46 protein-coding genes and 1 riboswitch are annotated in these 53,565 nt (G+C 62.6%); of the genes, 15 read left to right on the plus strand and 31 right to left on the minus strand.

The window, feature by feature from the left end; all coding sequences use genetic code 11:
- Positions 1–16: 16 nt before the first annotated feature.
- The 8 genes from ACH2CW_RS16955 to ACH2CW_RS16990 all read right to left on the minus strand — a co-directional run bounded on the left by ACH2CW_RS16955 (position 17) and on the right by ACH2CW_RS16990 (position 8,771).
- The gene (locus tag ACH2CW_RS16955; RefSeq protein WP_395060280.1) at positions 17–1,288 is read right to left on the minus strand and encodes a multifunctional CCA addition/repair protein; all 1,272 of its coding nucleotides are present in this window, start codon (positions 1,286–1,288) and stop codon (positions 17–19) included.
- 45 nt (positions 1,289–1,333) lie between these two features.
- Positions 1,334–2,353, minus strand: a complete 1,020-nt coding sequence (gene egtD, locus ACH2CW_RS16960; RefSeq protein ID WP_395060282.1) for an L-histidine N(alpha)-methyltransferase — start codon at positions 2,351–2,353, stop codon at positions 1,334–1,336.
- 296 nt (positions 2,354–2,649) lie between these two features.
- Entirely contained in the window at positions 2,650–3,795 is a 1,146-nt protein-coding gene (locus ACH2CW_RS16965; RefSeq protein WP_395060284.1) for a hypothetical protein, read from the minus strand.
- 223 nt (positions 3,796–4,018) lie between these two features.
- The gene (locus ACH2CW_RS16970; RefSeq protein ID WP_395060286.1) at positions 4,019–4,933 is read right to left on the minus strand and encodes a pseudouridine synthase; all 915 of its coding nucleotides are present in this window, start codon (positions 4,931–4,933) and stop codon (positions 4,019–4,021) included.
- Positions 4,930–5,661, minus strand: a complete 732-nt coding sequence (trmB, locus tag ACH2CW_RS16975) for a tRNA (guanosine(46)-N7)-methyltransferase TrmB (protein ID WP_395060288.1) — start codon at positions 5,659–5,661, stop codon at positions 4,930–4,932. Before trmB ends, ACH2CW_RS16970 begins: the two co-directional genes overlap by 4 nt.
- A complete protein-coding gene (gene gluQRS, locus ACH2CW_RS16980; protein WP_395060290.1) occupies positions 5,658–6,617 on the minus strand; it encodes a tRNA glutamyl-Q(34) synthetase GluQRS in 960 nt (319 codons plus the stop codon). Before gluQRS ends, trmB begins: the two co-directional genes overlap by 4 nt.
- A gap of 60 nt (positions 6,618–6,677) precedes the next feature.
- Entirely contained in the window at positions 6,678–7,772 is a 1,095-nt protein-coding gene (locus ACH2CW_RS16985; protein WP_395060292.1) for an NAD(P)/FAD-dependent oxidoreductase, read from the minus strand.
- Between the two features lie 9 nt (positions 7,773–7,781).
- Positions 7,782–8,771: a LysR family transcriptional regulator gene (locus ACH2CW_RS16990; protein WP_395060294.1), complete on the minus strand. Its 990-nt coding sequence runs from the start codon at positions 8,769–8,771 to the stop codon at positions 7,782–7,784.
- A 125-nt stretch (positions 8,772–8,896) separates the two neighbouring features.
- Here ACH2CW_RS16990 and ACH2CW_RS16995 point away from each other — a divergent pair, with 125 nt between their 5' ends.
- From ACH2CW_RS16995 to ACH2CW_RS17015, 5 genes are all read left to right on the plus strand, one after another.
- Positions 8,897–9,598 carry a pirin family protein gene (locus ACH2CW_RS16995; RefSeq protein WP_395060296.1) on the plus strand — a complete coding sequence of 234 codons (702 nt, stop codon included), beginning with the start codon at positions 8,897–8,899 and terminating at the stop codon, positions 9,596–9,598.
- Positions 9,599–9,706: 108 nt separating this feature from the next.
- Positions 9,707–10,117, plus strand: a complete 411-nt coding sequence (locus ACH2CW_RS17000) for a DoxX family protein (protein ID WP_395060298.1) — start codon at positions 9,707–9,709, stop codon at positions 10,115–10,117.
- Between the two features lie 72 nt (positions 10,118–10,189).
- A complete protein-coding gene (locus tag ACH2CW_RS17005) occupies positions 10,190–10,744 on the plus strand; it encodes a flavodoxin family protein (RefSeq protein ID WP_395060300.1) in 555 nt (184 codons plus the stop codon).
- A 41-nt stretch (positions 10,745–10,785) separates the two neighbouring features.
- Entirely contained in the window at positions 10,786–11,193 is a 408-nt protein-coding gene (locus tag ACH2CW_RS17010) for an OsmC family protein (RefSeq protein ID WP_395060302.1), read from the plus strand.
- 109 nt (positions 11,194–11,302) lie between these two features.
- A complete protein-coding gene (locus ACH2CW_RS17015) occupies positions 11,303–12,187 on the plus strand; it encodes a pirin family protein (RefSeq protein ID WP_395060304.1) in 885 nt (294 codons plus the stop codon).
- A gap of 9 nt (positions 12,188–12,196) precedes the next feature.
- Here the strand turns inward: ACH2CW_RS17015 and egtB are convergent, their stop codons facing one another.
- Positions 12,197–13,510 carry an ergothioneine biosynthesis protein EgtB gene (gene egtB, locus ACH2CW_RS17020; protein ID WP_395060306.1) on the minus strand — a complete coding sequence of 438 codons (1,314 nt, stop codon included), beginning with the start codon at positions 13,508–13,510 and terminating at the stop codon, positions 12,197–12,199.
- A 28-nt stretch (positions 13,511–13,538) separates the two neighbouring features.
- Positions 13,539–14,321 carry a sulfurtransferase gene (locus ACH2CW_RS17025; protein ID WP_395060365.1) on the minus strand — a complete coding sequence of 261 codons (783 nt, stop codon included), beginning with the start codon at positions 14,319–14,321 and terminating at the stop codon, positions 13,539–13,541.
- 81 nt (positions 14,322–14,402) lie between these two features.
- Here ACH2CW_RS17025 and dnaE point away from each other — a divergent pair, with 81 nt between their 5' ends.
- Positions 14,403–17,909, plus strand: a complete 3,507-nt coding sequence (gene dnaE / locus ACH2CW_RS17030) for a DNA polymerase III subunit alpha (protein WP_395060308.1) — start codon at positions 14,403–14,405, stop codon at positions 17,907–17,909.
- Positions 17,910–17,993: 84 nt separating this feature from the next.
- Here dnaE and tolA read toward each other — a convergent pair whose 3' ends face one another.
- The 10 genes from tolA to ribD all read right to left on the minus strand — a co-directional run bounded on the left by tolA (position 17,994) and on the right by ribD (position 25,771).
- On the minus strand, positions 17,994–18,902 hold the full coding sequence (gene tolA, locus ACH2CW_RS17035) for a cell envelope integrity protein TolA (RefSeq protein ID WP_395060310.1): 909 nt from the start codon (positions 18,900–18,902) through the stop codon (positions 17,994–17,996).
- Between the two features lie 19 nt (positions 18,903–18,921).
- Positions 18,922–19,353: an ExbD/TolR family protein gene (locus ACH2CW_RS17040; RefSeq protein ID WP_395060311.1), complete on the minus strand. Its 432-nt coding sequence runs from the start codon at positions 19,351–19,353 to the stop codon at positions 18,922–18,924.
- Between the two features lie 6 nt (positions 19,354–19,359).
- A complete protein-coding gene (tolQ, locus tag ACH2CW_RS17045) occupies positions 19,360–20,052 on the minus strand; it encodes a protein TolQ (RefSeq protein WP_188709091.1) in 693 nt (230 codons plus the stop codon).
- Positions 20,049–20,519, minus strand: coding sequence for a tol-pal system-associated acyl-CoA thioesterase (gene ybgC, locus ACH2CW_RS17050; protein ID WP_395060313.1), 471 nt, complete (start codon positions 20,517–20,519; stop codon positions 20,049–20,051). The genes tolQ and ybgC overlap by 4 nt, the downstream gene beginning before the upstream one ends.
- Entirely contained in the window at positions 20,516–21,721 is a 1,206-nt protein-coding gene (locus ACH2CW_RS17055; RefSeq protein ID WP_395060315.1) for a pyridoxal phosphate-dependent aminotransferase, read from the minus strand. The genes ybgC and ACH2CW_RS17055 overlap by 4 nt, the downstream gene beginning before the upstream one ends.
- Before the next feature lie 5 nt (positions 21,722–21,726).
- Positions 21,727–22,245 (minus strand): transcription antitermination factor NusB, encoded by a 519-nt coding sequence (gene nusB, locus ACH2CW_RS17060; RefSeq protein ID WP_395060317.1) that lies wholly within the window; start codon positions 22,243–22,245, stop codon positions 21,727–21,729.
- A gap of 29 nt (positions 22,246–22,274) precedes the next feature.
- Positions 22,275–22,739 (minus strand): 6,7-dimethyl-8-ribityllumazine synthase, encoded by a 465-nt coding sequence (gene ribH, locus ACH2CW_RS17065; RefSeq protein ID WP_395060319.1) that lies wholly within the window; start codon positions 22,737–22,739, stop codon positions 22,275–22,277.
- 3 nt (positions 22,740–22,742) lie between these two features.
- Complete coding sequence (gene ribBA / locus ACH2CW_RS17070; protein ID WP_395060321.1) at positions 22,743–23,855, minus strand: bifunctional 3,4-dihydroxy-2-butanone-4-phosphate synthase/GTP cyclohydrolase II; 1,113 nt, start codon at positions 23,853–23,855, stop codon at positions 22,743–22,745.
- Between the two features lie 4 nt (positions 23,856–23,859).
- Positions 23,860–24,495, minus strand: coding sequence for a riboflavin synthase (locus ACH2CW_RS17075; RefSeq protein ID WP_395060323.1), 636 nt, complete (start codon positions 24,493–24,495; stop codon positions 23,860–23,862).
- Between the two features lie 187 nt (positions 24,496–24,682).
- Positions 24,683–25,771 carry a bifunctional diaminohydroxyphosphoribosylaminopyrimidine deaminase/5-amino-6-(5-phosphoribosylamino)uracil reductase RibD gene (gene ribD / locus ACH2CW_RS17080; RefSeq protein WP_395060325.1) on the minus strand — a complete coding sequence of 363 codons (1,089 nt, stop codon included), beginning with the start codon at positions 25,769–25,771 and terminating at the stop codon, positions 24,683–24,685.
- 130 nt (positions 25,772–25,901) lie between these two features.
- On the opposite strand from ribD, the gene ACH2CW_RS17085 reads away from it, so the two are divergent.
- The 6 genes from ACH2CW_RS17085 to ACH2CW_RS17110 all read left to right on the plus strand — a co-directional run bounded on the left by ACH2CW_RS17085 (position 25,902) and on the right by ACH2CW_RS17110 (position 32,595).
- Positions 25,902–26,441 (plus strand): GspH/FimT family pseudopilin, encoded by a 540-nt coding sequence (locus ACH2CW_RS17085; protein ID WP_395060327.1) that lies wholly within the window; start codon positions 25,902–25,904, stop codon positions 26,439–26,441.
- A complete protein-coding gene (gene pilV, locus ACH2CW_RS17090) occupies positions 26,435–27,046 on the plus strand; it encodes a type IV pilus modification protein PilV (protein ID WP_395060329.1) in 612 nt (203 codons plus the stop codon). Before ACH2CW_RS17085 ends, pilV begins: the two co-directional genes overlap by 7 nt.
- Entirely contained in the window at positions 27,043–27,906 is an 864-nt protein-coding gene (locus ACH2CW_RS17095; RefSeq protein WP_395060330.1) for a PilW family protein, read from the plus strand. Before pilV ends, ACH2CW_RS17095 begins: the two co-directional genes overlap by 4 nt.
- A gap of 7 nt (positions 27,907–27,913) precedes the next feature.
- Positions 27,914–28,480 carry a PilX N-terminal domain-containing pilus assembly protein gene (locus tag ACH2CW_RS17100; RefSeq protein ID WP_395060332.1) on the plus strand — a complete coding sequence of 189 codons (567 nt, stop codon included), beginning with the start codon at positions 27,914–27,916 and terminating at the stop codon, positions 28,478–28,480.
- A 65-nt stretch (positions 28,481–28,545) separates the two neighbouring features.
- On the plus strand, positions 28,546–32,127 hold the full coding sequence (locus tag ACH2CW_RS17105) for a pilus assembly protein (protein WP_395060334.1): 3,582 nt from the start codon (positions 28,546–28,548) through the stop codon (positions 32,125–32,127).
- A 12-nt stretch (positions 32,128–32,139) separates the two neighbouring features.
- Positions 32,140–32,595 carry a type IV pilin protein gene (locus ACH2CW_RS17110; protein WP_395060336.1) on the plus strand — a complete coding sequence of 152 codons (456 nt, stop codon included), beginning with the start codon at positions 32,140–32,142 and terminating at the stop codon, positions 32,593–32,595.
- Between the two features lie 21 nt (positions 32,596–32,616).
- On the opposite strand, the gene nrdR is transcribed toward ACH2CW_RS17110, so the two are convergent.
- The 3 genes from nrdR to ACH2CW_RS17125 form a co-directional block, all read right to left on the minus strand.
- The gene (nrdR, locus tag ACH2CW_RS17115; protein WP_348068754.1) at positions 32,617–33,066 is read right to left on the minus strand and encodes a transcriptional regulator NrdR; all 450 of its coding nucleotides are present in this window, start codon (positions 33,064–33,066) and stop codon (positions 32,617–32,619) included.
- Between the two features lie 97 nt (positions 33,067–33,163).
- On the minus strand, positions 33,164–34,408 hold the full coding sequence (gene glyA, locus ACH2CW_RS17120; RefSeq protein WP_395060338.1) for a serine hydroxymethyltransferase: 1,245 nt from the start codon (positions 34,406–34,408) through the stop codon (positions 33,164–33,166).
- A 50-nt stretch (positions 34,409–34,458) separates the two neighbouring features.
- Positions 34,459–34,590: riboswitch (ZMP/ZTP riboswitch) on the minus strand.
- 51 nt (positions 34,591–34,641) lie between these two features.
- Complete coding sequence (locus ACH2CW_RS17125; RefSeq protein WP_395060340.1) at positions 34,642–35,517, minus strand: transglycosylase SLT domain-containing protein; 876 nt, start codon at positions 35,515–35,517, stop codon at positions 34,642–34,644.
- 793 nt (positions 35,518–36,310) lie between these two features.
- Between ACH2CW_RS17125 and ACH2CW_RS17130 the strand changes: the two genes are divergently transcribed.
- Both ACH2CW_RS17130 and ACH2CW_RS17135 read left to right on the plus strand, forming a co-directional pair.
- A complete protein-coding gene (locus tag ACH2CW_RS17130) occupies positions 36,311–40,405 on the plus strand; it encodes a DUF748 domain-containing protein (RefSeq protein WP_395060342.1) in 4,095 nt (1,364 codons plus the stop codon).
- Positions 40,406–40,425: 20 nt separating this feature from the next.
- Positions 40,426–43,248 (plus strand): DUF349 domain-containing protein, encoded by a 2,823-nt coding sequence (locus tag ACH2CW_RS17135; protein ID WP_395060344.1) that lies wholly within the window; start codon positions 40,426–40,428, stop codon positions 43,246–43,248.
- A gap of 117 nt (positions 43,249–43,365) precedes the next feature.
- On the opposite strand, the gene mog is transcribed toward ACH2CW_RS17135, so the two are convergent.
- Together mog and yjgA are read right to left on the minus strand one after the other, a co-directional pair.
- Positions 43,366–43,962: a molybdopterin adenylyltransferase gene (gene mog / locus ACH2CW_RS17140; RefSeq protein WP_395060346.1), complete on the minus strand. Its 597-nt coding sequence runs from the start codon at positions 43,960–43,962 to the stop codon at positions 43,366–43,368.
- Positions 43,959–44,546, minus strand: coding sequence for a ribosome biogenesis factor YjgA (yjgA, locus tag ACH2CW_RS17145; RefSeq protein ID WP_395060348.1), 588 nt, complete (start codon positions 44,544–44,546; stop codon positions 43,959–43,961). Before yjgA ends, mog begins: the two co-directional genes overlap by 4 nt.
- A 25-nt stretch (positions 44,547–44,571) precedes the next feature.
- Here yjgA and pmbA point away from each other — a divergent pair, with 25 nt between their 5' ends.
- Positions 44,572–45,963: a metalloprotease PmbA gene (pmbA, locus tag ACH2CW_RS17150; RefSeq protein WP_395060350.1), complete on the plus strand. Its 1,392-nt coding sequence runs from the start codon at positions 44,572–44,574 to the stop codon at positions 45,961–45,963.
- Positions 45,964–46,084: 121 nt separating this feature from the next.
- Here pmbA and ACH2CW_RS17155 read toward each other — a convergent pair whose 3' ends face one another.
- The 6 genes from ACH2CW_RS17155 to ACH2CW_RS17180 form a co-directional block, all read right to left on the minus strand.
- A complete protein-coding gene (locus tag ACH2CW_RS17155) occupies positions 46,085–46,531 on the minus strand; it encodes a GatB/YqeY domain-containing protein (RefSeq protein WP_395060352.1) in 447 nt (148 codons plus the stop codon).
- Positions 46,532–46,636: 105 nt separating this feature from the next.
- On the minus strand, positions 46,637–46,849 hold the full coding sequence (gene rpsU / locus ACH2CW_RS17160) for a 30S ribosomal protein S21 (protein WP_007872347.1): 213 nt from the start codon (positions 46,847–46,849) through the stop codon (positions 46,637–46,639).
- Positions 46,850–47,030: 181 nt separating this feature from the next.
- Complete coding sequence (locus ACH2CW_RS17165) at positions 47,031–48,296, minus strand: NAD(P)/FAD-dependent oxidoreductase (RefSeq protein ID WP_395060355.1); 1,266 nt, start codon at positions 48,294–48,296, stop codon at positions 47,031–47,033.
- Between the two features lie 96 nt (positions 48,297–48,392).
- Positions 48,393–49,184, minus strand: a complete 792-nt coding sequence (cobA, locus tag ACH2CW_RS17170) for a uroporphyrinogen-III C-methyltransferase (protein WP_395060357.1) — start codon at positions 49,182–49,184, stop codon at positions 48,393–48,395.
- Positions 49,181–50,086, minus strand: a complete 906-nt coding sequence (ybiB, locus tag ACH2CW_RS17175; protein ID WP_395060359.1) for a DNA-binding protein YbiB — start codon at positions 50,084–50,086, stop codon at positions 49,181–49,183. Before ybiB ends, cobA begins: the two co-directional genes overlap by 4 nt.
- Before the next feature lie 328 nt (positions 50,087–50,414).
- Complete coding sequence (locus ACH2CW_RS17180; RefSeq protein WP_395060367.1) at positions 50,415–53,315, minus strand: molybdopterin-dependent oxidoreductase; 2,901 nt, start codon at positions 53,313–53,315, stop codon at positions 50,415–50,417.
- Positions 53,316–53,565 lie beyond the last annotated feature (250 nt).

Consider the following 53,565-nt stretch of genomic DNA (forward strand, 5'->3'; position numbering starts at 1 on the left):
TTTGGCCCGATGACGCTCAGTGCGTGCCGGTTTCCAGCGACTGCTGTACTGCTCGCACACGGGCGGCCTGGATCATCTCGCCGATGTTTGCGCCCGACAGTCCGGCTGCCTGCGCGGCCTGGGCCACCGGCTCGGTGGCGACCGACTGCGCTGCCTGCAGGACCCGGCCCAGGCGTGCGCGCTGGGGGTAGGCGGAGTCTTCCAGCCCAAGCCGGCCGCGCGCGTCACATTCGCAGGACAGCAAAACCTCTGCGAAACGCTGCGGCTTTCGAAAAGCGTCGCAGCGCTCCAGCAGGCGCACCAATGCAGCCGCGCCGAACTCCGCGCTGCGGTGGATATTGCCGTGTTCACGCGCCACCACCTCACCGAGCTCGCGACAGTCGGTCGGCACACGCAGGCGCTCACACAGGCCCCGGAGCAAGCGCGCACTGCGTTCTTCATGGCCGATGTGGCGCGGCCACACCTCGGCCGGCGTCGTGCCCTTGCCCAGGTCATGGCCGAGGCAGGCAAAACGCACGGCCAGGGGGGCCTGCAGGCGCGCCGCCATGTCCAGCACCATCATCAGGTGGATGCCGGTATCGACTTCGGGGTGGTACTCGGCGCGTTGCGGCACGCCCCAGAGGCGGTCAACTTCGGGCAGCAGCTTCTGGAGTGCCCCGCAGGCGCGCAGCACCTCGAACATGCGCGACGGGGTGTCCTCCATCAGGCCGCGCGCCAATTCCTGCCAGACCCGCTCGGCCACCAGCGCATTGACCTCGCCGTCCGCCACCATCTCGCGCATCAAGGCCAGGGTTTCCGGCGCCACCGTGAAGTCCGCAAAGCGCGCGGCAAAACGCGCAACCCGCAGGATGCGCACCGGGTCCTCCCGGAAAGCGTCAGTGACATGGCGCAACACTTTGGCCTGCAAATCGCGGTGCCCGCCCCAGGGGTCGATCAGAAGCTCTTCTTTTATATCAAATTGGCCTTCAGCCCATGCCGGGCGGGCGTGAATAGCTATGGAATTGATAGTAAGGTCGCGTCGCGCCAGATCTTCTTCAAGCGTCACACCGGGGGCCGCGTGGATCTCAAAACCGCGGTAGCCGCGTGCCGTTTTGCGCTCGGTACGGGCCAACGCATATTCATCCCGTGTCTGGGGATGAAGAAAGACCGGAAAGTCCTTGCCGACCGGCAAAAAACCCTGGGCCACCAGTTCGTCCGGCGTTGCCCCCACCACCACCCAATCCCGGTCCTGCACGGGCAGGCCGAGCAAGGCATCACGGACTGCGCCGCCGACCATGTAGATCTCCATGGTGCAAGTGTAGGGGCAGCGCTTGCTCGGAAGTCTGACGGGCTGCTAGACCGCAGCCCAAAAAACCGCAAACCAGCCCTTTGGGTCGGTCCAGTAGTTGATCTGCGTGAAACCCGCGCGCCGCAGCAGGGTGGACATGGACGCGAGTGTGTATTTGTAGGAGCTTTCGGTGTGGATACGTTCGCCACCGCGAAAAGACCGCTCGCCGCCTGGCCAGCGCACGCTGAGGTTTTTCTGCGCCTGCAGGTGCATCTCGATCCGCGATTCGGACTCGTTAAAAATTGCCAGATGGCGCCACTGGCGCGTATCGAAATCGGCGCCCAGCAGGCGGTTGATGTGGCGGAGCATATTCTTGTTGAAAGCGGCCGTGACACCCAGCGCATCGTCATAAGCGGCTTCCAGCGTGGCCCGATCCTTGACCAGGTCGATGCCCAACAGAAGGCCACGTGCGGCGCCCTGGGCCGGGTCCACCATGCGCTGCAAAAACGCCAGCGCCTGATCTGGCGAAAAGTTGCCCAGGCTGGAGCCGGGGTAGAAAATCACCCGGTCGCTGGACTGGACTTCGGGCGGCAATACCAGCCCGGCTGAAAAATCCATACCGACGCCGACAATGTCCAGTGCGGGGAAGGCCGCTTGCACCTGCTCGGCCGCGTCGCTCAGGAAGTCGACCGAAATATCAACGGGCACATATTGCCGCGGCTGCAGGTGCGGAATCAGGCTGCTGGCCTTGGCGCAGTTGCCGGCACCCAGGTCGATCAGGCAGGGCTGATGTATGCCCGCGTCGGCCAGTGCGCCGGCCATCTGCGCATGGGCCGTCTCAAAAATGCCGGCTTCGGTACGTGTCGGGTAGTACTCCTCAAGCTGGGTAATGGCTTCAAACAGCTTGGAGCCCAACGCGTCGTAAAAATACTTGGGCGCCACGCTGGCGGCCACATCGATCAGGCCATCGGCGAGTTCCTGGGAGGCGCTGCGAGACGGCCCCCCCGACCTGTCGCCGTAGCGGTTGATGAACTGAGGGGAGGCGGGTGCCAGTGCCAGACCGGTGAGCTTGAGAGGTAAATTCAAAATCGAATTCTTCAAAGGAGTAGCAGGGACTTTAAAAGAAATCGGCTTGTTGCGTGTGTAGGACTGTTTCTCTTTGCAGGAAAAGCCACCGGCCAACTGGGGCAAAGACCCGTGCCCCATGCTGGCAAGCGCTGCCTGCCAAGCTCAAAAGCGGTCCTGTCTTCATTGTCACATCCGATTCATGCGCGCCGCGAATTTCTGCATGACGCCTGGCTCGCGGCCGGCGGCGGCTTGTTCGGGCTTCCGGTGTATCCGCCGCGAAGATGATTGCCGCGTTGCCAGCCCATTGCCTACGGTCATGTTGTGGGAAGCACGATGTCCGTGCTTCCCGGGTGTACCCAGCGCGCAAACTCGCGTGTGGTGTCCATGCAACCGCCGTGCCGGTAGATGCCGCGCGGCTCGCGATAACGCTGCATCAGGGCCAGGGTGCGCTCGACCTCGGCGGGGTCGAGCCGGGTGGCCGCCACCAGCTTTTCCACCTTCGCTTCGTCCATGCGCGCATCGCCAGCCGCGTCCTGGTAAGTGGCGTGCCGCCAGTGAAATATTTCGAGACATTTGTCGGTCAGGGTGTAGGGCCGGTCCTGTTTCCAGAAATTGGTGAACAGGCCATCCCCCAGGTAAATGACCCAGGACCCTTCGTAGCCTGACGCATCGGCCGACGCCTCGTCGGGGTTGCGAAACCAGACCCGGTCACCCGGCACAAAATAACGGGCCGGCAGCGGTGCCTCCATCGTCCCCTGCTCGCGCAGGAAGACGTCGTGGAACTCGCCCGACATGATGGGCCGCTGTGACCAGAGCGACTCCAGCTGATGAAACAGCCCCGGATGGCAATGCGCGAGCTCCTCGGCAATGCCCAGCAGGATCACGTACTCGGTGGCGCGATAGCAGGAAAAGGCATACAACGTGCCGGACACCTCGGGCTGCGTGGCCTTGGCCAGCGCTGCGGTCAACGAGACACCAGGCAGGATGACAAAGCCGCAGTCTTCCTTGTACGTCCAGCAGTCGGCGGGGCGTTCGGCCTGGCTGGTGTGGAAGGCCAGTGTGGTCTTGCGCGCTGCCTGCACGATATTGCGGCGGATGTGCACGGCCGACACCAGCTCGTCCAGGCTGGGAAACTCCGCGCAGACCGGTGACACCAGCAGCGCCAGCACGATTTCACGCACCAGGTCGGCCGGGTTGTGCGCGGGAGCCAGGTGCAGCTTGCGGGCCAGCCCAAGCGTGTCGTGACCGGGCGCCCATTCGGCAGCCAGGTGTGCAGCAAGGCTCAGGTGCAGAAAGCTTCCCGCTGCATCTGTGCCGTCACGGACCATCACCGATGAGCCGAGTTCCTCTGCTTCAAGGCGAGTCAGCAGCGCTTGCAGCAACTGCGCGGCGCTGGTGCCCGCGCCCCGCCTGAGCACAATGCCGCAGTCCAGACCGGCTGGTGTACCCGATTGATTCATGCGCCGCATCTCCTCCGGCGGTTTTTTTGTGATGTCCAGCATCCCGACAAGCTCTTGGTCTCCGGTTGCGCGTCAATATAACCCAGCCGGTGCCGCTAGGGGCTAACCCGAGGACGCCGGGCCGACCGATCCGCGCTCGCGGGTCAACAGCTTTTCCAGCAATGGCGCAACCCTTTGCGCCGGACGATTTCAAGTACCAGATCACCGTCAGGGACATCCGGATTCAAGCTTCCGGAAAATCCAGCTTTTTCTGGCTGCGGAACTGCCGGCGCTGGCCGGTGAAGGGGTCCTCGAGGCTGATGGACTGCGCCAGCAACTGCAGTGGCAAGTGGTAGTCGTCCTCGGGTGTTGGGTCCAGCGGTGGGTAGACGCGGTCGTTGACGATGGGCAGGCCCAGCGCATACATGTGCACCCGCAGTTGGTGTTTTTTGCCCGTCACCGGGCGCAGGGCGTAACGCGCCAGCGGGCCGCGTATCTCCAGCAGTTCCATGGCGGTTTCGCTGTTCGGCGGCCCGTCCACCTCGGTCTGGCGGAAGAAGGGCTGGCCCTCCACGATGCGACTGCGGCTCACGCGCGGAAAGCGGATGTCGGCACGCCAGGGCGCAATCGCTTCATACACCTTGTCGACGCTGCGCTGGCGGAACAGGTCCTGATAGGCCGCGCGCTCCTGCGGCTGAATTGAAAACAGCACAATGCCCGCAGTCTCGCGGTCGATGCGGTGCAGAGGGCTCAGGCCGTGCAGGCCCAGCCGGTTTTTCAGCCGCACCAGCAAGGTCTCCTGCAGGTAGTGGCCCGAAGGTGTGACCGGCAAAAAATGCGGCTTGTCGACCACCACCAGGTGCTCGTCCTGGAACAGCAGTTCTTCGTCAAAAGGAATACGCGTTTCTGGCGGCAGCGCGCGGTAGTAATACAGCCGCATGTGGCCGCGGTAGGCGCGCTGCGGTGTGACCGCTTCTCCGAATTCGTCAACAACTTCGCCGGCCGCCATACGCTGCAGCCAGACCTCGCGCGAAATATCAGGGAAACGCTGGACCAGAAAATCGGTAAAGCCCGGCCAGTCGCCGCCGGGCAGGCTGACACAACTGGGGCTGACACCGTCCCGCACCGGCAGACCTCCCTGTGCGGGTTTGTGCGTCACACGCGTTCGAACACCAGGTCCCAGACGCCGTGCCCGAGCTTGATGCCGCGGTTTTCAAACTTGGTCAGGGGCCGGTAGTGCGGCTTTGTTGCATAGCCGCCATCGGTACTGCCCGCGGTGTTGTTCAGCAGCGGCTCTGCGGCGAGCACCTCAAGAATCTGTTCGGCGTAGGGTTGCCAGTCAGTGGCGCAGTGGATATAACCGCCGGGTTTGAGCCGGCTCACCAGTTGCGCGATCAGCGGCGGCTGGATCAGCCGGCGTTTGTTGTGTTTTTTCTTGTGCCAGGGATCAGGGAAAAAGATGTGCACGCCGTCCAGGCTTTGCGGCGCCAGCATGTGCTGCAACACTTCCACGGCGTCGTGCTGGACGATGCGGATGTTGGTCAGGCCGCGCTCACTGATGCGTTTGAGCAATGCGCCCACGCCGGGCGTGTGTACCTCGCAGCAGAGAAAATTTTTATCCGGCATCAGCGCGGCGATGTGGGCCGTGGCTTCGCCCATGCCGAAACCGATTTCGAGGACGGTCGGCGCCGTGCGTCCATACCCCGCCGCAAAGTCCAGGGGCGCGGGCGCATAAGGCAGCAGGTAGGCTGGGCCCACGTCTTCGAAGGCCTTGGCTTGCCCGACGGTAGTGCGGCCGGTGCGGCGCACAAAGCTGCGGATGCTGCGGTGGCGGGCGGTCCCTGTCGCAGGGGGGAGGTCGTCGCCGGGGGGAGTTGTTTCAGTCACGGGGCTGATTTTACCGGCGCGTACAGCGCCGCCCATTGCTGCACCGCCTGCGCCAGCCAGTCCGCCAAGGCGCCGCCAGTGGCCATCTGCAGGCCCAGCACCTGCGCTGCGGCATGCAGGCAGGCCAGCGGTGCGCCGGTGTCCAGCGGCTGCGCCCCGTTCTGCTTGGACAGTTTGTCGCCGTCGTCGTCAAGTACCAGCGGCAGATGCAGGTAGCGTGGCGTCGGCAGGCCCAGCGCGCGCTGCAACAGGATCTGGCGTGCGGTGTTGTCTGCCAGATCCGCGCCGCGCACGATGTCGGTGATGCCCTGCGCGCCATCGTCCACCACCACAGCGAGCTGGTAGGCCCACAGGCCATCGGCGCGCCTGAGTACGAAGTCACCCACGGCCTCGGCGACGTTTTGCTGTTGCAAACCGAGCCGCCGGTCCATCCATGTCACGTTCTCGTTTGCTACCAAATCAGTAGCAGCTTGCGCTTGCTGGGCATGGGCTGGAAGCAGATTCTGTTCGATATTCCAGGTCAGGAGGCGCCAGGCGCGCGCCGGGCGGCCCTGCAGTCCGTGGCGACAGGTGCCGGGGTAGACCAGCTCGCCATGGCGGTGTTTGGGCTGTCCGGCCTCAGCCAGCGCCTGGGCGATGTCCTGCCGCGTGCAACCGCAGGGGTAGGCGCGTTGCCTGGCGACCAACGCCCCCAGTGCGGCTTGGTAAGCCGTGCCGCGCTGCGACTGGTAAAGCGGTGGCGCATCGGGCAGCAGCCCGCAGGCGGCCAGTTGCTGGAGGATCAGGGCGTCAGCGCCCGGCACACAGCGCGGTGTGTCGATGTCCTCGATGCGCACCAGCCAGCGGCCACCGTGCACCCTCGCATCCAGCCAGCTTGCCAGTGCCGCCACCAGTGAGCCGGCATGCAGCGGCCCGGTGGGTGAGGGCGCGAACCGGCCAATGTAGTTGGCCTTCACGCTTGTCACTTCATTTGTCCGTTCGTACTGAGCCTGTCGAAGGATGGCCACCGGCCGTGGTTAACAGATGGACAAAGCCATTTCGAGCCCGGAGAGAAAGCCATCTTCAACCCGGTGGCCAGTGCACCAGTCGCCGCAGGCGCCGATGCGGGATTTGGCATCCCACAAAAAGGGCTTGCCCAGCACATCGGTGGTTTGGGCGTAGCGCCAGCGGTGCACGGCAACATGTGGAGGTTGTGCGCGTATGCCGGTGACCTCGGTGAAGGCTTTCAGCAGTTTGGCCTTGACGCGTTCGTCGTCATCCTCGAGATGGCGTTCGGACCACTCAGGGCTGGCCTGCACGGTCCAGCGTTCGATCGCGCTGCGGCCGGGTTTGGACGACTCGCGTGCCAGCCAGGCGATGCGGTGGTGCGTGCTGCGCGCGGCATTCCACTGCGGGCCCAGGTGCGGCAGGGTCGGCTGCAGCGCTTGCGGAAAGGCCAGCATCAGGGTCCAGCACGGGGCGATGCTGACGCCGGCGAGTGCTGGCATCAGGGCCTTGCCCTGTTGCGAGCTCAGCAGCAGCGCGTGCGCTTGCGGCGAGGGCAGGGCGAGGATCACCGCATCGAAGCCCGAATACACCAGGGGGCGTGCGCCGGGGCCTTCGGTCTGCAACTGCCAGCGCTCGGGGTGCAGCTTGTCTGCCTCCATGCGGATCACCTGGGTTTCCAGCACCAGCGCATCGGCGGCGGCCAATGGCTGGGCCCATTGTTTGACCAGCGCGTTCATGCCCGGTGTCGGCACCCAGTGCGCCTCCTTGGGAGGCAGGGAAGAGGCCACCACGCGGCCGGCCTCGTCGAGGATGCGCACGGTGTTGGCGCTCCAGGGGCGCACCAGGCCGGCGCTGGTGGCCAGGGCTTTTTCGAAACGTGCGTCGCGCACCGTGAAGTACTGGGTGCCATGGTCGAAGTCGCCGAACTCGGTGTGGCGGGTCGCCATGCGGCCGCCGGCGCTGCGGCTTTTTTCAAACACCGTGACGCGGTGGCCGGCCTGTACCAGGGTGCGTGCGCAACTGATGCCGGCAATGCCGGCGCCCACCACGGCATAGTGCCGGGGGGCAGCCGAAGCCGCGGGAGGTTTGGAGGGTTTTTTGCCGGGTTTTGTTTTTGCTGTCATGGCTGCACTCTACACGCTGTGGTGACGCTCCAGCAATGCCAGTTGCGTCTGCGGGCTGGACAGTTGCTCCAGCCACCAGCTCAGGGCGCGGCCCGGCGCACCCGTCGGGGCAGGCGGGACCGCCGCCTTGCCGCCTTTTTTGACCGCTGTGGGGGTGGCGCCGCGCCAGGCATAACTCATGGCCATCGGGCTGCGCGGACGGTCCACCGCCTTGACCACCAGCCGTCCGGCGGCGATGTAGGGCCGGGCCAGGCACTCGGGCAAAAAACCGCAGCCCATGCCGCGCAACTGGGCCTCCAGCTTGTGCTGCATGGTGGGCACCGTCAGCACATCCTGGCCGCCCAGCAGTCCGACACTGAGGCCGCTGCCGCGCACGGTGGTGTCAGCCACGGCCACAGCGCGGTGCTGTTGCAGCAGTTCATCGCTGATGCTGCTGTTGATGCCGGCCAGCGGGTGGTGCGGTGCCACCGCATAGACAAAGGCCAGCTGGCCCATGGGACGGTTCAGGATGCCGCGTGACTGCGAAACTTCCACCACGCAGCCGATGGCCAGGTCGGCCTGGCCCGAGACCAGGGTTTCCCAGGTGCCCGACAGCGTCTCGGAGCGAAGACGCAGTCGGGTTGGCGGATTCAGCGCGTAAAAGGCCTCGCAGAGTTCAAACAAGGTGGTGCTGGACACCACGCCGTCTGCGGTGATCGTCAGTTGCGGCTCCCAGCCGGTGGCGACGCGCCGCACGCGGTGGGCCACGGCATCAAGTTCGATCAGCAGGCGGTTGCCCTCCCGTAGCAGTTCGTGGCCGGCTTCGGTCAGACGCGCCTGGCGCGAGGAGCGGTCAAACAGCAGCACGTCGAGCGCGTCCTCCATCTGCCGCACGCGGTAGGTCAGCGCACTGGGCACCACGCCGAGCTCGCGCGCCGCCGCGGCCAGGCTGCCCGTGCGGTGTACGGCCTCTATCAGGCCCAGGGCTTCGGGGGTCAGGGCATCGCGAACACTGTGCATGATTTCATTCAAATAATTTGAATGATGCCATCAAACAGCGGCAATGACCAAGCGGACAAGCCCCCCTACATTGGAGTCATCGGGAAGAAACCAACCTCCCTCTCTGAAAGTGAAAGGACAACCCCATGATCACCCTGAGAAAATCCGCCGAACGCGGTTATGCCGACCACGGCTGGCTCAAGTCGTACCACTCGTTTTCCTTTGCCGGTTATTACGACCCTGCCCACATGGGCTTCGGCAATCTGCGCGTCATCAACGAAGACCGGATCGCGCCGGGCACCGGTTTCGGCACACACGGTCACCGTGACATGGAAATCATCAGTTATGTCATGAGTGGCGCCATCGGGCACAAGGACAGCATAGGCAACGGCGCCTCCATCCCACCGGGCGACGTGCAGCGCATGAGCGCCGGCCGTGGCATCCAGCACAGCGAGTTCAACCATGCGGAAGATGCGACAACGCACTTTTTGCAGATCTGGATCGAACCCAATGTCACGGGTATCGCACCCGGCTACGAGCAGAAAACCTTTGCAACTGCCGAAAAACGCGGCGCGCTTCGGCTGGTGGCGTCCAACGATGGCGCCGAAGGTTCGGTCACGTTACACGCCGATGCCAAGCTGTATGCCGGATTGTTCGACGGTGATGAACGCGCGGAGCTGGCGCTGGATCCAGGCCGCAAGTCCTATGTGCAACTGGTGCGTGGCGAGCTCAATGTCAACGGCAAGTCGCTGGCCGCCGGCGATGCTGCCAAGCTGGAGGGCGAAAGCCGCCTGCAACTTTCTGGCGGCAAGGATGCGGAGGTGCTGGTGTTCGATCTGGCACCCTGAGTATCAGAACCGGCGCGGAACTTCCCTGATTGCGGTACACACTGACTTGCGCGCCACAGCGCTTAGGTTCATTATTTTGTTTTCTATCACTTTCCAAAAAGGCTTCTCATGCTCAACTCACTGCAAAACCCGTTTTCCCTGATAGGCCGCGTGCTGATCGCGCTGCTGTTCATTCCGGCTGGCTTCGGAAAAATAGCCGGATTTGCTGGCGTCACCGGCTACATCGCGTCCAAGGGTGTTCCGCTTCCCGAGGTCGCAGCGGCCATTGCCATCGCGGTTGAGCTGGGTCTCGGCCTGCTGCTGCTGGTGGGCTTTCAAGCCCGCTGGGCGGCGCTCGGCATTGCGATCTTCACTGCCGTGATCACCGTCATCTTCCACGCCTACTGGTCGGTGCCCGCCGAACAGGTCATGCAGCAGCAACAGGCCTTTTTCAAGAACATCGCCGTGGTTGGCGGGCTGCTCACCATCGTCGCCTGGGGCCCCGGCGCCTGGAGCCTGGACGCCAAGCTCAAGGGTTGATGGCGTTGCGCTGAAGACGTGCGTCAGGCCAGCCTTTGCCGGCTGGCCTTTTTTTAATTGAGGAACCAGACAATGACAACAGTTGTGGTGCTTTACCACTCCGGCTATGGCCACACCCAGCGCATGGCGCAGGCGGTGGCTGATGGCGCAGGCGCCGACCTGCTGGCTATCGATGCCGAGGGCAATTTGCCCGATGGCGGCTGGGAGGCGCTGGCCGCAGCCGATGCCATCATCATGGGCTCGCCCACTTACATGGGCAGCGTGAGCTGGCAGTTCAAGAAGTTTGCCGATGCGTCATCGAAGGTCTGGTACACCCAGGGCTGGAAAGACAAGCTGTTCGCCGGTTTTACCCACAGTGCGGCCATGAATGGCGACAAATCCTCGACCTTGAACTATCTCTTCACGCTGGCGATGCAACATGGCGGCCTGTGGGTGAGCCAGGGTGTGATGCCCAGCAACAGCAAGGCATCGCAGCGTAACGACCCGAACTACCTCGGCTCCTACAGCGGCGCCATCGGCCAGGCCCCGGCAGATGCGGGCGCTGGTGACATGCCGCCCGGCGATCTGGAATCTGCGCGGGTTTTTGGTGAACGTGTGGCCGCGGTCGGTGCACGTTTCAAAGTTTGAGCGACATTGCGTGAGCAAGGTCCCGTATCCAAGGAGGTCCCATGCCTGTTGAATTGACCCGCGACAAAAACCACGAGCTCGCGCAAACCGTGGTGACAGGCCGTCACACGTTGACCGCCGACGCCACCCTTGCCGAGGGCGGCGACGATGCCGGTCCCAGCCCGCATGACCTCTACGATGCGGCGCTGGGGGCCTGCAAGGCGATCACGGTGATGTGGTACGCCCGCAAGAAGGGTATTCCGGTGGACGACGTCAACACGGTGGTCACACGCGACGATTCCGGGGAGCGTGCCGGCATTTACAAACTGACCGCGACCTTGCAGATCCGTGGCGCACTCAGCGACGCGCAGTTGCAGGAGCTTGAGGCGGTCGCCAGAAAATGCCCGGTTCACAAACTGATGGCCACCGTCACCACCGAGATCAGCACGCAGGTGCAGAGGCTGGCATGAGCCACTTGGCGAGGGGCCCCGGCATAGCGGGGGATCGACGGCAGGCGAATGCCAGCAGGGAGCCGACGCCTTGGGGCGCGCGCTTTCGTTGGCGTACGGGAGGTGACACATGAGTGTGCTCATGACACTGGGGGGCCACGACAAGGACCTCGGTGGTGGCTTCACCGTGCGGCGCTTGCTGCCCGCGGCGCAGCGGCAGTCGGTCGGCCCCTTCCTGTTTTTCGACCACTTCGGCCCGGTCACGATAGCGCCTGGCGGCTCGCATGATGTGCGCCCGCATCCCCACATCGGCCTGGCCACGGTGACTTATCTGTTCGACGGCGCCATCATGCACCGTGACAGTCTGGGGTTCGAACAACGCATCGCGCCCGGCGCGATCAACTGGATGACGGCGGGCCGCGGCATTGTGCATTCGGAGCGTGGACCGCAGGATCTGAAAGCCAGCAATTATGTCAACCACGGCATCCAGCTCTGGGCCGCGCTGCCGCGTGAACACGAGGAAGTCACACCCGACTTCGAACACACACCCGCCGACGCGATTCCTTCAATGGTGCTGAACGGGACACAAGTGCGTGTGTTGATCGGCGAGGCCTTTGGCAACAAGTCGCCGGTCAGGACCTTTGCGCCTACGCTGTATCTTGATGTGCAACTCGCCGGCGATAAAGCCTTTGAATTGCCCCCGGTCGCGCAGGAACTGGCGATCTACACGGTCGATGGCGACATCACGGTCGATGGGGAGTTGTTGCCGGCGCATCGGCTCGCGGTTCTGGCCCCGCATGCTCAAGTCACCCTGCTGGCTGGTCAGGCCACGCGGCTGATGGTGATCGGCGGCGATGCGCTCGATGGCCGCCGCTTCATGTGGTGGAATTTTGTGTCCAGCCGCAAGGAGCGTATCGTGCAGGCGTCGCGCGACTGGGAGGCCCAGGCCATGGGCCATGTGCCGGGCGATGCGGAACTGATTCCGCTGCCCGAGCGTCGTTTCAGCGCAGAGTGACTTACCGCGTCAAGTGATAGCACGTGCCAGACGCAGCCCGCTGAATTGCCACTGCGCATCCGGCGGGAAGAAGTTGCGGTAACTTACGCGGATGTGGCTCAGCGGCGTCGCGCAGGAGCCACCGCGCAGCACAAACTGGTTGCACATGAACTTGCCGTTGTACTCGCCGACCAGTCCTTCCCACGGCTTGTAGCCGGGGTAGGGGTTGTGGTTGGATTGGGTCCATTCCCAGACATCGCCAAACATCTGCGCCGGGCTGCCGGGGTGTTGGTGCTGCTGCGCAATCGGGTGGTAGGCCGCACTTTCAACGAAGTTGCCCTGTGCCATTTGTTGAACCGTCAGGCTACGCGCTGCGAGTTCCCATTCAAACTCGGTCGGCAGCCGGGCGCCGGCCCAGCGGGCGTAGGCGTCAGCTTCAAAATAACTGAGATGGCAGACCGGTGTGTGTGCGTCCACCTGAACCAGACCCTGCAGCGTGAAGTTCCGGTAATCCCCGTCGGCGTCGGTCTGCCAGTACAGCGGCATGGCCGCGCCTGTGGCTTGTACCCAGTCCCAGCCCATGGACAGCCACAGCTCAGGCCGGCGGTAGCCGCCGTCGTCGATGAAGGACATCATCTCGCCGTTGGTCACCAGCCGGCTGCCGATCTCGAAAGGGGCGATGTAAACCTTGTGGCGCGGTGTTTCATTGTCGAAGGCAAAGTCGCCGTCACGACTGGAGTCGAAGCCTTGTTCCCCCAAACCACTCTCAAAGCCCAACCAGCGCTGCGGCTGGAGGCTGATGCCGGCCAGAGGCCAGTGGCGCGCATAGGCCGGGCGTGCGGGGTTGAAGGACAGCGCGTGTTTGATGTCAGTCAGCAGCAGCTCCTGATGCTGTTGTTCGTGGTGCAAGCCCAGCGTGATCAGTTTGTTGAGTTCTGCATCGTCCGGATGCAGGGTCAGCACGGTCAGAATGCGCTCGTCAACTTGCGCGCGATAACCCAGCACTTCGTCGAGCGTGGGTCGGCTGATCAATCCGCGCTGCGAACGCGGGTGTTTGTCGCCAACGCCGTTGTAATAGCTGTTGAACAGCACCCGAAAACCAGCGTTGTAGGGCTTGAAGTCGGGCTCGAATCGCTCCAGGATGAAGGTCTCGAAAAACCAGGTGAGGTGCGCCAAATGCCATTTGGCAGGGCTGGCATCCGGCATGGACTGCAACTGGCAATCTTCGGCGGTCAGGGGTGATGTCAGCGCAACCGATTGCCGGCGCACCTGCGCAAAGCGCCGCGCCATGCCGCTGGCGGCGTCTGCAGGTTGCTGATTCGCGAGATGTGGGGAAAAGGGCATGGCGTGCACCTGTGAGTCGGTTAAACGATCAGCCTTTCACGGTTTGACCGCGCTGGCTGTCGGACAAGGCGCCGATATCCACTTTGGGTGCCAGTGCTGCGTCCACCGCGCGGCGTTCATCGAAAACAAAACACTCGCCATCGAAGTGCGCGTGGCCCTCAGCCTCGAAATATTTCAGAATGCCGCCTTCCAGCTGGAACACATGGGCCACCCCGGCTTCGCGCATGAAAATCGCGGCTTTTTCGCAGCGTATGCCGCCGGTGCAAAAACTCACGACGGTTTTTCCCGCCAGTTCCTCACGATGGGCCAGCAGGGCTTGCGGAAACTCGGTGAACTTGCTGATGCGCCAGTCGATCGCCTTCCTGAAGGTGCCGACGTCGGCTTCAAAGTCATTGCGCGTATCCAGCGTGACGACGGGACGGCCGCTGTCGTCGTGGCCGGCATCGAGCCAGCGCCTCAGGGTTGCTGCGTCCACCGACGGTGCACGGCCTGCCGATGGCCGGATCGCCGGGTGATCCATGCGGATGATCTCGGGCTTGATCTTGACCAGCAGCTTGCGAAAGGGCTGGGCAGTGGACCAGCTTTGCTTGACCTCCAGGTCGGCAAAACGGAGATCCCTGCGCAACCATGCCAAAAAATCATGAATGTCGCTGCTGCCACCGGCCAGAAAAAGGTTGATACCTTCTTCGGCCAGCAGCACCGTGCCGCGCAGGGCGCGGCTTTGCGCGGCGTCACGCAGCGCGACCTGCAGCCCCGGCAGGCCGACCAGGGCGATGAACTCGTAGGCTGCAATGTTCAGAATCTGCATGATGCCGGTCATTGTAGGCAGGGCTTGGGCGGCGGGCAGCGTGCTGATACAAAGCCCCGGCGGGCTCACCTCTAGAATGAAGCCATGTTTGTCCATTTACGTCTTCACACCGAATTTTCCGTCGTTGACGGGACCAACCGCATCGATGAAATTGTGCAGGCTGCAGCCGCCGACGGCCAGCCGGCGCTGGCGATTACCGACCTGGGCAACCTGTTTGGCACGGTGAAGTTTTACAAGGAAAGTCGCGGCGCCGGTGTCAAGCCGCTGATAGGCGCGGACGTCTGGGTGCAGGTGCCCGGCAAGGAGGCCACGGCGCCGCCGGCGCGCCTGCTGCTGCTGGTCCAGAACCGACAGGGCTATCTGAACCTGTCAGAGTTGCTGACACGCGCCTGGACCCGCGGCGTGGTGCGCGACCAGGCCGTGATCAGCCTCGAATGGCTGCAGGAACTCGGCGAAGGCCTGATTGCACTGTCGGGCGCGCAGGGCGGCGCGGTGGGGCAGGCGCTGGTGCAGGGCGACGGCGCGCGTGCGCTGGAATGTGCGTTGCATTTTGCGGGCTTGTTCCCGCACCGCTTTTACATCGAACTGCAGCGCGCTCAACGCGTCGACGATGAGCAGCACGTGGTGGCCGCGGTGCAACTCGCGGCCCGACTCAAGCTGCCGGTGGTGGCCACGCACCCGGTGCAATTTCTGGGTTATGACGACTACGAAGCGCACGAGGCGCGTGTCTGCATTGCCGGCGGCGAGATTCTGGGCAACGCGCGCCGCGTGCGCAAGTTCACGCGCGAGCAGTATTTCAAGTCTTCCGCGCAGATGGCCGAGCTGTTTGCCGATTTGCCATCTGCTCTGGCGAACACGCTGGAGATTGCCAAACGCTGCAACCTCAAGCTGGAGCTCGGCAAGGCCATGCTGCCCGAGTACCCCACGCCCGAGGTCAATGGCCTGCGCATGCCGCCCGATGAGTATTTTCGTTACGCTTCGTTTGAAGGGCTGGAAGAGCGACTCGCGCACCTGTATCCCAATGAGGCGATCCGCAACGACAAGCGGCCGCAGTATGTGGAGCGGCTGGAGTTCGAGATCAACACCATCCTCAAGATGGGCTTTCCGGGCTACTTCCTGATCGTCGGCGACTTCATCAACTGGGCCAAGAACAATGGCTGCCCGGTCGGGCCGGGTCGTGGTTCCGGCGCGGGATCTCTGGTGGCCTACTCGCTGAAGATCACCGACCTGGACCCGCTGCAGTACAACCTGCTGTTCGAGCGATTCCTGAATCCCGAGCGGGTGTCCATGCCCGACTTCGACATTGACTTCTGCCAGACCAACCGCGACCGCGTCATCGATTACGTCAAGGACAAATACGGCCACGCGGCGGTGAGCCAGATCGTGACCTTCGGCACCATGGCGGCGCGTGCGGCGATCCGCGACGTCGGCCGTGTGCTTGATTTCTCCTATGGCTTTTGCGACGGCATTTCCAAGCTGGTACCGAACAAGCCCGGCCAGGCCGTGACGCTGCAACTGGTGCCGGCCGACCGCAAGAAAAACGACAAGATGGTTTACGCGCTGGAGGCCGAACCTGTGCTGGCCGAGCGCGAGGCGAAAGAGGAAGACGTACGCACCCTGCTGGAGCTCGCGCGCAAGCTCGAAGGCCTGACGCGCAACGTCGGCATGCATGCCGGCGGCGTGCTGATCGCGCCGGGCAAACTCACCGACTTCTGTCCGCTCTACCTGCAGCCCGGCAGCACCTCTGCTGTCAGCCAGTTCGACAAGAACGATGTCGAGGCGATTGGCCTGGTCAAGTTCGACTTTCTGGGCCTGGCCACCTTGACCATTCTGGAGCTGGCGCGAGAGTTCATCGTGCAGCGGCATCCGGCGCAAAAAGACTTCAAGTTCGAGAACCTGCCGCTCGACGACGCGCGGGTCTACGCGCTGTTTGCCGAGGGCAAGACCGAGGCCGTGTTCCAGTTTGAAAGTATCGGCATGCAGCGCATGCTGCGGGACGCGCGGCCGAACCGTCTCGAAGACCTGATCGCGATGAATGCGCTGTACCGGCCGGGTCCCATGGACCTGATTCCGACCTACATTGCACGCAAGCAGGGCAAGGAAACCCCCGAGTACCCGGATCCGCGTGTCAAGCCCATTCTGGAGGAGACCTACGGAATCATGGTCTACCAGGAGCAGGTGATGCAGACCGCGCAGATCCTGGGCGGCTACTCGCTGGGCGGCGCCGACATGTTGCGCCGTGCCATGGGCAAGAAAGACGAGAAGGAGATGGCCTCGCAGCGGGAAATTTTCCGCAAGGGCGCTGGTGTCAACGGCCTGACGCAAGAGAAGGCCGACGAGGTTTTCGACCTGATGGAGAAATTCGCAGGTTACGGCTTCAACAAGTCGCACTCGGCCGCCTATGCGCTGCTGGCCTACCACACGGCCTGGCTCAAGCGCCACTACACCGCCGAGTTCTTCTGCGCCAACATGACGGTCGAGATGGGCGACACCGACAAGCTGCGCATCCTGTTTGGCGATGCGCAGAAGATGGGCGTCAGCTTCGAGTCGCCCGATGTGAACCGTGGCCACTACCGGTTCGAACCGATCAGCAACACCAGCATCCGTTATGGCCTGGGCGCTGTCAAGGGCACCGGTCAGCAGGCGATTGCGGCCATCGTGGCGGCGCGCGAGGCAGGCGGGCCCTTTACCTCCCTGTTCGACTTCTGCCTGCGCGTCGACAAGACCAAAATGAACAAACGCACGGTGGAGGCGCTGATCAAGGCCGGCGCTTTCGACAACCTGCAACTGAATCGCGCCTCGCTGCTGGCGTCGGTGGACCGGGCTTTTGAATTTGCCGCGCAGGCCGAAGCCAATGTGAACCAGGGTGGCTTGTTCGACATGGACTCTCACGCCGCAAGCACGCAGGAACCGCCGCTGGTGGGCGCCGTGCCGTTTGGTGTGAAGGCGCGGCTGGTGCAGGAGAAAACCGCGATTGGCTTCTACCTGTCTGGCCACCTGTTTGACGAGGTCGAGACCGAGGTGCGTCAGTTTGTCAAACGCAAGATCGACGACCTGATCGATTCCCGCGACCAGACCCTGCTGGCAGCCATCGTCAGTGACCTGCGCGTGATCAACGGTAACCGCGGCAAGCTGATCATCTTCAAGCTGGACGACAAGACCGACACGCTGGAAGCGTCAGTGGATGAGGCCACCTTCAACGCCAACCGCAACCTGCTCAAGGACGACGAACTGGTGATTGTGCAAGGCACCCTGCAACCGGCGTCCGAGCGTTTTGGCCGGCGCTTCAAGGTGACGCAGGTCTGGAGCCTGGAGTCGGCACGTTGCCGCTTCGGCAAGTACCTGCGCGTGGCTGTCAACGGCAGCGCGCCGGACGTGCAGCGCATGGTGCGCGACTTTCCGCCGCGCAAGGAAATGTCGGAGCAGGGCGAAGTCAGCCGTGGCCTGCCGGTGCGCCTGAGCCTGCGGCGCAGCAGCGTGGTCGCTGAACTGCAGCTCGGTGAAGCCGCCAAGTTCTTTCCGACCGACGCGGCGCTGGCGAGCTGGATGGCGCAGGCCGACCAGGGCCTGGCGCAGATTGTTTATGAGTGAAATCGTGCTCTAGCCCTTGTCCGGCATGGGCTTTTAGCTATAAAATGTATAGCTAACCTGAGTTCACAGTCTGGAGGCAGGCGCTCAATCCTTGGGCCGGAATTCCAGAATCATGGGCGTTGGCACCCTGCCGTCCACGTCTCTCGGCATGGTCTCGGTGCGGATGATGGCCTTGATCACGGCATCGTCCCATGACTTGTTGCCGCTGGGTTTGATCAGGCGCTGGCTGAGGATGGTGCCGTCCGGCCCGGTGCGCACCTCGACTTCGGCGGTCGGGTTGCCGGCGATGTCTTCCGTGAACACGATATTGGGCTTGACCTTGGCGCGCACCTTGCCGCCGTAGCTCGCTGAGGGGCCGCTGGCTTTTTGCGCCGTGCCTTTGGCGTCGGTACTGCCGGTCGCGCCGGCCAGGCCAAGCGCCCGCTTGATGTTGTCCTGGCGCAGCTTTTCCGCAGCGGCATCCGCCAGTTTTTTCTTCTCCGCATCTTTCGCGTCGGTTTTTTTGTCTTCGGCCTTTTTGGCTTCCAGCTTCTTCGCTTCCTCGGCCTTGCGTTTGACCAGGTCTTCTTTCGCCTTCTGCTCTTTTTCTTTTTTGGCCTGAAGCTCTTTGAGTTTCTCCTGCTCGGCTTTGGTCTTGGCCAGTTCCGCTTCCTTCTTCTTCAGCTCCAGCTTGCGCTTTTTCTCGCGTTCCAGCGCGATGTCCACATCCGGTGCGGGCGGCGGAGGCGGCGCCTTGACCACTGGTTCGGGCGGTGGGGGAGGAGGCGGCGGCGGTGCAGGTGGGGGCTCGACGAGCTTGGGTGCTGCTTCCTGCGCTACGCTGGACCACAACTCGGCCTCAAACGACAGGTCGGGGTCGCTGCGCTTCCAGTTGATGCCCCAGGTCAGCGCAGCGATCAGCAACGCATGGACGAACAGCGCCAGGCCGAAAGACCGCAGCGCACCGGGATCGGGTTGCGGAACAAGGTCAAGGCGGTCGGCGGCGCTGGGCATTGATGGGATGAGCTTCGGGTCAGTTGCCGGTTTGCACCGACAGCCCGACACGGGCAACGCCGGCTTTTTGCAGCGCGTCCATGACCTTGACCACCGTTTCGTACTTGATGGATTTGTCGGCGCTGATCACCACCGGTGTGATCTGTTCACCGGCCGGAACCGACGGCTGCAGACGCTTGACGGCTGCGCCGACTTCCGCCAGGCGCGCTGACACCGACTGGCCGTCCGCCTTGATCTGGATGACTTCGTCCTTGCTGATCTCGATCTGGATTGGTTTGGGTGGCTGGCCCGGCGCCTTGCCGACCTTGGGCAGCGCAATCATGCTCGGTGTGATCAGCGGCGCCGTCACCATGAAGATGATCAGCAGCACCAGCATCACGTCGATGAAGGGCACCATGTTGATTTCACTGATGGTGCGGCGGCCACGGCCGCGGGATGAAACTGCTGGCATGGCTGTCTAGTGACCCGAGGGGGACGTCGCACCCAGGTTGCGCTGCAGGATGTTGGAGAACTCCTCGATGAAGGTCTCCAGCTTGTTGGCGACCCGGTCAATGTCGTGGGCGAAACGGTTGTAGGCAACCACGGCTGGAATGGCGGCGAACAGACCGATGGCGGTAGCCACCAGCGCTTCGGCAATGCCGGGCGCCACCGAGGACAGCGTGACCTGCTCCAGCGCCGCCAGACCGGTGAAGGCGTGCATGATGCCCCAGACCGTGCCGAACAGGCCGACATAAGGCGAGACCGAGCCGACGGTGGCAAGGAAGGACAGATTGGCCTCGACCGCATCGACCTCGCGCTGGTAGCTGGCGCGCATGGCGCGACGGGCGCCGTCGAGCAGGGTGCTGGGATCGGCCATACGGCGCTCACGCAGCTTCTGGAACTCGCGCATGCCGCTGGCAAAAATACGCTCCATTGGGCCGCTGGTTTTGGCGTTTTGCGTAGCCGCGGCGTACAGGTCGTTCAGGCTGGTGCCAGACCAGAACTCGCGGTCGAACTCGTCGTTGAGTGACTGCACACGTTTGAGCGAGATGATTTTTCGGAAAATCGCCGCCCAGCTCGCAATCGACACGCCGACCAGCAAGGCCACTACACCCTGGACCACCCAACTGGCGTTGAGAAGGAGGTTAACGATGGATAAGTCCTGATTCATGTTGTGGTTTCCAGACGGTCAAGGAGGTCAGCGGGAATTCGTGCAGGTTTCAGGCCAGCGGCATCGACCCAGCCAATGCGTATCGTGCCTTCACACAACAGCACCGGCCCGCGCTCTGATTTTAATAGCGCACTTTGCCCAATTATCAAGGACGCACGGCCTTTTTCGATCAGACTCGCAGTAACAATCAGTTCGTCGTCGAGGCGCGCGGGCCGGTGGTAACGCACCTTGGTCTCCGTCACCACAAACATGCCACCGGTGCGCTCGCGCAGCGATTGTTGTTCGACTCCCAGTGATCTGAGCCATTCGGTGCGCGAGCGTTCAAAAAATTTCAGGTAGTTGGCGTAAAACACGATGCCGCCGGCGTCGGTGTCTTCCCAGTACACGCGCAGTGGCCATGCGAAGCCCCGTTCTGGCTGAGCTTGTCCATGCCCTTCGACAAGCTCAGGGTGAACGGACGAACTCATGCCAGCACCGCCTCCAGCCGCGCCACGGCCTCTTTGAGCTGTGCCATGGAATTGGCCGTGGAAAAACGAATGTAGCGCTCCGGTGCCATGGTTCCGAAATCGCGTCCGGGTGTGACAGCCAGGTGGGCGCGCTTCATCAGTTCGAAAGCGAAGTCCCAGCTGCCTGACACGCCTAGCCGTTTCGCAGCTTCGGTGCAGTCGGCATAGGCATAAAACGCGCCGTCCGGCATCACTGGCACCGTCAGGCCCAGCCGATTGAGTTCAGGAATGAAATAGTCGCGCCTGGCCTTGAACTCGGCGCGGCGGCGTTCGTACTCGGCCAGGCTTTCAGGCTCGAAACAGGCCAGTGCCGCGTGCTGCGCCACGGTACTGGGGCAGATGAACAGGTTTTGCGCGATACGCTCGATCACCGGCGCGAGTTCGTCGGGCACCACCAGCCAGCCCAGGCGCCAGCCGGTCATGTTGAAGTACTTGCTGAAGCTGTTGATGCTGATGATGCTGTGGCCCAGGCCATCGCCCATGGCCAGTGCGGTGTGACCGAAGTCTTCTTCGTAACTCAGGCCGAGGTAGATTTCATCGATCAGGGTGATGCCGCCCCGGCTGTGCACAAACGCGTGGATGCGACGCAGCTCATCCGGCGCAATGGAAGTACCTGTCGGGTTGGAGGGCGAGGCCAGCAGCACGCCACGGGTGCGCTCGGTCCAGGCGGCTTGCACTTTGGCGCTGCTGAGCTGGTAGCGTTCATCGGGGGTGGTCGGCACCAGCACCGCATTGCCTTCAGCCGCGCTGACAAAATGCCGGTTGCAGGGGTAACTCGGGTCCGGCATCAGGATCTCGTCACCGGCTTCTATCAGTGCCAGGCAGGCCAGTTGCAGTGCCGCCGATGCGCCAGCGGTGATGATGATGCGGCCGGGCGCCACGTCGGCCTTGAAGCGCGTGGCATACCAGCCGCTGATGCGTTCACGCAACTCCTGCAGACCGGTGGCCTGGGTGTACTGCGTGTTGCCGCTGTGGATGGCGCGTGCCGCCGCCTGCTGGACCAGCGGCGGCGCGGTGAAGTCCGGCTCGCCGATGTTCAGGAAAATCATGGGCTGTGAGGACTGCGCCACTTCCCTGGCCATGGCCGCGGCTGCCTTGGCGACCTCCATCACATAAAAGGGCTCGATGCGCTGTGCGCGCCAGGCGATCCGCAGAGAACTCATGTGCGTCAGGCTTTTTTGTCGGCAGCCACTTCAGCCGCGCGAAAGCCAGGCGCCAGCTTGTGTAGTACACCGTTGACGTATTTGTGACCGTCGGTGCCGCCAAACGCCTTGGCCAGCTCGATACATTCGTTGATGACCACGCGGTAGGGCACGTCCAGGCAGTGCTTGAACTCGTAGGCGCCTATCCACAACACCGCGTGTTCGACCGGCGAGATTTCTGCCATCTTGCGGTCCAGCAAGGGCGTGAAGCTGTCGTCGAGCGCGGCGGCCTCGCCGATGCAGCCGTGAAGCAGCGCGTCATAGTGCGCCGAGTCGGCCTTGTGAAAACCAACCAGGTCGCGTGTGAAGGCGTCGATGGATGCGGCCTCATTGCGGCCCACCAGATGCTGGTACAGCGCCTGCAGGGCAAATTCGCGCGCGCGTGTGCGCGCCGACTTGTCGGCGGCCTTTTTGACGCCGGTATCGGTCAGGCCGGTGCGGGTTTGCGGCGGGCGTTTGGGTTTGAGGGGAGGGGTGTCGGACATGCGCGCCTGGAGAATGTGTTGCGGTGTGTTCAGGAGAGTTCGTTCAGCAGGTTGGCCATTTCCACGGCGACCCGCGCCGCATCGCGGCCCTTGTCGACCTGGCGGGCTTCGGCCTGAGCAAGGTTTTCCACGGTCAGGATGGCGTTCGCGATCGGTAACTGATAGTCCAGCGCCAGCCGGCTGACCGAGGCGCCGCTTTCATTGGCAACAAGTTCAAAGTGGTAAGTCTCGCCACGGATGATGCAGCCCAACGCAATCAGCGCGTCGTACTGGTCGCGCTCGGCCAGCGCCTGCAAGGCCGACGGAATTTCCAGCGCGCCCGGAACCTTGACGTGGTGGATGTTTTTTTCATCGACACCCAGCGCCAGCAACTCCTGCCGGCAAGCCTGCGCCAGGGCATTCGTGATGCTTTCGTTGAAACGTGCCTGAACAATGCCTATCGAGAGTTTTTTGCCGTTCCGATGATCGGCTGAGCCTTTTTCTGCACCAAACACGTTTTATTCCTTTTTGTTGGCGATATAGCCGGTGATCTCAAGCCCGTATCCCGTCATGCTGGGCATGCGGCGCGGGTTGCCCATCAGTTCCATCTTGTGCACGCCGCACTCGCGAAGAATTTGCGCGCCCACGCCGTAGGTGCGCAAGTCCATGCGACCGCGCTCGGGCGCCTGGCTGGCGCGTGCCGTGCCCTCAAACTGCGCCAGCAACTGGGCCGCGCTTTCGCCGCAGTTGAGCAGCACCGCCACGCCTTTGCCGGTTTTGGCCAGGTGCGCCAGGCTTTGGTCCAGGCTCCAGGAATGCATGGACCGGCCAGTTTCCAGCGCGTCCAGTACCGACAGCGGCTCGTGCACACGGGCTGCCACGGTCTCGTTCGGACCCCATTGGCCCTTGACCAGCGCCAGGTGCAGGCCCTGGCTGGGCTTGTCCTTGAAGGCATGCACGGCAAACTCGCCGAATGCGGTCTGGATGGTGCGCTCGCCGATTTTTTCAATCAGTGAATCATGGCGGCTGCGGTGCTCAATCAGGTCGGCAATGGTGCCGATTTTCAGGCCGTGTTCGGCTGCGAATACCTGCAGGTCGGGCAGGCGCGCCATGGTGCCATCGTCCTTCATGATCTCGCAGATCACGGCGGAGGGGGAGCAGCCGGCCATGCCGGCCAGGTCACAGCCCGCTTCGGTGTGGCCGGCACGCATCAGCACGCCGCCATCCACCGCCTGCAGCGGAAAGATGTGGCCGGGCTGGACGAGATCGCTGACCTGGGCTTGCGGAGCCACGGCGGCCTGCACGGTGCGCGCCCGGTCTGCCGCAGAAATCCCGGTGGTCACACCTTCGGCGGCTTCGATGGAGACGGTGAAGGCTGTCCCCATCTTGGTGCCGTTGCGCGCCACCATGGGCGGCAGTTGCAGCCGCTCGCAGCGTTCGCGCGTCAGGGTCAGGCAGATCAGGCCACGGCCGTAACGCGCCATGAAGTTGATGGCCTCGGCGCTGACGTGATCAGCGGCCAGTACCAGGTCGCCTTCGTTTTCGCGGTCTTCTTCGTCGATGAGGATCACCATGCGGCCAGCGCGCATGTCGGCCACGATGTCTTCAACAGGGGAGATGGCGGTTGTCATGAGGTCAGAGGTTCTTTCCGCTTTGGAGCATGCGTTCGACATAACGCGCGATGAGGTCGATTTCGAGGTTGACCTGCGACTGCACGCGCAGATGACCCAACGCCGTGTTCTGCACGGTGTGGCTGATCAGGTTGATGCTGATTTCGCAGCCGGGCGCTGCGCCGTCCAGGTCGGCCACCCGGTTGACCGTCAGGCTCACGCCGTTGACGGTGATGGAGCCTTTGTAAGCCAGGTATTTGGCCAGTTCCCTGGGCGCCAGAACCCGCAATTCCCAGCTTTCCCCTATCTGCGCAAAATGTGAGATGGTACCGACGCCGTCCACGTGGCCGGCAACGATGTGGCCACCCAGACGGTCATGGGCGCGCAGGGCTTTTTCAAGATTGATGGGACCGGTTTCGGCCAGACCGCTGGTTTTGTCCAGCGATTCGGCAGAAATCTCGATGGAAAACTGGTTTTTTTGGGGTGCCAGCGTCGTGACCGTCATGCAGGCGCCATTGAGCGCGATGCTGTCACCCAGCCCCACGTCGTCAAGGTAACCCGCGGGCGCCTCGATGTCGAGGCGCTTGCCGTGGTCCAAAGAGCTGCCCAGGCGATGGACAGCGACGATGCGCCCCACGCCGGTAATGATTCCGGTAAACATGGCTGTATTTTCGCAGAGATTGCCGCTGCGCATGGCGCGGCCCCCGAATCAGGGCTTGAGAAGACGCTAAACAAGCCCCCTGCGGCGTGCGATCACCCGGAATCGGGCGGTCTGCTGCGTTGAGATCTGAAGATGCCAGCTATTGACAGCGAAATCCGCCTTGCATCTCATCCTGATCCGCCCTTCCTTAAAAGCGGTCGCGTCCGCGAACCCTGGCCACAATCCGCAGATCGGGGCCCAGCCGGTCGGTGGACACGAAGTCCAGTGCCACGGCCTGTGTCAGATCGGTAATGGGGCCGAAGTTGGCCATGCCGGCACCCTGGCCTATCCATTTGGGCGCCAGGTACACCACAAACTCGTCCACCAGGCCCTCGCGGATCAGCGAGCCATTGAGCTTGTGCCCGGCTTCCACATGCAGCTCATTGACCTCCCGCTGCGCCAGATCCCGCAGCATCGCCGCCAGGTCCACCTTGCCATCGGCGCCCGGCTGATAAACGACGGTGGCACCGCGCGCCTCCAGATCTGCCTTCTTTTCCTCATTTTGTACGGCGGCATAGATAAAGAGCTTTCGGCCAGGGACGAAAAGCCGGGCGTCCAGCGGCGTTTCCAGCCGGCTGTCCACCACCACCAGATGCGGCTGGCGCAGCACATCCACAAGTCGAACATCGAGCCGCGGGTTGTCCTCCAATACAGTTCCTATGCCGGTCAGCACGGCTGAGGCGCGCGCGCGCCACGCATGACCGTCGGCGCGGGCAGCGTCCGAGGTGATCCACTGGCTGGCACCATTGTCCAGCGCGGTCTTGCCATCCAGCGAGGCGGCCACTTTCATGCGCACCCAGGGGGTTTTTCTGATCATGCGACTGAAAAAGCCGATATTGAGCTCGCGGGATTCGGCGGCGCCGGGACCGACCTCGACTTCAATCCCGGCAGCCCGAAGTCGCTCAAAGCCCTGTCCTGCCACCAGGGGGTTGGGGTCCGCGATGGAGGCCACGACCTTCCTGACGCCAGCGGCGATCAGCGCGTCGCAGCAGGGGCCGGTGCGGCCATGGTGAGAGCAGGGCTCTAGGCTGACCCAGGCCGTGGCTCCGGTGACCGGGTTGCCCCGCGTTGCCGCATCTCGCAATGCCATGATTTCGGCGTGCGGGCCGCCGGCTTGCTGGGTGTGCCCTTGGCCGAGAACATGCCCGTCTTCAGACATCAACACGCAACCCACAGCCGGGTTCGGAGACGAGAGACTTTGCGATTTGCTGGCAAATTCGATTGCGAGTTCGATCATCAAATTTCCCGTGCAAAAAGCATTATGGGGACACAACGAAGCAGCGGGGGAGTTTACCGTCTGGCGGGCTTGGTCAGCCGAATGTCGGTAAAACGCCGGGCTGGATGGGGTTCCGGAGTAACCTCACCGCATGAAGATACGCCAGGCGGGTTTCACGCTGATTGAACTGCTGATTGTCGTCTCGCTGGTTGCATTGCTGGCGTCGATGGCGGTGCCCGGCTTTCGCAGCCTATTGGTCAATCGGACGGTGCAAGCCGCCGCCGATGCATTGATGACCGATATGCGTTACGCGCGGTCCGAAGCCGTCAAGCGATCTGCCCAGGTGTCTGTGTGCCAGTCGGCCAACGGAACCAGTTGTGCCACCGGAAGTAATCTGTGGACCAGCGGCTGGATTGTTTTTGTCGACGGGGATGGCGATGGTGCGGTGGATGCCGGAGATGAAATTGTGAGAGTGCAACAGGCGTTGACTTCTATAGCTTCCATAGCCAGCACCACACCGACGTCGGACCGTCGCTTTTTTACCTATCAACCCACAGGCTGGGCAAAAAGCGCCAATCAGACATTCATTTTTACCCCGACCGGTACTGTGCCCTCGGGCTCCGTCCGGGTGGTATGCATCTCCAACCAGGGCAGGGCCGGGCTTAAGGCTGCGGGAGCGACAGCATGCTGAACGTCACTTGCCCACAGATTTTGGTTCGCCGCTCCCGACATGCAAGCCGAGGCGGCTCGCTGATTGAAGTTCTGGTTTCTATCGTCATCGCCTCGATTGCCCTTCTGGCTTTGGCTGGCGTCAATGCTTCGGCGCTACGCTACACCAAAATGTCGCAGTACCGTGCGACGGCTACTCTGCTGGCCAGCGACCTTGGCGAAAGAATGAGAGCAAACAAAGGTGTGGATGCTGTGGGGGGGGTGGCAGCAACCGGATTTTTTGCAGGGGCGTATGACTACAGCAGCACCGACTTTGCTGGCCAGTCCACAGCTGCCACATTACCTGCGCAGTTATGCAATACAGCTGCAAGTTCTTGTACGCCGCAGCAGATAGCGGAGTTGGACATTGCACAATGGCGTATCCTGGTGCGCACCCAGCTTCCCGAAGGGTCGATTTTTATATCTCGTCAGTCGGGTCAAACCGCCGCAGACGTATGGGTCGCATGGCGCGACCCCGCAGTGGCAAGTAGTGACGAAGCGCCTGCCCTTGCGTCGGAGTGTCCGGATAGTTTGAATCTGAACGCCGACCTGAGCGTGCGTTGCAGCTTCTTCAGGATCAATCTATGAGTCGCTCCTCTGCTCTTGGGCGTTCGCGCCAGCGCGGTCTGTCCATCATCGAGGTCCTCGTGTCCATGGTGATTGGGTTGGTTGTGGTGGGTGCCGTATTGCTGAGTTATATCGCGTCAGGACAAACCAATAAGCTGCAGGCGGCATATTCACAAATGAATGAGGACGCCCAAATCGGGCTGCTCATCTTGTCACGCGATCTCCAGCTGGCGGGATATGCGCAAGCTACCGGTCACGATCCATTGACGTTTCAGTTTGGGCGAACCTATTCAGGCAATGCGGTTTTTGGATGTGATACAGGCTTTGTAGCGGCCAATACGACCGCTGCAGTGGCCTGTGCGGCAACGGGCAGTTCGCCCGCTATTGAGGTGGTCTATGAGGGCGATGTCACCAATACGGTGCCTACTTCAGGTGGCTTGCCATCGGATTGTTTGGGTGCTTCGTTGACCCAGCAAACCGTGGGCGCAACCAGTTTTTACATCACGCGCAATCGTTATTACGTAGCCAACAGTGTGTTGGGTCGGCCGGAGTTGCATTGCGCCAGCAACAAGGCTGCAGCCACGGGCGGCGCATTGGTGGACAACGTTGAAGGCATGAAAATCTGGTACGGCGAAGCCAACCCAATCGACAAGCGTCAGATCGTGCGCTACGTCAGCGCGGCCAATGTATTGGACCCTACCTTCGCAAACGTGGTGAGCGTGCGCGTCTGCCTGCTGATGCGAAGTTCAGAGCCCGTGCTGACTGCCGAGGACCCCTCGACCTATCTTGATTGTGATTCGGTTACACAGAACTCGGCGGACCGTTTCGCCCGGCGTGCTTACTTCACGACGACGGCTCTGCGCAACAAGATGACGTTCTAGGATGGCCATGAACACTTCCTATCCTCGTTTACGCCTTTCGTGCCGTCGCCGGCAGAGCGGTATTTCATTGATTATTGTGCTGATCATGGTTGTGGTGATTGGCCTGACGTCGGCAGCGGCCATCCGCAATGCAACCTCCGATGAGCGGGTAACCAACAATGTGCGTATGCAGAACCTGGCCCAGCAGTATGCCGATGCCGCGCTGCGCTACTGCGAAAGTGAGCTCTCCAAGGCGGATGTACAGCGGGTGCCGACGCTACAGGAGGCCAACCTTGTCTCAACGGCCTTCGGCGCGGCGCCTGCGTGGGACCGCACGGACACCTGGCTGGGGGGAGGGGGGGCGGCGGCCTCGCTGACGACCTTGCCGGAGCTTCAAATCAAATCTGCGGACAGTTCATTCCGGCCGACAACTCTTCCGCAATGTGTTGCCGAAAAGCAGTTTCTGGAAGACACCAAGATCGCTTACGTCATCACCGCCAGGGGCTTTAGCCCTGATTACACCGCCAACGCAGGGACTGGAGCCACGACCGGCGGCTCCGTGGTCTGGGTGCAGACCACGCTGGTTTTAAATTGAAGGGGTTCATCATGCATTGCTCACCATACCTATCGTCAATCCGCCGGCTTGTGATCGCTGGCCTCGTGACCCTGCTGAGTGTGCCTGTTGCCGTGGCCCAGCCTTCCCAAAAACCTCTTCTTAGCCGTGACGGCGGTGGCGTCAAACCCAACATCCTGCTGACGATGGATGACTCGGGCTCCATGATGTTTCAGCACATGCCTGAAGAGACCGTTTATCTCGGGACCCAAACCGTGCCCAGCCCCATTGGCAGTGCATCGGTTCGCATGGATCCGGGGGATAACGCTACGCTGGGCGGACCGGGCTCGACGCAGGGCGTTGCGAGCCAATTTCGTGGAACTATTTCAGGTGACCCCGCGTCGACCAATTACCGGCAAGCGCTGATGCGGTCGCCAGACTCCAACACCATCTACTACAACCCCGAGGTGCTTTATCGGCCCTGGCCTTTGGCCGCTGGTGGCCGTATGGCGAATGCTTCAGTGAGTGCGGCGCCACGTGATCCCATGAATGTGTTGTCGGGTGGAACGATTAATTTAACCAACGTTCGGCGTATAACTGATAACTCGTTGGTGTGGTGTTTCAGGCCAAATGGCGATTCCAATAGTTGTAGTGGCAACAATCAGGATATAGATTACGACCCTGGTCTGTACTACCGCTTGAGGAAGAATGCGTCGGGGCAATATCTTGACGGCACCATCGCAGGCAATTACCAGAAGTTCACAATCAACGAGAACTCCGCGGCGACTACTTACACCAAGTACCCATCTCGCACAGATTGCACTGGCAGCACTTGCACACGCGCTCAGGAGCGGCAAAACTTTGCCAATTGGTTCACCTATTACCGTACACGGAGCCTGCTGGCTCGTGGCTCCGTTGCCGAAGCGTTTTCAGAGTCCGCCGATACTTTTCGCGTCGGTTACGGCCGAATCAACAAGGGCTTGACCAGTATTGATGCAGTGGATACCCGGGTGATTGAATCTGGTGTGCGTGACTTCAACGCCAGCCGCAAAAGCACCCTGTTTGACTGGCTGTACGCGGTTCCTGCGGTCGGTGGCACCCCTTTACGCCGGGCGATGCAGGAAGCGGGTAATTATTTTTCACGTGCAGATACACGGGGGCCATGGTCGGACGTGCCCGGTTCCGTGAACAACACGGCTGACAAAACCTGTCGCCGTGCCTATCACCTGTTGGTGACTGACGGGTATTGGAGTGACGTAGTCCCCTCGCAGGTGACGGCTGAAAATCCCGCGACCCCCGGTCTGACAGCAGTAGGCAATGATGACAACACCAGCGGCAGCAACATCTCCGGTCCGGGGCAATCTTTCCAATACACCCCAACCAGGCCTTATCGGGACGGGTCCGCCGATACATTGGCGGATTACGCCATGAAGTACTGGAAAAATGATCTGCGCCCCGATGTAGACAACAAGGTCGTCGCATCGCTGGAGAACCCTGCGTTTTGGCAACACATGGTCAACTTCACCGTCGGTCTGGGGGTGCGGGGGACGCTGGACCCCGCTACCGATCTTCCGTTTTTGACCGCTGGAACCAAGTCCTGGGGTAATGACAAGATCGACGACCTCTGGCACGCTGCGATCAACAGCCGTGGTACGTATTTCAGTGCCAAAGACCCCAATGAACTGGCCAGCGCAATACGCAGTTCGCTCGGTCAGACTCTGCAGCGCGAGCTGCGCGAGGCAGGGGTTGCAACGGCTGCCACCACCCTGCAGGATGGCAATCGGAAATACGTGCCGCTTTACAGAACGGGCACATGGAGTGGCGATGTGCAGGCCTTTGCATTGGATGCAAATGGTCAAGCGGGTGCGCAACTGTGGGCGGCTGAAGCTAAAGTGCCAGCCTGGGGCAGTCGGCGGATTTTTACATGGGATACCGGGTTGGCCACCCCCGCAGGTGTTGCGTTTACCTGGGCCGATATCAGCGCCGCTAACCGAAGCGCCATGGGTGGAGCGGGCAGTGTTCCTGCGGTTCAGCAAGCCACCTTTGTCAACTTTTTGCGTGGCGACAGGAGTCAGGAGGGCGCCGGTTTGCTTTTTCGCACGCGTAGTGGGGTATTGGGCGACTTTATTAACTCCAATCCGGTGCTGGTGAAGGCATCGGTCAATCTCGGTTACAACACGCTGCCTACTATCGGTGCCACTTATGCCAGTTTTTTGACCCAAAAAGCAGCGCGTACTTCGGTCTTGTTCGCGGGCGGCAACGACGGCATGCTACACGGCTTCAAGGATACGGGGGGCGCCATCCCCGCCGACGATGGCAAAGAGGTTTTTGCCTACGTGCCGCGAACCGTGTACCCCAATTTGTCCAAACTGGCGGACAAGACGTATGGTACTGAGCTACTTTTCCACCAGTTTTTTGTTGACGGACCGCTTCGGGAAACCGATGCCTTTGTAAGAGCGCCCGGCGCGGGTTCGGCGAGCTGGCGCAACTATTTGCTGGGCGCCATGGGGGCTGGTGGACGTGGCGTTTTTGCACTCGACGTCACGGATACTGCCAATTTAGGCGCATCGAGCATACGGTGGGAGGTGTCTAGCGACAGCGACAGCGATATTGGGTATATCTATTCGGGCGTCGAAGCCGGTGTTTTGCCCAACGGGGAGTGGGTGGCCATCTTTGGCAATGGCCATTTGAGCGCAGCAGGCAAGGCGGTGCTGTTCGTGGCCAACCTGGAGACGGGAGCCATTCAGAAGCTGGTGGTCGATGCTGCTGGTTCCAACGGCTTGAGCGGGGTATCTGTTCAGCGTAATAGCATCGGACAAATTACCAATCTGTTTGCTGGCGACCTCAAAGGCAAGTTGTGGAAGTTCGATTACAGCGCTACAGCAGCCAGCAGGTTCGCAGTTTCAGGCGGCACAGCCCTTTTCTCGGCAACGAGCACAGCTGGAGTTGCCCAGCCCATCAGCCAACCGCCTGGAATTTTTGATCATCCCGATGGCGGCAAATTACTGGTGTTTGGCACTGGACTCCTGGTAACCGAAGCCGACGCTAATTCCACAACTGTTCAGGCCATCTATGGCGTCTGGGACAAACCGTCCGATGTTGGTTTTGCTCGTCCCATGACTCGCGCTTCATTGGCCAGCCGGACCGTCACGTCGAGGGCCGGATCGGGGGGAGCCGTTCTTTATGACATTGAGGGTACTGACGTCGATTTCACGACGCAGCGTGGATGGGTGGTCGACCTGGACGTTATCGTCGGCCTGAGAGTCGTGAACCGTCCACTGACTATCAACAAAACTTTGGCTCTTGTCAGCACGCTGGCACCGTCACAAAACGTGGCGTCGTGTGATGCCTCTACAGGCGTTGGTATCACATTTGTGATCCCTGTGGCGACGGGTGAAAACCCAAGCTACAGACTGTTTGACACCAATGCAGATGGTTTCGTGAATGCGTCAGACGCTACTAGCACAGGATATTTCACCAACAGCCCCGGCGGCGACAGGGTGTTTCTTCCGGGCAGTGGGACGGGCGGAGGCGGGGGCGCCGGCGGATTCTGCCAGCCCGGGTTCACGATGGGCGCTATTTTGGACCAAGCAACCGGCTATCGAGTTTGCGTGCCGAACGATCCGGTGCTGGCCCAGAAAATCAAGGACAGGGTATGGCGCAGAATCATCAATCCACCTATCCGTTAAGAAAGACTGCCCATGCAAGCCGTTCATGTCTCCTTCCACGATCGCCCTGCGCGACGAAATTCGGGGTTTACGCTGATCGAACTGATGATTGTGGTGGCCATCGTCGGCGTTCTTTCGGCGGTGGCGTATCCCGCTTACACGGACTACATCATGCGGGGAAACCGGTCGGAGGCGACGGCTGCTTTGCTGGAAGCCCAGCAATTCATGGAGCGATACTACGGCGCCAGTAACCGGTACAGCACCGCAGCGAATGGCAACCCTGCGCTTCCAACACGGCTGCAAACCATCCCGGCCGGGGGGGCCACGCGCTACACCTTGAGTGTTGCTGCAACGGTGAACACCTACACTTTGACGGCCACACCGTCCGGCAGCATGGCGGCTGACAAATGCGGCTCGTTGACCATCACCAATACAGGTGTCAAGGGAAGAAGCGCGACGGGCCCGACGGTCGCCGAGTGCTGGCGATAAGTCAGACCATGAAGCGCTGGCTCAGCGCCTCACCTCATCAACCAGCGTCTTGAATTCGTCGATGTCCTCAAAGCTCCGGTAGACGCTGGCAAAACGCACATAGGCCACCTTGTCGAGCTTTTTCAGCTCGCGCATGACGAGTTCTCCGAGCCGGGTTGAGGGCACTTCGCGCAGGCCGAGGTTCAGCAGCTTTTCCTCGATCCGCTCGATCGCCGAGTCCACCTGCTCGGTGCTGACCGGGCGCTTGCGCAGCGCCAGGTTCATGGAGCCCAGAATCTTGCTGCGTTTGTACTCAATGCGGCGGCCGTCTTTTTTGACAATCGCCGGAAAGTTGACGTCGGGCCGCTCGTAGGTGGTGAAGCGTTTTTCACAGGCGCCGCACTGGCGGCGGCGGCGTATGAAGTCTGCGTCTTCGGAGACCCGCGTTTCGACGACCTGGGTTTCCAGATTGCCGCAGAACGGGCATTTCACGGCCTGCCACCTGAAATTAAAGACAAAATTGGCCTCCAGCCCATACCGGGCGCGCGCGAGCAGCTATTAAAAAGATAGCCGTTGCGCAGTACATGGCTTAGCGGTAAACCGGGAACCGGCTGGTCAGCGCGTTGACCTTGGCGCGCACCGCCTCGATGTTGGCTGCGTCGCGCGGATTGTCGAGCACGTCGGCGATCAGGTGGGCGGTCTGGCGCGCTTCCTCGTCCTTGAAGCCGCGCGTGGTCATGGCCGGTGTGCCGATACGCACACCGCTGGTGACCATGGGTTTTTCCGGGTCGTTGGGAATGGCGTTTTTGTTGATGGTCATGTGGGCGCTGCCCAGCACCGCTTCAGCTTCCTTGCCGGTGATGCCCTTGGCGCGCAAATCAACCAGCATGAGGTGGCTTTCGGTGCGGCCACTGACGATCCGCAGGCCGCGCTGCGTCAGGGTCTCCGCGACGATCTGCGCGTTTTTCAGCACCTGCTGCTGGTAGGCCTTGAATTCGGGCGCCAGTGCTTCCTTGAAAGCCACCGCTTTGGCCGCGATCACGTGCATCAGCGGGCCGCCCTGCAGACCGGGAAATATCGCGCTGTTGATGGCTTTTTCGTGCTCGGCCTTCATCAGGATGATGCCGCCGCGCGGGCCGCGCAGGCTTTTGTGCGTGGTCGATGTCACCACGTCGGCATGCGGCACGGGATTCGGGTAGACGCCCGCGGCCACCAGACCGGCGTAATGGGCGATGTCCACCAGGAATATCGCGCCAACGGCCTTGGCGACTTTCGCGAAACGCTCGAAGTCGATGCGCAGGCTGTAGGCTGAAGCGCCCGCAATGATGAGTTTGGGTTTGGACTCGTGGGCCTTGCGCTCCATCGCGTCATAGTCGATTTCTTCCTTGTCGTTCAGACCGTAGCTCACGACGTTGAACCACTTGCCGCTCATGTTGAGCGCCATGCCGTGGGTCAGGTGGCCGCCTTCGGCCAAGCTCATGCCCATGATGGTGTCGCCGGGCTTGAGGAAGGCCAAAAATACCGCTTCGTTGGCCGAGGCACCGCAATGTGGCTGCACATTGGCGGCGTCGGCGCCAAAGATTTTCTTGATGCGGTCGATGGCCAGTTGTTCGGCCACGTCCACATGTTCGCAACCGCCGTAGTAGCGGCGGCCGGGGTAGCCTTCAGCGTATTTGTTGGTGAGCTGTGAGCCCTGCGCGGCCATCACCGCGGGCGAAGCGTAGTTCTCGCTGGCGATCAGCTCGATGTGGTGCTCCTGGCGCGCGTTTTCAGCGACGATGGCAGCCCACAGTTCAGGGTCGGTTTGTTCGACGAGAATATTTCGGTTGTACACGGCAGTCCTTCAAGACGTGGTCCCTGTCCTGGCACTGACGTGCATGAAACAAGGGCTGCCCAGGCGAACGGCTGATCGCCGCCGTCACCGATGACAGCCGGCGGTGCGCTTCCCAGTGGTATCCCACGTCGGCCTAGCCCCTGTGATCAAAGGCCGGCCTATCGCCAGTCGCGCACGTGGCTAGTGTAACGGAGTCAGGGATTGGCCCAGTGTCAGGCGCCTGATCAACCCCTTCAGGACACCGACAGGCTGGCGACTTTTTCGCTGGCTTTGGGGCCGGACAATTCCGGATTTTCGGAATTGACGGGCATGGAGGCCGGAATGGCCAGCGGCGGGCGCACTGGTGCATAGGCGGGCGCGCGGCCATTGGCGACGGCCTGCAGGCGGCCATGCTCAGCCATGACCTTGGCGGCATACCCGCCATCGGTTTCATGATTGGCGGCACCGACGTAATACTTAAGCCCCGCTTCTATCGAACCGGCGCGGGCGATGCATTCCTGCAGCACCTTGACGCCAACGCGCAGGTTGGTCACCGGGTCAAAGGCGGCCAGCTTGCCACCGAAGTTTTCATACTTGTCGTGGTGGATCTTGGTCATGACCTGCATCAGGCCCTGCGCACCCACCGGGCTCTGGGCGAACGGGTTGAAGCCCGATTCAATCGCCATGATGGCAAGTATCAGCGTGGGGTCGAGTTTGGCTTTCTGGCCGATCTCGAAGGCTTCGGCCACCAGCACGCTCAGCGGCTCGGGCGCGATGCCGTATTTGCGGCTGAGCCAGAAGGCCACGGCGGCCTGTTGCTTGGGCAGGTCCTTGGGGTTGGCTGCCGTGGCGCGGTCAATCGCGTCAGGCTCGGTATACCCGATGGCTGCTTCCTGGCGTTCCTGCAGCAAGGCCATCAATCGTGATTCGCCCGCTTGACGCAGGTCAGGCCGGGCGGTGAGGGTGATCACGGCAAACACCACGGCCAGGCCCACCAGGGCAAAGCTGTTGTGCGTGATTTCGAAAAAGCCCTGAGCAATGTCGTCTGCAATGCTTGCAAGACTGTTGCCCACATTTTTCTGGATGGCCCGCAAGGTGGCTGCGGGGCTTGATTGTCCTAGCGCTGTCATAGCACTCCTTTCTACGCGCAGCGGCTTTTCGAGCCGTCACGCTTTGATTGGGTCGCCATCAAACCAAGGCAATGCCTTGGGGTGTTGACCCTTGTTTGACTTTGCCGGGTTCGGCAGCGGGTTCGGGTTGTCCCTTGGTTTTCTCCGGGACGGCGAATTCTATGAGCCGTCTAAATAACTTGTCAATAATATTAATGTTAATTGATATATTTAAATACTGATTAAGCGCTTGTTTTCAAGTCCAAGACCCTCTGTTTGCGCTGTTTTAACGGTTTTTTGAGCCAAGGCTCTAGTGGGACTTGTTTTTCCAAATTCCGGAAGTCAGCTGTACGTTTTTCCAGTAAATGCAAGTGGCTCAAGGCCTTGCAGCGTTTTTTACAGAAAGTGCTGGAGCTTGAGTCCACGCCAAAAAAAACGGGACACGGAAGCTAGTCCCGTCTGTCTGTAGGACAAAATCCCAACATGTAAAGCTGTCAAGAAAACAGCAATCGCCCGGACTTTTTTGATTACAAATATTGACTTGCCGGTAGTGTGCGAGAGGTTTAACCTGCAATTGCTTGAGTACCTCAAGCATTCGCCGGGTAACCAATCCCGGTAAACCTGAGAGCAATCACTTGCTTTCATCGCACTGGAGACGAACTTCTCTTCTTTGCGAAGCCCGACGGCATGAGCATCATGTTCGCCGTCAGCCCCGGTCGGCCTAGCTGCCCGGGGTTTTTTATTGGTGGCGCCCACATCGCAGCACCGAAAAAAACATTGACCTTTGCGCAGGCGCACGAAAGACTCGACGCTTATGACAAGCAATGGTTTAAAAAATCGTGCCACCGATGTCTGGCGAGGGATGTTGTCGCGGGTGCTTGGCCTTGCCCGGTCTCCGCGCTGGCACCGTCGCGCTGCCTGGGCACTGGGGGGGGTGTTGCTGGTATGGGCGCTGGCCTGGGCGGCTGTGCCGGCTGTCCTGAAGTCCCAGCTTGAGAAGGGCGTCTCTGCCAAGCTCGGCCGCCAGGTCACGGTGGGGGCTATAACCTTCAAGCCCTGGTCGCTTGAACTTACGCTGAGCGACCTCGCCGTCGCCAGGGCGGGCGCTGCAGCAATACCTCGTCCGCAAACGCCCGCTGAGTTGCCACCTCTGGAAACCCCCCAGCAAGTCCCCCAGTTAAGTATCAAGCGCCTATATATAGATGGGGAACTTCAGTCCCTGCTGCGGCTGGCGCCTGTGGTGGACGCCATCGAGCTCGATGAACCGGCGCTGTCGCTCACGCATCTGGGGCAAGGGCGCTACGACATTGACGATATCCTGGCGCGCCTGCAACCCGCCGCCGGTGATCCGGCTGGCGAGCCGCAGCGTTTTGCGCTGTACAACCTGGTGCTCAGCGGCGGCAGGGCGGATTTCAGGGACCTGGCTGTGGACATGCGCCACGAACTGCGTGACCTGACGCTGTCCGTGCCCTTTATGAGCAACCTGCGCTCCCAGCGCGACATCAAGACCGCGCCGCACCTGACCTTCACGCTCAACGGCAGCCGCTTTGACACCGCCGCCGAGGGCACGCCCTTTGCCCAGACCCGCAAAACCGACGCCACTTTCCGGCTCAGTGCGCTGGACCTGCGGCCCTATCTGGGCTATCTGCCGGCCAGCCTGCCGCTGCGGCTGCAAAGCGGGGTGCTCAACGCCGACATCAAGGTAGCGTTTGAGCAGACGCCAGAGACCGTGGTCAAGCTCTCCGGCAGCGTGTCCGCTGAGCAGGTGCGCCTGCTCAGCGCTGCGGGCGGGCCGGCGCCCGCTGAGGAACTGCTGGCTTTTGAGCGCCTGCAGGTGGTGATGGACGATGTGCGGCCACTGGCGCAAATCATCAAGCTGTCGTCGGTGGTGCTTACGGCGCCCGTGCTCAGCATCACGCGGGACCGCGCCGGGCAGTTGAACCTGCTGCCAGGCGGCGCCCCGGTCGCTACCAAAAGCATAGCTGCTGGCGCCCGTCCGGAAAGGGCTACTGGCCAAAACAATGCCACATCTCAGGCTTCCACCACGCTCGCTGCCATGCCCTGGCAGGTTCAGGTCGCCAGCCTTGCGGTGCGCGGCGGCGCCGTCAACTGGCTGGATCAACGCCTGGCCTCACCCGCGCAGATCCGGCTGAACGGCCTGGTGCTCGACGCCTCGGCGATTGCCTTTCCATTTGTGGCCGCTGCACCGCTGCAATTCAAGGGGGCCATCGCTCTGGATACCGCCGCTGCTGCCGGTACCGCGCCGCAGGCCGCAACCCGCCAAAAAGCTGTCCAGGCCGGGCGGGTGGCGCCGGCACCGACAGCCACGCCAGCGCTGCTGAGCTTTAGCGGCAGCGCGACCGACCAGGCGGCCCAGGTCAAAGCCACCCTGGCGGCCTGGCCGCTGAACATGGCCGCCAAATACATCGGTCAGTTCCTGCTGCCGGCCCTGAACGGCCAGCTTGACGCGGAACTTGGCATCGACTGGCAGGCGGCCCGTGCCGACAAAGCGCAGGTCTTGCAGCTCACGGCACCGCAACTGTCCGTGCGCAACATCCTGCTGGCCGAAGGCAAAACCTCGCTGGTGTCGGTGCAGCGGGTCGATGTCACCGGCATGGACATCGATGTGGCCGCCCAATCCTTCAAGGCTGCCAAAATGCAGTTGACCCGGCCGAAGGCGCAGGTGGATCGCGATGCCGACAAGCGCTGGATGTATGAGCGTTGGATGGCCCGCCATGGCCTGGGGCCGCAGCCCGGTGCAGCGCCTGCCCATCCAAGCAACACGTCCACCGCTTCTCCCGCTTCCACCTGGCGTGTTGCCATCAACGATGTGTCGCTGGACGGCGGCGCGCTGTCGTTTTCGGACAAGGCTGGCGTCAAACCGGTGGCCTTCGAGGTCACGGGCGCCAAGGCGCAGCTGCAGGGGCTGCTGCTCGACGACAGGCCGTCAGCCCGAGCCCAGGCCGCCAAACCAATGCCGCTGAGCGCTTCACTTCAGTTGGCCAGCGGTCGCCTGGCGCCTGGCAAGCTCGACTTCAAGGGCAGCCTGGGTCTGGTGCCGGTGCAGGCTCAGGGCCAACTCATGTTGCAGAGGATGCCCCTGCAGGCCTTCGAGCCTTACTTCGGCGACCAGCTCAATGTGGATTTGCTGCGTGCCGACGCGAGCTTTCGCGGTAGCGTCGCATGGCGCCAAACGCCAACCGGGCCGCAGGCACAGCTGGCCGGTGATGTGGCGCTGGAAGAGTTTCAGGCCAACACCCTGGCGCCCAGCGAGGGGCTGCTGGCGTGGAAGGCGCTGAAGCTGGGCGGCCTCAGGGTCGCGGTGGACCCTGCACAGGCCACACGTGTGGATGTACGCGAGACCGTGCTCAGCGACTTTTTTGCACGTGTGATCGTCACGCCCGAAGGCCGCATCAACCTGCAGGACCTGCTCAAGCCGCCGCCAGGCGACGGGCGTGCTATTAAAACAGGAGCTTCTAACGTCCGTCCAACAGGGGCTACAGGCCAAAACAATGAAAAAAACGATGACCGGGCAGCGGGGCCCGCACCCATCATCAACGTCGGCCCAATGACGCTGATCAACGGCCGGGTGCTGTTTTCCGACCGTTTTGTCAAACCCAACTACTCGGCCAATCTCAGCGAACTCAGCGGCAAGCTCAGCGCGTTTTCTTCAGTGGCCGTGGCCGGCGCCCCCGCCATGGCCGACCTCGAATTGCGCGGCCGCGCCGAGGGCACGGCCGCGCTGGAGATCACCGGCAAGCTCAACCCGCTGGCCCAGCCGCTGGCGCTCGACATCCAGGGCAAGGTGCGTGACCTGGAGTTGCCGCCGCTGTCGCCGTATGCCATCAAGTACGCGGGTCACGGCATCAACCGCGGCAAGCTCAGTGTGGACGTCAACTATGTGGTGCAGCCCGACGGCCAGCTCACTGCCCGCAACAAGGTGGTACTGAACCAGCTCAGCTTCGGCGACAAGGTCGAGGGTTCGTCTGCCAGCCTGCCGGTGAAGCTCGCGGTGGCGCTACTGGCCGACCGCAATGGCGTGATTGACATTGACCTGCCGATCAGCGGCTCGCTCAATGACCCGCAGTTCAGCCTCGGGCCGATCATCGTCAAGGTGATTCTCAATGTCATCGTCAAGGCCATTACTGCGCCCTTCAGCCTGCTGGCTGGCGCCTTTGGCGGCGGCGGGGAAGAGCTGGCCAGTGTCAGCTTTGCGCCCGGCAGTGCCCGGCTCGCGCCCGAGGCCCAGGCCGGGCTCGACAAGGTGGCCAGGGCGCTGACCGAGCGCCCCGCGTTGCAACTCACGGTTGTCGGCACCAGCAGCCTGGAGGCCGAGCGTGAGGGCTTCAAGCGCGAGCGGCTGAACCAGTTGCTGCGCGCCGAGAAACGCCGCAGCCTGTTGGCGCAGGGCGGCACAGGTTTTGGCGAGATGACCGTCAGCCCTGCGGAGGTCCCGGTGCTGCTCAAGGAGGTCTACCAACGCGCCGACATGCCCAAGCCGCGCAACCTGGTCGGGCTGGCCAAAGACCTGCCTGCCTTTGAGATGGAAAAGCTGCTGCTGGCCGACATCACGGTCAGCGAGGACGCGATGCGTGAGCTGGCCGTCAATCGTGGCGTGGCCGTCAAGAACTACCTCGCGAGCCGGGAGTTGGCGCCGGCGCGGCTCTTCCTTGGGGCCGCCAAAACCGTGCCGTCCGCCCCCCATGGACACCGCGCGCGGAGCTTAATTTGGCGATGCCGTAAAAACAGCGAAAATACCCGCAGTGCTTTATTTTTAAAGCGTGGGCGTGTTCAGGCCTTGCGAGCCAAAATCCTGTTTTATTCCGCTGACCGTTCACCCTCCCTACCTCTTCCTGACCGCGTGTGCTGGCCTCCCGCCAGCACGCTTGATCCGGCCGGCTGTTATTAATTTTTATGCTGCGTTTTCCCATGCCCAAACCTTCCAAGCCCGAAACCTCCGCCGTGAAAACGCCTTCTTCCAAGAGCGCTGACAGCCATCCGCTGGACGGCCTGACCGGCGGTGCCTTCTCGGCGCCGACCTCGGGCGAGCGCACGGCGCGTATCCGCGAGTGGCTGACCACCGAACCTAGCGCCGAGCAGATGGCCGAGGTCTACAAAGATCTGGCCAACCGCGACAAGGGCGCCGCCAAGCCGCTCAAGGAAAAACTCGACGAAGCCAAACGTGCCAAAAACCAGGAGGCGGTTGCAGCCGAGTGGGCTGAAAAAGGCCAGGCCCTGCTGGCGCTGAAAAAACTCAACCTGGCCGACGCGCTGGCCTGGCAGCGTGATGCCGCCAAGGCCGGTGCGCCGCTGTCGCGTGAGCCGCTGGCGGGCCTGAAGGCCCAACTGACCGACCGCGTCAAGACGATTGAAGACCTGCAGCACCGCACCCAGGTGCAGCGCGAGGCCGCTGTGCTGATTGCCCAGCGCATCGAAGTGTTGTCAACCAAGTCCTGGCGCGATGCCCAGTCCGCCTGGGACGCGCTGCGTGCCGACGTGACGCACTGGCAGACCCAAGCCGACGAGATCGCGCAGGACGCCAACTGGGCCAGCGTAGACCCCAAATTTCCGCCGCTGCTCGAAGCCTCGCGCGGCCAGTTGCTGGCTGTGTGGGAAGCGTTCCAGGGCGCGCTGTCGCTGACCGTGGCCGCCGCCGAAGACACCGCCGCGCCGCTGCCGGCCGTGCCGGTCTGGGCCGACGAGTTGCGCGGTGCGCGCGGTTCGCCACGTGCCGCCGATGGTGCTGCGGGTGAGCAGCCGGCGCGCGCACCGAAGGCAAAAATCGACCCCGCTGTGCTCAAAGACATGCGCGAAAAATCGACTGCCATCGTGCAGGCCGCGCTGGCCAAACTTGAGCACGAAGTCACCGAAGGCCATGGCAAGGCGACGCCCAAGGTGGCCGCCGAGTTGCGCCAGGTGCTCAAGGACAACATCCGCAACATCGACAACGCGCTGGAAGCTGCAGCGCATGCGGCGCTGACCTCCGCAGGCGAGCTGGAAGGCTGGCAGCGCTGGCGTGCCGACCAGATCCGTGAAGAGCTGGTCGCCAAGGCCGAAGCCCTGGTGGCCAAACCGCTGGGCGGCCGCAAGCAGCAGGAAGCCTTGCGCGCGATGCGCGAGCTCTGGAAAACCAGCGACCAGGGCGGCACGCCCAACCACGCCATGTGGAAGCGGTTTGACGATGCCTGCAACGAAGCCCACAAGGTGGTCGAAGCCTGGCTCGACAAGGTCAAGGAACAAAGCGAAGCCGTCAAGGCCGAGCGCCGTGTGCTGATTGACGAAGTGCTGGCCTGGGCCGAAGCCAACAAGGGCAACACCGACTGGAAGCACCAGATCCGCAGCCTCAACGGTTTTGTCGAGAAGTGGACCGCAGCCGGCCACCTGAGCGAAAAAGCCTTCGCAGAGATCCAGCCGCAATGGAAAGCCGCGATGGACCAGGCCGATACCGCGCTGAAAGCCGCGCGTGCCGACAGCCTGGCGCGCCGCAAGGCCATGATCGAGGAAGCCCAGGTGCTGGGCGCCGAGCCGCAATTGCACATCGACGCCGTCAAACACCTGCAGCAGCGCTGGCAGCAGGAGGCGCAAGGCGTGCCGATCGAACGCAAACAGGAGCAAAAACTCTGGGACGCCTTTCGCAAGCCGATTGACGACGCCTTTCAGCGCAAGACCGTTGAGCGCGAAAAAGCTGCGTCCACGCTGGGCGAACACGACCGCCTGGTGGTGGTGCTGTCCAAAGCGCTGGACGCCGCGAATGCCAGCGGCGATGTGCAGAAAATCCGCGCCGCGATGGCCGACCTGGAAGCCGGGCTGCGCGGTCAGTACGTGCCCCCCGCGCCTGTGGCTGCCGCTGCGCCGGCGGTTGGCGATGCAGCACCTGCTACGACCTCCAATTCTGAAGAAAATCAGGCTCCAGCCCATGAGGCGACTGCGCCAGCAGCTCCTGAAACGATAGCAGATGCAGCGCCCGCAGCCCCCGCTTCGAGTGACTCTGCTGAAGTTGCTGAAGCGTCGGCAGAGGCACCCGCCGAAGAAGCCGCACCGGCGCCTTCCGCAGCCCCGCCCAAACCTGCCAAACCGGTGGTGGCGATGCGCGGCGACGACCGCCCCGGCATGCGCAAGGCCGAGGCTGCACCCGCCGGCCGTGGCGGCAAGTTTGGTGAGCGCAAGGATGCGCGCCCCGGCGGCGGCAAACCCGATGGGCGCGGTAACCGTCCGGCCGACAACAAGTTCGAGCCTTACCGCCCCGAGCGCGAAAGCCGTTTCAGCGAACGCCCGGCTTATGAAGAGCGTGGCCCCCGTCTGGGTGACGCAGCTTTCCGCGCGCAGCGCGAAGCCTTCGAGCACGCGCAGCAGGCGCTGCGCAAGCTGTCCGAACAGGCGCATGGCGAGGTGCTGACCCACCTGCTGACGGCCTGGGAAAAGCGCGACCCGGCGCTGCTGCCGGATGCCCAGGCCCTCGGCAAGCTGGTGACGCCGGCGACTCGCAGCGCATGGACGAAGGCCCTGTCGTCAGCGCCCAAAGGCGATGCTGCCGACACGCTGCTGCGCCTGGAAATCGCCGCCGAGCTGCCGACCCCGGCTGAACACCTGAGTGCGCGTCGCATGTTGCAACTGGTGCTGCTGACCAAACGCAACGACCCGACGCCGGCGCAGACCTGGGGCGAAGACACGGCCAAGGTGCTGGCCGCACCGCATGACGCGGCGCATGTGCGGCGTTTGCAGAGTGTGCTGAAGGCGCTGATCAAGCGCTGAGTCTTGCGCCCCCGTCCCGGACGCCTTGGCGGGGCATGATGATCACGCAAGCGCTATGAAATATATAGCTGCTCATGCCCGCCGGTCAGGGGCTGGAGGTTGATTTGTTGCAAAAAATCAGGCGGAAGGCGGCCGAATCGCGGATTTCGGCCTGAAGGCCTTGCACACCGCTTCATCGGTTTCCAGGTAAGGCCCGCCTATCAGGTCGATGCAGTAGGGCACGGCCGCAAAAATGCCAGCGACGGTCTGCGAGCCGTCGGTATTTTTCAGGCCTTCCAGCGTCTCGGCAATCGATTTGGGCTGGCCGGGCAGGTTCATGATCAGGGCCCGGTCGCGGATGACCGCGCACTGACGTGACAGGATGGCCGTCGGCACAAACTTCAGGCTGATCTGGCGCATCTGCTCGCCAAAACCCGGCATCTCCTTGTGCGCCACCGCCAAGGTCGCTTCGGGCGTCACGTCGCGCAGCGCCGGCCCGGTGCCGCCTGTGGTCAGCACCAGCGAGCAGCCAGCGTCCACCAGTTCGATCAGCGTGGCGCTGATGTGCTCTTTTTCATCGGGGATCAGGCGCTCGGCAAACGTGATCGGGTTGCGCAGCGCGCGGCCCAGCCATTCCTTCAACGCGGGCAGGCCCTTGTCTTCGTAGACGCCGCTGGAGGCGCGGTCGCTGACCGAGACGATGCCGATCGTCACCGCGTCGTAAGTGGCGCTCATACGTCTTCCTTAGCAAGCGTTTCTCGCACCAGCTGGAAAATTTCGCGGTAAGACTTGGCATGGCGCGGCGCCTCACCCGGCTTTTCGGGCTTGGCGTCCTTTCGGGCCTGGCGGATCAGCGCGCGCAACTGCTGCGAATCGGTGTCCGGGTGCGCGGTCAGCCAGTCGCCGAGCGCGTCGTCGGAGGCGATCAGCTTGTCGCGCCACTGTTCGGCCAGGTGCAGCGCCAAGGTCAGTTGCGCCGAGCCGTTTTGCTGCTCGTCGATGGCAGCGCGTATCGGTTCAGTGTCCAGCGGACGCATGAGTTTGCCGATGAACTGCATCTGGCGGCGCCGGCCCTCGAAGTTGGTGATTTTCTTGGCCTGGGCAATCGCGTCCAGCAGTTTTTCAGGCAGGTCGAGCTTGGCCATCAGGTCGGCGCGCAGGGTGAGGAGCGCTTCGCCGAGCGCCTGTTTTTCATCGGCCTCGGCCTTGAGCTGGGTCTTGCTCGGCGGGCCGACCTCTTCCAGCGCAATTTCCTCGGGTTTCACGAAGCGTCCGTTGGACCAGTAGCCCTTGATGGCCTTGGGAGTCTTGTTGTTCATAGCAGTCAGTATCATAGCTACCCATATGACCCCAAAGACCCCCAAGACAACATCCGCCGCTTCCGCCCCCGAGTCCGGCTTCAGTTACCACCGCGATTTCTTCGAAGGTTTGGTGGACAGCGCACTGGCCCACGCCAAAAAAATCGGCGCCACCGATGCCGCCGCAGAGGCGTCCGAAGGCTGCGGCCTGAGTGTCAGCGTGCGCAAGGGCGAGCTTGAAAATGTCGAACGCAACCGCGACAAATCGCTCGGGATCACGGTCTACGTCGGCCAGAAACGCGGTAACGCGGCCACCAGCGACTTCTCAAAAGCAGCGATTGAGCAAACCGTCAAGGCGGCCTACGACATTGCGCGTTTCACTGCGGAAGACAAGACCTCGGGCCTGCCGGCCGACCGTGACATTGCGCGGGTGCACCCCGAGCTGGACCTGTTCCACCCCTGGGCAATTGACTCCGCCGGCGCCGCCGCGCTGGCGCTCGAATGTGAAGCTGCCGTGTTTGACACCAGCAAACTCATCACCAACAGCGAAGGTGCCGGTGTGTCGGCCCAGCAAAGCCATTTTTTCAGCGCTCACACGCGCGGATTTCGCGGTGGCTATGCCAGTTCGCGCCACAGCATCTCGGCCGCAGCGATTGCCGGCAAGGGCAGCCAGATGCAGCGTGATGCCTGGTACAGCTCCATGCGCGATGCGACTGAACTGGCCAGCGCCCAGGCCGTGGGCCGCTACGCCGCCGAACGCACGTTGTCGCGCCTGAAAAGCCGCAAGATCAAGACCACACAATGTCCGGTACTGTTTGAGTCGCCGCTGGCCGCCGGCCTGCTCGGTGGTTTTGTGCAGGCCATCAGCGGCGGCGCGCTGTACCGAAAAAGCACGTTCTTGCTCAACAGTCTGGGCAAGCCGGTATTTCCGGCGCACATCGACATCACCGAAGACCCGTTTGTCAAAAAAGGCAAGGGCAGCTCGCCTTTTGATGAAGAAGGCGTCAAGACCCGTGCGAGAACGGTGGTGGACGCCGGCATTGTGCGTGGCTACTTTTTGAGTACCTACTCGGCACGCAAGCTCGGCATGCGCACCACCGGCAACGCCGGCGGCTCGCACAACCTGGTGATGAGCAGCCGACAAACGAAAGCTGGCGACGACCTCGATGCCATGCTCAAAAAGCTGGGCACAGGTCTGTTTGTGACCGAACTGATGGGGCAGGGCGTCAACTACGTCACGGGTGACTACTCGCGCGGTACCTCGGGCTTCTGGGTCGAAAAGGGCCGCATCGCGTTTCCAGTCGAGGAGATCACGATTGCCGGCAACCTCAAGGACATGCTGATGGGCATCCAGGCTGTGGGCGCCGATGTGTACAACTATGGCGCCAAAAGCGTGGGCTCCATCCTCATCAACCGGATGAAAGTCGCGGGCTCCTGAGGGAGCGCGGGGCGAGGGGCCCCGCAGCGCGGGGATCGACCAGCGGAGTCAGTAGCGAGGGAGCGGGCGCTATGCCCGCGACCGAAGAATCACGCGACGCTGCTTTCTGCGTCCCTGACTGTCAGCCCGCCAGTGCCGCCTTCACGGCCGCCGAAACCTGACCCATGTCGGCCTTGCCGGCCAGTTTGGCTTTCACCGCGCCCATGACCTTGCCCATGTCACCGGGGCCGCTGGCACCCAGTTCGGTGACGATGGCCTTGACCGCTGCCGTGACTTCTTCGGCGCTCAGGCGGGCTGGCAGGTAGGCCTGCAGCACCACCAGTTCGGCGGCTTCCTTGTCGGCCAGGTCCTTGCGCTCGGCCTTCTGGAAGGCTTCGATCGAATCCTTGCGTTGCTTGATCAGTTTGTCGACGATGGCGACCACAGCCGTATCGTCAAGCAGCACACGTTCATCGACCTCTTTTTGCTTGAGTGCGGCCAGCAGCAGGCGGATGGTGCCCAGGCGCTCGCTGTCCTTGGCGCGCATGGCGGTTTTCATGTCTTCGGTGATCTGGTCTTTGAGGGACATGGCGGTCTCCAGGAAACGGGTTGAACGGTCAAAAGGAAGTCAGAAACACAAAAGCCCGCAGAGCGTCCTCGTGCGGGCTTTGGGTTTGCCGTGAGGCGTGTACTTTTAGTACAGCTTTTTAGGCAGCTGCATCGAGCGGATGCGCTTGTAGTTGCGCTTGACGGCAGCAGCTTTCTTACGCTTGCGCTCGGCGGTGGGCTTTTCGTAGAACTCGCGGGCGCGCAGGTCGGTCAGCAGGCCGAGTTTTTCGATGGTGCGCTTGAAACGGCGCAGTGCCACGTCGAAGGGCTCGTTATCTTTTACACGAATGGTCGTCATTGATGAAGGGGTCCAAAAATATGCATCTTGTGTAGCCATCAGATTTGATCAGAATCAGGCCAGACGCGGGTTTGCTAGCAAAGCCTTGGATTATATACCAGGGGCAGGATCCCCACGGTCGCTTTATTCCGTTCCTCCTGAGCCTGTCGAAGGATGCCCCCATGCGGCGGCGCCGACTGGATCAAGCCGGGCTTGGTGCGGCGTGGTGTTTTTGCGCCAAGGCCTCGGCGCAGGCAAAAGCCGACGCCCAGGCCCACTGGAAGTTGTAACCGCCCAGCCAGCCGGTCACGTCCACCACCTCGCCGATGAAATACAGGCCGGGCTGCTTTGATTCCATCGTTTGCGACGACAAATCGCGGGTATCGACACCGCCCAGCGTGACTTCGGCCTTTTTGTAGCCTTCGGTGCCGTTGGGAATCAGTTGCCAGTCCGCGAGGCGGTCGGCCAGCGTGTTCAGGGCCTTGTCGGTGGCCTCGCTGACAGGTTTTTGCCAGGCCGCATCACGGCTGGCCCAGGCGTCGGCGAGACGGCTGGGCACCAGCGTGGCCAGTTCGTTGGCGATCAGTTTTTTCGAACTCGCCTTGGCGCGTATCAGCAGGGTGGGCAGGTCCACGCCGGGTGCCAGGTTGATGCGCACCGGCTGGCCTTCGCGCCAGAAACTGGAGATCTGCAACACCGCCGGCCCGCTCAGGCCGCGGTGGGTGAACAGCAGGTCTTCGGCAAACACCACGGCCTTTTTGCGCTGTTTGGGTGTGGCGTCCGGTGCGCCAGTTTCGATCAGCACCGGCAGCGCCAGGCCGGCAAGCTGGGCGTAGGGCGCCCAGGCTTCGCCGTCGAAGGTCAGCGGCACCAGCGCGGCACGCGGCTCGACCAGGCGCAGGCCGAACTGCTTGGCGATGCGGTAGCCAAAATCGGTCGCACCGATCTTGGGAATCGACAGCCCGCCGGTGGCGATGACCAGTTGCGGCGTTTCGATCAATCCCCGGTCGCTCTCGATTTGATAGCTGCTTGCGCTTTCCCCGTCTGGGCTGCAGGCGTATTTGATGCCCGATACGCGGCAGGGCTGCCAGCGCGTAACGCCGCCAGCATCACATTCGGCCAGCAGCATGTTGATCACGTCCTCGGCCGAGCGGTCGCAGAACAGCTGGCCTTTGTGTTTTTCATGGAAAGCGATGCCTTGTCGCTGCAGCAGCGCGATGAAGTCCTGCGGCGTGTAGCGCGACAGCGCGGAGCGGCAAAAATGCGGGTTTTCGCCGACGAAGTTGGCGGGTGTGGTGTCACGGTTGGTGAAGTTGCAGCGGCCGCCGCCGGAGATGCGGATTTTCTCGGCGACTTTTTCGCTGTGGTCCAGCAGCAGCACCTTGAGGCCGCGCTGGCCGGCCAGGCCCGCGCAGAACAGGCCGGCGGCCCCTGCGCCTATCACCACCACGTCAAATTTTTGGGTCAAATCGGCCTCCAGCCCATGATTGGCGGGCGTGAGAAGCTATCAAAAGCAGAGCAACTCAAGCCGTCCGTGACAGGCGAGTGTAGCCGGGCAGCGCTCTCAGGCCGCGCGAAACAGTGCCGGGTTTTCGACTGCCGCCGCGATGCCGCCGACCACGTCGCCGACCACGATCACCGAGGGGCTGGCCAGGCCGGACGCACTGATCGCGGCGGCCAATTTGCCGAGCGTGGTCGTGATGTGGCGCTGGGTGGCCAGCGTGGCATTCTGGATCACGGCCACCGGCGTGCTCGGGGGCAGGCCGGTCAGCAGTTCGTCCTGGATGCGGCCAGCGCCGCTGACACCCATGTAGATCACCAGCGTGAGTTTGGCCTTGCAGGCGGTGTCGGCCAGCGCGCGCCAGTCGGTGCCTTCGTCGCCCGGCTTGGCGTGACCGGTGACAAACACCACGCCGTGGGCATGCTGGCGGTGCGTGAGAGGAACCCCCAGCGAGGTGACTGCGGCCAGGCCGGCGGTGATGCCATTGATGACCGTTACTTCGATGCCGGCGGCGCGCAGGTGTTCGACCTCTTCGCCGCCGCGTCCGAAGATGAAGGGGTCGCCGCCCTTGAGGCGCACCACGTTTTCGCCTTCACGCACGGCCATGATCATGAGTTTTTCAATGAACTCCTGGGGCGTGGATTTGCAGCCGCCGCGTTTGCCCACATACACGATACGCGCATCGGGCCGCGCGTAGGCCACGATGTCGTCGCTGACCAGGTCGTCGACCAGCAGCACGGTGGCGGCCTGAATGGCCTTGAGTGCCTTGAGCGTGAGCATTTCAGGGTCGCCCGGACCCGCACCGACCAGGCTGCAATGGCCGTTGGAAGATGAGCTGTGTTTGCCGCTGGTCATAGTTCGGAAGTCAGTTGCAAGATATGTTCCACCTGCCGTGTGATCGATGCAGGCACAGCGTGTGCGCCCGACATCACGGCGCGGATATAGGCCGCGGTGCTGTCGCTGTCGATGGCGGTGGGCAGATCCGGCACGCTGGCCAGCGTGCCGGGCTGGAATGCTTGCAGCAGCGTGCGCTGGCCGCCAACAAAGGCTTCCATCTGCGGCGTGCGGCGCGCATCGGCCACCACCTCACCTTCGGTGCCGCGCAGCAGCAAGGCGTTGGCCTGAATCAGCTCGAAGGTCTGGCCCATGGAGATCGCGTATTCAGGGTGGGTGTAGCTGCTGACCACCAGCGCCTTGCCGAGACAGGGGTTCATGATCTTGACCAGGCTGTGCGCCGGGTTGCGCAGGCCGACGGCGCGCCGCACGTCCAGCAGGCGTTTCAGGCCGGGGCACAGCAGCTCTGTGGGGGCAAACACCACCTCGCCATTCGCTATCGTTTTAATAGCTGTCAGCGCTTGTATGCCAAGGGCTGCGAGCACATTCGACGTAAATATCCGGCTGGATTCGGTGGCTGTGCCGTGCACCAGCACCGGCAGGCCTTCACGCGCCAGCAGCAGCGCCAGCAAGGGCGTGAGCACCGGCAGCTTGCGCGCACCGTTGTAGCTGGGCAGCACCACCACCGGCCGCTCGCTGGCCGGGAAACGCAACATGCGCTGGTAAGTAGCGTCCAGGAAACCGGCCATTTCTTCGGGCGTTTCGCCCTTGATGCGCATCGCCAGGCAGAAGCCGCCAATCTCCAGGTCGGTCACTGTGCCGTCGAGCACCTGGCCGAACAGGTCGGCGGCCTGTTCGCGCGTGATTGGCTTGGCGCCGTCTTTGCCGCGACCTATGACCTTGATGTACTGAGCGATGGACATGCGTGATTGTCGGCGAAGGCAGATAACTTTCCGTCATGAGCTAAGAACTTGTCCGTAAATAATTGGGGGTCGCGCAAATGGATGTTCGGGATGGGATGCAAGGCGCAAAATCCAAGGCAAGGCTGGTGGCCTTGCCTGAATTTGCAACGCCGCAGACCGCCCGAAAATCCGTTTGCCCTTCGGGTTGGGGCGAAACCGGGCGATTTGCCCACCAAATCCCTTGCATGGGCGCCCAGCCCATGTTGCGTGATGTTGGCGAACAACTCATCCCGATTGCGCCCCAACGCGACCCCCAATTATTTGCGGACAAGTTCTACGCCGGCTTTTCTCAGGCGATCACCTTGATCGGGATCACGCTGCGCTCGTTGCCGTCCGCAGGCGCCTGGCCGGTCGGGGCGGCGCTGCGGATCAGGCGCTTGATTTCGGGCACGCAGGAGCCGCAGTTGGTGCCGCACTTGAGTTTGTCCTGCAAGGCCAACAGGCGCTCTTCGTCGCTGGCGAGCAGGCCGGAACCGCCGGGTGCGCTGGCGATCTCGCGCAGGCCGGCAGCAATCTGTTCATCGCTGACGCTGAAACAACTGCAGACTGGTTTGCCGCGCGGCACCATCGCGCCGGGCGCTTTGGCACCGGGCAGCAGCAGCAGCCGGCCATAGGCCTGCGCCGGCAACTCGTGCTGCAGCAGGGCCTTGATCCAGGCTTGTGCGCTGACATCACCGGCCAGCACAAAACCGGTCAGTTCGGCCTCCTCGTATTGCTTGCCCTTGCGCACCAGCCGTGCCGTGCGGTGCTGGCCCTTCTTTTTGTCTGCGTATCGCAGCGTATCGGTGCCGTCGAGACCGAGAATATTTTCAATGTCCGTCAACAGAGCTTCAGGCGGCGCTTCAAAACCGGCCGCGCGAAATAACACGCCGGTGCGCTGGCGGCCGGTTTCGCCCAGCGGTACCTCGTTGGAAAACGGCACGCAACTGCTGAAGGCAAAACGCGCCATCAGCGGATTCAGCCGCTCACGCGCCTTCAGCACCTGCTCGTCCGGCAGCCAGGCCATGGCCAGCAGCGACCAGGGCAGCTCGGCCTTCAGGATCTTGACGGCCGCATGCTTGAGCTCAGGCTGTTTGGAACTGGGGCAATAGGCGGACGTGGTCAGTGCGTTGACGCCGGCCAGCCGCTCGCCGCTGCTCGACAGGCCGCTCAGGTAGTCGTCGCCCCAGTGCATGGCCATGAAGGCCTGGCTCACGGCCACTTCCGGTGAAGCCTGCAGCGGCACCACGATGGAGCCGCGTTTGGACGTCACGTGCACCAGGTCGCCGTCCTTGAGCAGACGCCGCGCCATGTCCTGCGCGTTCATCTGGATGGACGGCTCGGCCACATGACCAAACAAACGGCCCAGCGTACCGGTACGGCTCATGCCGTGCCACTGATCGCGCAGCCGGCCGGTCGTCAGCGAGAACGGGTAGCGTGACTCGCGTGGCTCGGCCACGGGTTTGTAGACGGTGTTGACGAAACGCGCCTTTCCGTCGTCAGTTGGGAAGATGCCGTCTTCGTAAAGCCGGGCCTTGCCAATGGTTTCACCTTCCTTGAGAGGCCACTGCTGCGGCGCGGCTTCCAGCATGGCGTAACTCATGCCGGTGATGTCGAGGTCGCGCCCGCGTGTCGATTCGCGGTGTTCATTCCAGATGCTCTCCACCGAGCTGGCTTGGTCGTTGACGGGCCAAGGGAACAGCGTGCTGATTTTCTGCACCGGCAGCAATTTTTCCAGCCGCTGCGCAAAGGCCACGGCAATCGACCAGTCGTGGCGCGCCTCGCCGGGCGCAGACACGGCTGGCCGCACGCGGCTGATGCGCCGCTCGCTGTTGGTCACGGTGCCGGTTTTTTCGCCCCAGGTGGTGGCCGGCAACAGCAGGTCGGCATAGTCGCAGGTCGATGGCGTGGCAAAGGCTTCCTGGACCACCACCAGTTCGGCGCGTTCAAGGGCGCGGCGCACGGTGGCCTGATCGGGCATGGACTGCGCGGGGTTGGTGCAGGCAATCCACAAGGCCTTGATCTCGCCGTCGGCTGCCGCCTGGAACATCTCGACCGCAGTTTTGCCGGGTTTGTCGGGTACCGAAGGGATGCCCCAGAGCGCGGCGACTTCGGCCCGGTGCTGCGGATTGGCCATATCGCGGTGCGCGCTCAGCAGATTGGCCAGGCCGCCGACCTCGCGACCGCCCATGGCATTGGGCTGGCCGGTCAGCGAAAACGGCCCGGCACCGGGCTTGCCAATCTGCGCCGTGGCCAGGTGCAGGTTGATCAGCGCCGCATTTTTGGCGGTGCCGCTGCTCGACTGGTTCAGGCCCTGGCAATACAGGCTCAGCGTCGCGGCCGAGGTGGCGAACATTTTCGCGGCCGCAAACAGGTCTTCCTTTTTGATGCCGCAGGTGTCTGCCACAAGGTCGGGCGTGTAGTCGCGCACCGTGGCTTTCAGCGCGTCGAAGCCGCTGGTGTGTTCAGCGATGTAGGACGGCTGGGTCCAGCCTTCCCACAGCATGATGTGCAGCAAGCCGTTGAACAGCGACACATCGGTGCCGGGCTGGATCGGCAGGTACAAATCGGCGATGCCTGCGGTGTCGGTACGGCGCGGGTCGCAGAAGATGATTTTCATGGCCGGGTTGGCGGCCTTGGCGTCCTCGATGCGGCGGAAAAGAACCGGATGCGCATAGGCGGTGTTGCTGCCGACAATGAAGATGCATTGCGCATGGTTCACGTCGTCGTAACAACTCGGGGGTGCATCAGCGCCCAGCGTTTGTTTGTAACCCGCCACCGCACTGCTCATGCACAGGCGCGAGTTGGTGTCGACGTTGTTGGTGCCGATCAGGCCCTTGGCAAGTTTGTTGAAGACGTAATAGTCTTCGGTCAGCAACTGGCCGGAGATGTAGAAGCCGACCGCATCCGGTCCGTGTTCCCGGATGACCTGCGCAAACTTCTCACTGGCGACATCCAGCGCGCTGTCCCAGCTGATGCGCTGCGGCGTGCCGCCGCGTTGCGTGCGCTGCATCGGGTGCAGCAGGCGGGTCTGCCGCGTCACAGCGTGTGATGCGGTCAGGTGCAGGGTAGAGCCCTTGGTGCACAATCGGCCGAAGTTGGCCGGGTGGTCCGGGTCGCCGCGCACACCTGTGATCTGGTCGGCCTCGGACTCAATAACCACGCCACAGCCCACACCGCAGTAGGGGCAAGTGGAGCGCGTTTCGCGCATCATGAATTGCCCTTGCTGCGGTGTTTCATGGTTATCGCAAAGCGATCCGCGGCCCCAGCCGCGAGATCGCAGTACGGGCAGGTAGATTTTGTTTCGCGAGTCATCACGCCGTGTGCGGAGCCTGCACGTCGAACGTCTGGTCACCCAACGCGCCGGTCGAGGCGCAGGGACCTGCGCGCGGCGCCGCCAGGTCCAGGGCCAGTGTGGCCAGTTCTGCCGGGTCCAGCATGACCTGACCGCCATCGACCTT

The organism is Polaromonas sp., assembly GCF_043778355.1.
Taxonomy (GTDB): Bacteria; Pseudomonadota; Gammaproteobacteria; order Burkholderiales; family Burkholderiaceae_C; genus Polaromonas.

What these genes read in the sequence shown, in the direction of transcription:
- ACH2CW_RS16955 (WP_395060280.1), bottom strand. Translation starts at nt 1,288, where the DNA reads ATGGAGATCTACATGGTCGGCGGCGCAGTCCGTGATGCCTTGCTCGGC.
- ACH2CW_RS16965 (WP_395060284.1), bottom strand. Translation starts at nt 3,795, where the DNA reads ATGAATCAATCGGGTACACCAGCCGGTCTGGACTGCGGCATTGTGCTC.
- ACH2CW_RS16985 (WP_395060292.1), bottom strand. Translation starts at nt 7,772, where the DNA reads ATGACAGCAAAAACAAAACCCGGCAAAAAACCCTCCAAACCTCCCGCG.
- ACH2CW_RS16990 (WP_395060294.1), bottom strand. Translation starts at nt 8,771, where the DNA reads ATGCACAGTGTTCGCGATGCCCTGACCCCCGAAGCCCTGGGCCTGATA.
- ACH2CW_RS16995 (WP_395060296.1), top strand. Translation starts at nt 8,897, where the DNA reads ATGATCACCCTGAGAAAATCCGCCGAACGCGGTTATGCCGACCACGGC.
- ACH2CW_RS17000 (WP_395060298.1), top strand. Translation starts at nt 9,707, where the DNA reads ATGCTCAACTCACTGCAAAACCCGTTTTCCCTGATAGGCCGCGTGCTG.
- ACH2CW_RS17005 (WP_395060300.1), top strand. Translation starts at nt 10,190, where the DNA reads ATGACAACAGTTGTGGTGCTTTACCACTCCGGCTATGGCCACACCCAG.
- ACH2CW_RS17010 (WP_395060302.1), top strand. Translation starts at nt 10,786, where the DNA reads ATGCCTGTTGAATTGACCCGCGACAAAAACCACGAGCTCGCGCAAACC.
- ACH2CW_RS17015 (WP_395060304.1), top strand. Translation starts at nt 11,303, where the DNA reads ATGAGTGTGCTCATGACACTGGGGGGCCACGACAAGGACCTCGGTGGT.
- egtB (WP_395060306.1), bottom strand. Translation starts at nt 13,510, where the DNA reads ATGCCCTTTTCCCCACATCTCGCGAATCAGCAACCTGCAGACGCCGCC.
- dnaE (WP_395060308.1), top strand. Translation starts at nt 14,403, where the DNA reads ATGTTTGTCCATTTACGTCTTCACACCGAATTTTCCGTCGTTGACGGG.
- tolA (WP_395060310.1), bottom strand. Translation starts at nt 18,902, where the DNA reads ATGCCCAGCGCCGCCGACCGCCTTGACCTTGTTCCGCAACCCGATCCC.
- ACH2CW_RS17040 (WP_395060311.1), bottom strand. Translation starts at nt 19,353, where the DNA reads ATGCCAGCAGTTTCATCCCGCGGCCGTGGCCGCCGCACCATCAGTGAA.
- tolQ (WP_188709091.1), bottom strand. Translation starts at nt 20,052, where the DNA reads ATGAATCAGGACTTATCCATCGTTAACCTCCTTCTCAACGCCAGTTGG.
- ybgC (WP_395060313.1), bottom strand. Translation starts at nt 20,519, where the DNA reads ATGAGTTCGTCCGTTCACCCTGAGCTTGTCGAAGGGCATGGACAAGCT.
- ACH2CW_RS17055 (WP_395060315.1), bottom strand. Translation starts at nt 21,721, where the DNA reads ATGAGTTCTCTGCGGATCGCCTGGCGCGCACAGCGCATCGAGCCCTTT.
- nusB (WP_395060317.1), bottom strand. Translation starts at nt 22,245, where the DNA reads ATGTCCGACACCCCTCCCCTCAAACCCAAACGCCCGCCGCAAACCCGC.
- ribBA (WP_395060321.1), bottom strand. Translation starts at nt 23,855, where the DNA reads ATGACAACCGCCATCTCCCCTGTTGAAGACATCGTGGCCGACATGCGC.
- ACH2CW_RS17075 (WP_395060323.1), bottom strand. Translation starts at nt 24,495, where the DNA reads ATGTTTACCGGAATCATTACCGGCGTGGGGCGCATCGTCGCTGTCCAT.
- ribD (WP_395060325.1), bottom strand. Translation starts at nt 25,771, where the DNA reads ATGATCGAACTCGCAATCGAATTTGCCAGCAAATCGCAAAGTCTCTCG.
- ACH2CW_RS17085 (WP_395060327.1), top strand. Translation starts at nt 25,902, where the DNA reads ATGAAGATACGCCAGGCGGGTTTCACGCTGATTGAACTGCTGATTGTC.
- pilV (WP_395060329.1), top strand. Translation starts at nt 26,435, where the DNA reads ATGCTGAACGTCACTTGCCCACAGATTTTGGTTCGCCGCTCCCGACAT.
- ACH2CW_RS17095 (WP_395060330.1), top strand. Translation starts at nt 27,043, where the DNA reads ATGAGTCGCTCCTCTGCTCTTGGGCGTTCGCGCCAGCGCGGTCTGTCC.
- ACH2CW_RS17100 (WP_395060332.1), top strand. Translation starts at nt 27,914, where the DNA reads ATGAACACTTCCTATCCTCGTTTACGCCTTTCGTGCCGTCGCCGGCAG.
- ACH2CW_RS17110 (WP_395060336.1), top strand. Translation starts at nt 32,140, where the DNA reads ATGCAAGCCGTTCATGTCTCCTTCCACGATCGCCCTGCGCGACGAAAT.
- ACH2CW_RS17125 (WP_395060340.1), bottom strand. Translation starts at nt 35,517, where the DNA reads ATGACAGCGCTAGGACAATCAAGCCCCGCAGCCACCTTGCGGGCCATC.
- ACH2CW_RS17130 (WP_395060342.1), top strand. Translation starts at nt 36,311, where the DNA reads ATGACAAGCAATGGTTTAAAAAATCGTGCCACCGATGTCTGGCGAGGG.
- ACH2CW_RS17135 (WP_395060344.1), top strand. Translation starts at nt 40,426, where the DNA reads ATGCCCAAACCTTCCAAGCCCGAAACCTCCGCCGTGAAAACGCCTTCT.
- mog (WP_395060346.1), bottom strand. Translation starts at nt 43,962, where the DNA reads ATGAGCGCCACTTACGACGCGGTGACGATCGGCATCGTCTCGGTCAGC.
- yjgA (WP_395060348.1), bottom strand. Translation starts at nt 44,546, where the DNA reads ATGAACAACAAGACTCCCAAGGCCATCAAGGGCTACTGGTCCAACGGA.
- pmbA (WP_395060350.1), top strand. Translation starts at nt 44,572, where the DNA reads ATGACCCCAAAGACCCCCAAGACAACATCCGCCGCTTCCGCCCCCGAG.
- ACH2CW_RS17155 (WP_395060352.1), bottom strand. Translation starts at nt 46,531, where the DNA reads ATGTCCCTCAAAGACCAGATCACCGAAGACATGAAAACCGCCATGCGC.
- rpsU (WP_007872347.1), bottom strand. Translation starts at nt 46,849, where the DNA reads ATGACGACCATTCGTGTAAAAGATAACGAGCCCTTCGACGTGGCACTG.
- cobA (WP_395060357.1), bottom strand. Translation starts at nt 49,184, where the DNA reads ATGACCAGCGGCAAACACAGCTCATCTTCCAACGGCCATTGCAGCCTG.
- ybiB (WP_395060359.1), bottom strand. Translation starts at nt 50,086, where the DNA reads ATGTCCATCGCTCAGTACATCAAGGTCATAGGTCGCGGCAAAGACGGC.
- ACH2CW_RS17180 (WP_395060367.1), bottom strand. Translation starts at nt 53,315, where the DNA reads ATGCGCGAAACGCGCTCCACTTGCCCCTACTGCGGTGTGGGCTGTGGC.